Annotated in this window: 59 protein-coding genes, 2 tRNA genes and 1 pseudogene; 7 read left to right on the forward strand and 55 right to left on the reverse strand. The window is 61.3% G+C overall.

The features are described 5' to 3' along the window. From rpsK to B2994_RS04275, 6 genes are all read right to left on the reverse strand, one after another. The coding region (gene rpsK, locus B2994_RS04250) for a 30S ribosomal protein S11 (RefSeq protein WP_291527134.1) at positions 1-203 on the reverse strand (203 nt) is incomplete at its 3' end. A gap of 80 nt (positions 204-283) precedes the next feature. Continuing rightward, entirely contained in the window at positions 284-661 is a 378-nt protein-coding gene (gene rpsM, locus B2994_RS04255) for a 30S ribosomal protein S13 (protein ID WP_291527135.1), read from the reverse strand. Between the two features lie 136 nt (positions 662-797). Next, a complete protein-coding gene (gene rpmJ / locus B2994_RS04260) occupies positions 798-911 on the reverse strand; it encodes a 50S ribosomal protein L36 (protein WP_043164480.1) in 114 nt (37 codons plus the stop codon). Between the two features lie 22 nt (positions 912-933). Continuing rightward, entirely contained in the window at positions 934-1,152 is a 219-nt protein-coding gene (gene infA / locus B2994_RS04265; RefSeq protein WP_004268611.1) for a translation initiation factor IF-1, read from the reverse strand. Positions 1,153-1,401: 249 nt separating this feature from the next. Beyond that, positions 1,402-2,943 (reverse strand): MFS transporter, encoded by a 1,542-nt coding sequence (locus B2994_RS04270; RefSeq protein WP_291527136.1) that lies wholly within the window; start codon positions 2,941-2,943, stop codon positions 1,402-1,404. A gap of 205 nt (positions 2,944-3,148) precedes the next feature. Next, entirely contained in the window at positions 3,149-4,243 is a 1,095-nt protein-coding gene (locus tag B2994_RS04275) for a LacI family DNA-binding transcriptional regulator (protein WP_291527137.1), read from the reverse strand. A gap of 129 nt (positions 4,244-4,372) precedes the next feature. On the opposite strand from B2994_RS04275, the gene B2994_RS04280 reads away from it, so the two are divergent. Continuing rightward, the gene (locus B2994_RS04280) at positions 4,373-7,147 is read left to right on the forward strand and encodes an alpha-L-rhamnosidase C-terminal domain-containing protein (RefSeq protein WP_291527138.1); all 2,775 of its coding nucleotides are present in this window, start codon (positions 4,373-4,375) and stop codon (positions 7,145-7,147) included. Positions 7,148-7,289: 142 nt separating this feature from the next. On the opposite strand, the gene B2994_RS04285 is transcribed toward B2994_RS04280, so the two are convergent. The 23 genes from B2994_RS04285 to rpsJ all read right to left on the reverse strand — a co-directional run bounded on the left by B2994_RS04285 (position 7,290) and on the right by rpsJ (position 19,074). Beyond that, the gene (locus tag B2994_RS04285) at positions 7,290-7,850 is read right to left on the reverse strand and encodes an adenylate kinase (protein ID WP_291527139.1); all 561 of its coding nucleotides are present in this window, start codon (positions 7,848-7,850) and stop codon (positions 7,290-7,292) included. Between the two features lie 99 nt (positions 7,851-7,949). Then, entirely contained in the window at positions 7,950-9,281 is a 1,332-nt protein-coding gene (gene secY, locus B2994_RS04290) for a preprotein translocase subunit SecY (RefSeq protein WP_291527140.1), read from the reverse strand. Between the two features lie 174 nt (positions 9,282-9,455). Beyond that, positions 9,456-9,917 carry a 50S ribosomal protein L15 gene (gene rplO, locus B2994_RS04295; RefSeq protein WP_291527141.1) on the reverse strand — a complete coding sequence of 154 codons (462 nt, stop codon included), beginning with the start codon at positions 9,915-9,917 and terminating at the stop codon, positions 9,456-9,458. A gap of 2 nt (positions 9,918-9,919) precedes the next feature. After that, positions 9,920-10,102, reverse strand: coding sequence for a 50S ribosomal protein L30 (gene rpmD / locus B2994_RS04300; protein ID WP_291527142.1), 183 nt, complete (start codon positions 10,100-10,102; stop codon positions 9,920-9,922). Positions 10,103-10,105: 3 nt separating this feature from the next. Further along, positions 10,106-10,840 carry a 30S ribosomal protein S5 gene (gene rpsE, locus B2994_RS04305; RefSeq protein ID WP_291527143.1) on the reverse strand — a complete coding sequence of 245 codons (735 nt, stop codon included), beginning with the start codon at positions 10,838-10,840 and terminating at the stop codon, positions 10,106-10,108. Beyond that, positions 10,837-11,208, reverse strand: a complete 372-nt coding sequence (gene rplR / locus B2994_RS04310) for a 50S ribosomal protein L18 (RefSeq protein WP_291527144.1) — start codon at positions 11,206-11,208, stop codon at positions 10,837-10,839. The genes rpsE and rplR overlap by 4 nt, the downstream gene beginning before the upstream one ends. 1 nt (position 11,209) lies before the next feature. Beyond that, complete coding sequence (gene rplF, locus B2994_RS04315) at positions 11,210-11,749, reverse strand: 50S ribosomal protein L6 (RefSeq protein ID WP_291527145.1); 540 nt, start codon at positions 11,747-11,749, stop codon at positions 11,210-11,212. Between the two features lie 17 nt (positions 11,750-11,766). After that, entirely contained in the window at positions 11,767-12,165 is a 399-nt protein-coding gene (gene rpsH / locus B2994_RS04320) for a 30S ribosomal protein S8 (RefSeq protein ID WP_291527146.1), read from the reverse strand. Positions 12,166-12,246: 81 nt separating this feature from the next. Next, the gene (locus B2994_RS04325) at positions 12,247-12,432 is read right to left on the reverse strand and encodes a type Z 30S ribosomal protein S14 (protein ID WP_291527147.1); all 186 of its coding nucleotides are present in this window, start codon (positions 12,430-12,432) and stop codon (positions 12,247-12,249) included. A gap of 1 nt (position 12,433) precedes the next feature. Next, positions 12,434-13,009, reverse strand: coding sequence for a 50S ribosomal protein L5 (gene rplE / locus B2994_RS04330; protein WP_291527148.1), 576 nt, complete (start codon positions 13,007-13,009; stop codon positions 12,434-12,436). After that, positions 13,006-13,341 (reverse strand): 50S ribosomal protein L24, encoded by a 336-nt coding sequence (rplX, locus tag B2994_RS04335; RefSeq protein WP_291527149.1) that lies wholly within the window; start codon positions 13,339-13,341, stop codon positions 13,006-13,008. The genes rplE and rplX overlap by 4 nt, the downstream gene beginning before the upstream one ends. A gap of 2 nt (positions 13,342-13,343) precedes the next feature. Further along, entirely contained in the window at positions 13,344-13,712 is a 369-nt protein-coding gene (gene rplN / locus B2994_RS04340) for a 50S ribosomal protein L14 (protein ID WP_291527150.1), read from the reverse strand. A 103-nt stretch (positions 13,713-13,815) separates the two neighbouring features. Further along, positions 13,816-14,076 (reverse strand): 30S ribosomal protein S17, encoded by a 261-nt coding sequence (rpsQ, locus tag B2994_RS04345; protein WP_291527151.1) that lies wholly within the window; start codon positions 14,074-14,076, stop codon positions 13,816-13,818. Between the two features lie 2 nt (positions 14,077-14,078). Then, the gene (gene rpmC / locus B2994_RS04350; RefSeq protein ID WP_291527152.1) at positions 14,079-14,342 is read right to left on the reverse strand and encodes a 50S ribosomal protein L29; all 264 of its coding nucleotides are present in this window, start codon (positions 14,340-14,342) and stop codon (positions 14,079-14,081) included. Next, a complete protein-coding gene (gene rplP / locus B2994_RS04355) occupies positions 14,342-14,761 on the reverse strand; it encodes a 50S ribosomal protein L16 (protein ID WP_291527153.1) in 420 nt (139 codons plus the stop codon). The genes rpmC and rplP overlap by 1 nt, the downstream gene beginning before the upstream one ends. Before the next feature lie 4 nt (positions 14,762-14,765). Continuing rightward, complete coding sequence (rpsC, locus tag B2994_RS04360) at positions 14,766-15,578, reverse strand: 30S ribosomal protein S3 (RefSeq protein ID WP_291527154.1); 813 nt, start codon at positions 15,576-15,578, stop codon at positions 14,766-14,768. A gap of 2 nt (positions 15,579-15,580) precedes the next feature. Continuing rightward, entirely contained in the window at positions 15,581-15,940 is a 360-nt protein-coding gene (gene rplV, locus B2994_RS04365) for a 50S ribosomal protein L22 (protein WP_291527155.1), read from the reverse strand. 17 nt (positions 15,941-15,957) lie between these two features. Beyond that, on the reverse strand, positions 15,958-16,236 hold the full coding sequence (gene rpsS / locus B2994_RS04370; RefSeq protein ID WP_003814508.1) for a 30S ribosomal protein S19: 279 nt from the start codon (positions 16,234-16,236) through the stop codon (positions 15,958-15,960). 15 nt (positions 16,237-16,251) lie between these two features. Beyond that, positions 16,252-17,082: a 50S ribosomal protein L2 gene (gene rplB / locus B2994_RS04375; RefSeq protein ID WP_291527156.1), complete on the reverse strand. Its 831-nt coding sequence runs from the start codon at positions 17,080-17,082 to the stop codon at positions 16,252-16,254. Between the two features lie 36 nt (positions 17,083-17,118). Then, positions 17,119-17,415, reverse strand: coding sequence for a 50S ribosomal protein L23 (gene rplW, locus B2994_RS04380; protein WP_291527157.1), 297 nt, complete (start codon positions 17,413-17,415; stop codon positions 17,119-17,121). A 5-nt stretch (positions 17,416-17,420) separates the two neighbouring features. Beyond that, positions 17,421-18,089 carry a 50S ribosomal protein L4 gene (gene rplD, locus B2994_RS04385; RefSeq protein ID WP_291527158.1) on the reverse strand — a complete coding sequence of 223 codons (669 nt, stop codon included), beginning with the start codon at positions 18,087-18,089 and terminating at the stop codon, positions 17,421-17,423. Between the two features lie 6 nt (positions 18,090-18,095). After that, the gene (gene rplC / locus B2994_RS04390) at positions 18,096-18,749 is read right to left on the reverse strand and encodes a 50S ribosomal protein L3 (RefSeq protein WP_291527159.1); all 654 of its coding nucleotides are present in this window, start codon (positions 18,747-18,749) and stop codon (positions 18,096-18,098) included. A gap of 16 nt (positions 18,750-18,765) precedes the next feature. Next, a complete protein-coding gene (gene rpsJ, locus B2994_RS04395; RefSeq protein WP_003827292.1) occupies positions 18,766-19,074 on the reverse strand; it encodes a 30S ribosomal protein S10 in 309 nt (102 codons plus the stop codon). Between the two features lie 438 nt (positions 19,075-19,512). Between rpsJ and B2994_RS04400 the strand changes: the two genes are divergently transcribed. Further along, positions 19,513-20,508, forward strand: a complete 996-nt coding sequence (locus B2994_RS04400; RefSeq protein WP_291527160.1) for a type IV toxin-antitoxin system AbiEi family antitoxin domain-containing protein — start codon at positions 19,513-19,515, stop codon at positions 20,506-20,508. 90 nt (positions 20,509-20,598) lie between these two features. Here B2994_RS04400 and budA read toward each other — a convergent pair whose 3' ends face one another. The 3 genes from budA to adhE form a co-directional block, all read right to left on the reverse strand. After that, a complete protein-coding gene (gene budA, locus B2994_RS04405; RefSeq protein WP_291527161.1) occupies positions 20,599-21,360 on the reverse strand; it encodes an acetolactate decarboxylase in 762 nt (253 codons plus the stop codon). A gap of 170 nt (positions 21,361-21,530) precedes the next feature. After that, entirely contained in the window at positions 21,531-22,379 is an 849-nt protein-coding gene (locus B2994_RS04410; RefSeq protein ID WP_291527162.1) for a YwiC-like family protein, read from the reverse strand. Between the two features lie 104 nt (positions 22,380-22,483). Next, on the reverse strand, positions 22,484-25,213 hold the full coding sequence (adhE, locus tag B2994_RS04415; protein ID WP_291527163.1) for a bifunctional acetaldehyde-CoA/alcohol dehydrogenase: 2,730 nt from the start codon (positions 25,211-25,213) through the stop codon (positions 22,484-22,486). Positions 25,214-25,733: 520 nt separating this feature from the next. Here adhE and B2994_RS04420 point away from each other — a divergent pair. Both B2994_RS04420 and glgX read left to right on the forward strand, forming a co-directional pair. Next, positions 25,734-26,894, forward strand: coding sequence for an ROK family transcriptional regulator (locus tag B2994_RS04420; RefSeq protein WP_291527164.1), 1,161 nt, complete (start codon positions 25,734-25,736; stop codon positions 26,892-26,894). After that, a complete protein-coding gene (gene glgX / locus B2994_RS04425) occupies positions 26,891-29,296 on the forward strand; it encodes a glycogen debranching protein GlgX (protein WP_291527165.1) in 2,406 nt (801 codons plus the stop codon). Before B2994_RS04420 ends, glgX begins: the two co-directional genes overlap by 4 nt. Before the next feature lie 140 nt (positions 29,297-29,436). Here the strand turns inward: glgX and rpsI are convergent, their stop codons facing one another. The 7 genes from rpsI to B2994_RS04460 all read right to left on the reverse strand — a co-directional run bounded on the left by rpsI (position 29,437) and on the right by B2994_RS04460 (position 36,556). After that, positions 29,437-29,928, reverse strand: coding sequence for a 30S ribosomal protein S9 (gene rpsI / locus B2994_RS04430; protein ID WP_291527166.1), 492 nt, complete (start codon positions 29,926-29,928; stop codon positions 29,437-29,439). 23 nt (positions 29,929-29,951) lie between these two features. Continuing rightward, positions 29,952-30,401, reverse strand: a complete 450-nt coding sequence (gene rplM / locus B2994_RS04435) for a 50S ribosomal protein L13 (protein ID WP_291527167.1) — start codon at positions 30,399-30,401, stop codon at positions 29,952-29,954. A gap of 216 nt (positions 30,402-30,617) precedes the next feature. Beyond that, a complete protein-coding gene (malQ, locus tag B2994_RS04440) occupies positions 30,618-32,783 on the reverse strand; it encodes a 4-alpha-glucanotransferase (protein WP_291527168.1) in 2,166 nt (721 codons plus the stop codon). Positions 32,784-32,831: 48 nt separating this feature from the next. Further along, on the reverse strand, positions 32,832-33,500 hold the full coding sequence (locus tag B2994_RS04445; RefSeq protein WP_291527169.1) for an AbrB family transcriptional regulator: 669 nt from the start codon (positions 33,498-33,500) through the stop codon (positions 32,832-32,834). A gap of 55 nt (positions 33,501-33,555) precedes the next feature. After that, positions 33,556-34,197 carry an IMPACT family protein gene (locus B2994_RS04450; protein ID WP_291527170.1) on the reverse strand — a complete coding sequence of 214 codons (642 nt, stop codon included), beginning with the start codon at positions 34,195-34,197 and terminating at the stop codon, positions 33,556-33,558. Continuing rightward, positions 34,197-35,195, reverse strand: coding sequence for an NAD(P)-dependent oxidoreductase (locus B2994_RS04455; protein WP_291527171.1), 999 nt, complete (start codon positions 35,193-35,195; stop codon positions 34,197-34,199). The genes B2994_RS04450 and B2994_RS04455 overlap by 1 nt, the downstream gene beginning before the upstream one ends. 26 nt (positions 35,196-35,221) lie before the next feature. Further along, on the reverse strand, positions 35,222-36,556 hold the full coding sequence (locus B2994_RS04460) for a CapA family protein (RefSeq protein WP_291527172.1): 1,335 nt from the start codon (positions 36,554-36,556) through the stop codon (positions 35,222-35,224). A 457-nt stretch (positions 36,557-37,013) separates the two neighbouring features. On the opposite strand from B2994_RS04460, the pseudogene B2994_RS04465 reads away from it, so the two are divergent. Next, a pseudogene (locus B2994_RS04465) lies at positions 37,014-37,268 on the forward strand (transposase); the annotation flags it as partial. Between the two features lie 72 nt (positions 37,269-37,340). Here B2994_RS04465 and B2994_RS04470 read toward each other — a convergent pair. Together B2994_RS04470 and B2994_RS04475 are read right to left on the reverse strand one after the other, a co-directional pair. Then, positions 37,341-37,430 (reverse strand) — tRNA-Ser (locus B2994_RS04470). Positions 37,431-37,468: 38 nt separating this feature from the next. Continuing rightward, on the reverse strand, positions 37,469-38,413 hold the full coding sequence (locus B2994_RS04475) for an EamA family transporter (protein WP_291527173.1): 945 nt from the start codon (positions 38,411-38,413) through the stop codon (positions 37,469-37,471). Positions 38,414-38,535: 122 nt separating this feature from the next. Here B2994_RS04475 and dinB point away from each other — a divergent pair, with 122 nt between their 5' ends. Next, positions 38,536-39,843, forward strand: a complete 1,308-nt coding sequence (gene dinB, locus B2994_RS04480; protein WP_291527174.1) for a DNA polymerase IV — start codon at positions 38,536-38,538, stop codon at positions 39,841-39,843. Positions 39,844-39,858: 15 nt separating this feature from the next. On the opposite strand, the gene dapC is transcribed toward dinB, so the two are convergent. The 13 genes from dapC to B2994_RS04545 all read right to left on the reverse strand — a co-directional run bounded on the left by dapC (position 39,859) and on the right by B2994_RS04545 (position 53,392). After that, positions 39,859-41,043: a succinyldiaminopimelate transaminase gene (gene dapC, locus B2994_RS04485; protein ID WP_291527175.1), complete on the reverse strand. Its 1,185-nt coding sequence runs from the start codon at positions 41,041-41,043 to the stop codon at positions 39,859-39,861. Positions 41,044-41,116: 73 nt separating this feature from the next. Beyond that, positions 41,117-41,440 (reverse strand): ferredoxin, encoded by a 324-nt coding sequence (gene fdxA, locus B2994_RS04490; protein WP_291527176.1) that lies wholly within the window; start codon positions 41,438-41,440, stop codon positions 41,117-41,119. A 74-nt stretch (positions 41,441-41,514) separates the two neighbouring features. Next, positions 41,515-43,044: an amino acid permease gene (locus tag B2994_RS04495; RefSeq protein ID WP_291527177.1), complete on the reverse strand. Its 1,530-nt coding sequence runs from the start codon at positions 43,042-43,044 to the stop codon at positions 41,515-41,517. Positions 43,045-43,179: 135 nt separating this feature from the next. Continuing rightward, complete coding sequence (locus B2994_RS04500) at positions 43,180-44,826, reverse strand: UxaA family hydrolase (RefSeq protein WP_291527178.1); 1,647 nt, start codon at positions 44,824-44,826, stop codon at positions 43,180-43,182. Between the two features lie 199 nt (positions 44,827-45,025). Beyond that, complete coding sequence (locus tag B2994_RS04505) at positions 45,026-45,316, reverse strand: F0F1 ATP synthase subunit epsilon (RefSeq protein WP_414630640.1); 291 nt, start codon at positions 45,314-45,316, stop codon at positions 45,026-45,028. Beyond that, positions 45,313-46,800 carry a F0F1 ATP synthase subunit beta gene (gene atpD, locus B2994_RS04510; protein WP_291527180.1) on the reverse strand — a complete coding sequence of 496 codons (1,488 nt, stop codon included), beginning with the start codon at positions 46,798-46,800 and terminating at the stop codon, positions 45,313-45,315. Before atpD ends, B2994_RS04505 begins: the two co-directional genes overlap by 4 nt. Positions 46,801-46,808: 8 nt before the next feature. Continuing rightward, positions 46,809-47,717: a F0F1 ATP synthase subunit gamma gene (locus B2994_RS04515; RefSeq protein ID WP_291527181.1), complete on the reverse strand. Its 909-nt coding sequence runs from the start codon at positions 47,715-47,717 to the stop codon at positions 46,809-46,811. 3 nt (positions 47,718-47,720) lie between these two features. Continuing rightward, a complete protein-coding gene (atpA, locus tag B2994_RS04520) occupies positions 47,721-49,367 on the reverse strand; it encodes a F0F1 ATP synthase subunit alpha (protein WP_291527182.1) in 1,647 nt (548 codons plus the stop codon). Positions 49,368-49,403: 36 nt separating this feature from the next. Beyond that, positions 49,404-50,222, reverse strand: coding sequence for a F0F1 ATP synthase subunit delta (locus B2994_RS04525; protein ID WP_291527183.1), 819 nt, complete (start codon positions 50,220-50,222; stop codon positions 49,404-49,406). Between the two features lie 32 nt (positions 50,223-50,254). Next, complete coding sequence (locus B2994_RS04530; RefSeq protein ID WP_291527184.1) at positions 50,255-50,779, reverse strand: F0F1 ATP synthase subunit B; 525 nt, start codon at positions 50,777-50,779, stop codon at positions 50,255-50,257. A 60-nt stretch (positions 50,780-50,839) separates the two neighbouring features. Further along, positions 50,840-51,076, reverse strand: coding sequence for an ATP synthase F0 subunit C (gene atpE, locus B2994_RS04535; RefSeq protein WP_291527185.1), 237 nt, complete (start codon positions 51,074-51,076; stop codon positions 50,840-50,842). Between the two features lie 117 nt (positions 51,077-51,193). Further along, positions 51,194-52,009: a F0F1 ATP synthase subunit A gene (atpB, locus tag B2994_RS04540; RefSeq protein WP_291527186.1), complete on the reverse strand. Its 816-nt coding sequence runs from the start codon at positions 52,007-52,009 to the stop codon at positions 51,194-51,196. Between the two features lie 348 nt (positions 52,010-52,357). Beyond that, entirely contained in the window at positions 52,358-53,392 is a 1,035-nt protein-coding gene (locus B2994_RS04545) for a homoserine O-succinyltransferase (RefSeq protein ID WP_291527187.1), read from the reverse strand. A gap of 232 nt (positions 53,393-53,624) precedes the next feature. Between B2994_RS04545 and B2994_RS04550 the strand changes: the two genes are divergently transcribed. Continuing rightward, positions 53,625-53,698 (forward strand) — tRNA-Met (locus B2994_RS04550). A gap of 130 nt (positions 53,699-53,828) precedes the next feature. On the opposite strand, the gene B2994_RS04555 is transcribed toward B2994_RS04550, so the two are convergent. Continuing rightward, positions 53,829-57,506 (reverse strand): hypothetical protein, encoded by a 3,678-nt coding sequence (locus tag B2994_RS04555; RefSeq protein ID WP_291527188.1) that lies wholly within the window; start codon positions 57,504-57,506, stop codon positions 53,829-53,831. Between the last annotated feature and the right edge of the window lie 165 nt (positions 57,507-57,671).

Here is a 57,671-nt window from a genome sequence, read left to right on the forward strand (position 1 = left end):
CCTGCGGCGTACGGCGTGGACTTGCGGGAGCCCTTGAAGCCGACGTCGCCACCGGACGCCCATGCCACAACTGCGCCGGACGGATCCGTGATGGAGATGATGGTGTTGTTGAAAGTGGACTTGATATGCGCCTGCCCGACCGGGATCGACTTGCGATCACGGCGACGAGGCTTGCGCGCGGCTTGCTGCTTGGGAGCTGCCATTGACCCTCGTTTCCTAATAACGAATGTTGATTGGTGTTCGGGCGATGGGACTTGCATCCCGTGGTCCGAACGGGCCTACCTTACTTGGTGGCCTTCTTCTTTCCGGCGACGGTGCGCTTCGGTCCCTTGCGGGTGCGCGCGTTGGTCTTGGTGCGCTGACCGCGAACGGGCAGACCACGGCGATGACGCTGACCCTGGTAGCAGTTGATCTGGATCTTGCGACGAATGTCGGCGTCGATTTCACGACGCAAATCGCCTTCGATCTTGTAGTTGGCTTCCAGATAGTCACGCAGCGTGATCAGCTGCTCATCGGTGAGATCCTTGACGCGGATGTCCGGGTTGATGCCGGTGGCCTCAAGGGTCTTCTTGGCGCGGGTACGACCGACACCGAAAATATAGGTGAGGGCGATCTCGATGCGCTTCTCATTGGGGATGTCGACTCCGGCAAGACGTGCCATTGCGATTCCTTCTGTTGTTCCGCAGGTCGTGCACCGAGTCGTCCGGTTTCCCGGCCCGAGCCTGCGTACCCGGGGTTCAGCCGATAACGTTCGGCTGTGACTCAGCGCCTGATGGTATTGCCGCTGGAATCTACTCTCAGCCCTGGCGCTGCTTGTGGCGCGGGTTAGAGCAGATCACCATGACGCGGCCGTGACGGCGGATCACGCGGCAGTTTTCGCAGATCCTCTTCACGCTAGGGCTGACCTTCATGGTTTTCCTTTGCTTGTACCTTTTACTTGTAACGGTACGTAATGCGTCCGCGGTTCAGATCGTAGGGGCTCATCTCAAGCACCACGCGGTCCTGCGGCAGAATGCGGATGTAGTTCTTGCGCATCTTGCCGGAGATCGTGGCGAGCACGATGTGCTTGTTTTCGAGTTCGACGCGGAACATCGCGTTCGGCAGTGCCTCCACTACCCGACCTTCGACTTCAATCACACCGTCTTTTGCCATGAGCCTCTTATCCGTTCCTTGACGAATTACATGCTGGCATGCCTAAAGACACACCAACTTGCAAGTTTAGCAGATACTCCATTGTTCACACTACGGCGTGTCGCCCATCGGATCCAACGACACGCATCAGACAGCATATAGGCGTGAGGACGACCCGGATGCAATACCGGGCCGCCCTCACGCCAATGCCATCACGATCCCGCCGGGATCGACCTCAACCAACCCCGCGGCATCTCATCTCATCACCGTTCACGCATTGCGCGACTCGGCGGTGTCGGACACCGGCCACATCGTCTCATAGGGCACGCCGGCAAGCTCCTCCACCACGCGCTTGGTCTTCGGGTCGACGTCGGCCTTGGAGCCGCCGTCCTTGAGGCGGTTGATTTCCTTGATCAGCACATCATGCGTCGACTGGTTGACCTTGAAGGTCAGGGCGCAGATGATCGCGAGGATGAGCAGCACTCCGGTCAGGCCAACCAGGACGGAGACGATGGCGGTCTGGGCCTCCGGGGTCTGCACCTTGGCGTTGCCGTTGAAGCCGAACTCGTCGAGGATCCAACCGGTGGCGATGGTGGCCACGGCGACGGTGGACTTGCGGCAGAAGGTCATGACCGCGGCGAATTCGCCGGCGCGGTTGCGGCCGTTGACCAGTTCGTCAATGTCCGGGATGAAGGGGAACACATTCCACGGCGTGAACTCAAGGGTGGCGCGGCCGATCTGGTAGACCAGCGAGATCACAACCAACCAGACCATCGGCGAAGAGGGCTTGAACAGGTAGACGCACAGGTAGGCGCCCAGCATCGCCAGCATGACGAGATAGCCGGAAACGAACAGGAACTTCGGTCCCTTCTTGACCATCAGGACGCCGGCGATCGGCACCACAACCAGGCCGATGATGGAGAACGACAGCATATTGGCCGCGTCCGTGGCGGTCAGGCCGAGGCAGAAGGTCACGAAGTAGGCGAACACCGTGTTGAACGTATCCTTGCCGGTGAAGGAGAACAGGTAGATCGCCAAGTGCTTGCGGAACGACTTGTTCTTGAGCGTGGAGATGTACTCCTTGAGCAGCTCGATGATGGAGGTCTTCTCCTGCTGCACCTTGGCCTCCATGGCCACGACCTCGTCGTACGGCTTTTCCCAGGTGGTCATCGTGGTGACGAGCATGCACACGAAGAAGATCACGGCAAAGATGGCACCGTTCACGAAGAAGGGCAGCGGCGAATCCTGCCCGAGCAGCTTGAACAGCTGACCGGGGATGAAGGTGGACAGGAATGTCGCTCCGGCGGAGACGAACATGCGGCTGGAGGAGAGCTTGGTGCGCTCCTTATAATCCTCGGTCATCTCGTTCGGCAGCGTCTCGTAGGGGATCAGGATGGCGGAGGAGATGATCTCAAACGCCATGTAGCTAACAAGGTAGTACCAGAAGTTCAGGCCGCTGATCCACAGCACTGCGTACGAGAGCAGAAGCGGGCTTCCGAACAGCATGAAGAAGTGACGCCGGCCGAATCGCTTGCCCAGGCGGGTCTTGTAGAAGTGATCGGTAAGGCTTCCCATGCACAGCGTGGTGAAGGCGTCAACGATACGGGACACACCGATGATTAGGCCGCCCTGCACTGCCGTCAAGCCGCAGTACGTGGTGTAGAAGAACAGCATCCACGCGCCGATGATCGTCATGGAGCCGCCGCCGATGAAATCGGAGATGCCGTAGCAGATGCCACGTCCGAGCGTAATCTTGTGAGGTTTGTAGAAACGGTTGGTTTTCTGTTCTGACTTCAGTGGAAGACTGCTCATTGGACTTCAGCTCCTTTGCTTGGCGGCTTCGACATCGTAACGTAGATGTCGTAACGCCGACAGTATATGGTTGCAATGTTGAGCCCTGCCCATATTTCCACGAATTCTCTTTTTTTGCCATTTTTGCATTCCCAAAGCCCGAGATACCGCCCGAATGACATGAAGACACACGCCGGAGCGACAACGCAGGCACACACCGTCCCACTCAGTGCGCGTCACCCCGCCAGGCAGGAGCGACGCTGTCGCGGATAAACAGCGTCGTGGCGACACACAGCATATTCGACCCGATGATCTCACCCGCACCCACCGCCGTCGTGCCATCAGGCAGACATAGCGCGGCCACGTCCTCCGGAGTGAAGGCGGACATCGACGTGTAGCCGTTGGACGAGAGCGCCAGCAGCACCCGCACGCCAAGCGCCCCGATTCGCGCGCGCGGCAGCCGCACAGCGGTCAGGTTCGGAGACACCACGGAGGATATGGACGAATCGTCGAAGGCAACCACCGACAGACGCCCCGGTACATCAACGGACTCGGCGGTCATACGCGTCACCATTCCGGCGGCCATCTGCTCGTTGTAGGTCACCACGGCCGAAGGACACGACGGCCCGCGCAACGCCATGGCGGCCTGCCCGCCACCGTCGACCGATGGCGAAAACGGCCCGACAACCCGCATGGTCATCCCCATCGACCTGCCGATTGTGCGCAGCGCATCCCACCGCGTGCGATCGGCCCAGTCCCATCCCTGAGCCGACACGTATGTCACCGCATGATGACCATTGGATTTGAGCAACGCCAGCACCTGCCGGGCACCACCCACCGCATCGGGCATCACGCTGGCCACTCCGGGCACCGGGCGATTAAGGACCACCAGAGGCACCAGCGAGGCGAGTCTCTGGAGCTGCGCGTCATTGAGACGATCCGACGCGACCAGCACGCCGCATGACCCATTGGACACCTCTTCGATGAACGAATTCTCCCATTGCGAGGTGCGCGTCGACTCGATGACGCTCACGGCACGCCCGGTCAGGAACGCCTCATCCTGGGCGCCTCTCAGCAGTTCCTCGGCCTCGGAGACGTTCTTGACGACCAGCGAGATGATTCCGGATGACCGTCCGGCGCGACGCCGATACGATCGATGTTCATACCCCAATCGGACGGCGGCCTGACGGATCACCTCGATCGTGGCGGGATTCACCCGGTCCGGATCTCGGAAGGCACGCGAGACCGTTGACGGTGCGACGCCGGCCTCCTTGGCCACATCCACAATGCCCACGACCCGACGGCCGCGCTGATCGTTCATTGCCCACCCCCGGTATGCAAAAAATGCAAAAGATGACAACCAACCGCAAGTTTCATCGTATTGCCGACCCGCACCCTAGGATAGGACGCAAGATCGTATTTGACCAATGCTGTTCAAGGAAGCCATCGTATGACACCAGCAAACGACGAGACCACGTCATCGCATCACAATCGCCCAACCGTGACGCCCACCACCCGGACGTCCGACAGGCCCACGGCGCCACCGGCACCGGAGCACCTGCGCATCAATGACCGCATACAGCCGGTTGACATCGAACCCGGCACCACCCCCACGCTTCGCTGGCGTATGCCGCTGGACGCCTGCGGCCAGGCGACCGACGACGAACCATCCACCGAAACGCTGCATTACGAAGCCCAAGTGCTCGACATACGCACGCTCACGGTATTGTGGGCATGCAGCCAAGCCCCACTGCAACCCGGCGAGCGCCTTCAGCTGCATGGACTCGACATGCAACCCGGACGCCGATACCTGGCACGCGTTCGCGCGAAGCGAACCGTCGACGGCGACACGCTGCTCTCACCATGGAGCGTTCCCATGGCATTCGGCACCGGCGCCGGCACGCAATGGCACGGCACGCCGATCTGGATACCCGACACCGCCGTGACGCACGCGGTCAAGCGGGACGCCGGCATCGCCGCCACCGTCGATTCCCCCGACTTCGGACGGCTCAAGGAAAGCACATCGCAGGCGGGCGACGCGTTCTTCGCCGGGGAGGAACACGCTGCCGACCCGCACAACTCCCGGGGATGGGCGTTCCTTCGCCATGAATTCACGCTGCGGAACCAACACATCGTCTGGGCCACGCTGAATGTGACCGCCGCCAGCGTGAAACCGGCGCGACAATTCGTGCACCGCACCTGGGTGAACGGAACGTTCGTCGGGCTCGGCCCCACTTTCCCCATAGGCGACGAGGCGCGCTACGACGGCTGGGACGTAACGGGACTGTTGCACCCAGGACGGCGCAATGCCATAGGAGCGCTTGCCTACACGGTGGAGGACCAGCGCTATGCCGCCCAGCTTGACGTCTGCTACGCCGACGGCAGCACCGAGCACATCGTCACCGACGGCAATTGGACCACACTGCCGGGCTCGGCCATCTACCCGGACTCCGCATCCATCGGCACCCAATACTTCGAGGCCCCCGCCGAGAACATCCGTTCCGATGCCTTCCCGCGGGGCTTCTCCCGCCCCGGTTTCGACGACTCCGCATGGGTGGCCGCGGAAGCCAAGCCGGCATTCGCGCGTCTGCTCGCCACACCCACCGATAAGGTGGCGGTGCGATACCATGCGCCCGTATCAATGCACCTGACCGAAGACGGCCACCTGATCGCAGACTTCGGCCACGCCGTCATGGGCGGCATCCGCATCGGCTTCCGCGGAAACGCCGCATGCGATCTCAAAATCCGCTACGGCGAGGTATGCGAGGACGACGGCTCGGTGAAATACCGTCTGAGCGCCTTCAACGTGTACGAGGACACCTGGCGCCGAGAGGCCGACGTCCCGTCCCTCGAAACCTGGGGCCTGCGCGTATTCCGCTACGTGGAGATCATTCCGTCGAAGGAATACGCGGAGCAGGCACGGCGACTGCTGGATGGCGCCGACACGCTCGACGCCGCCGCAATCGAATACCCGTTTGACGATGACGCCGCCATGTTTGACTGCTCCGACGACACGCTTGCCACCGTATGGTCGTTCTGCCGCACCACGGTCACCTCGCTGAACGGCCCCATCTATGCCGACTCCTGGACCAGGGAACGTGCGGCGTACGAGGCCGACGCATGGCTGCAGCAGCGGGCCCACCTGGCGCTGGACGACGCCCCGACGCTGGGCGAATACACCATCGACTACCTCACCGCCAACCGCACCTGGCCGACCGAATGGCCGCTGTACCTGATACTCGCCGTCCACGACGCATGGATGGCAACGGGATCAACCCATCAGATCATGCAGGGATACGACCGCATCGCCGCGCTGCTGCCCGACCGATATCTCGACAAGGACTCCGGCCTGATCGTCAAGGATCCCGGCCAGTCAAGCGTCACCGACGGGGATCTGGTCGACTGGCCCCCGTCGGAACGCGACGGCTTTGTGTTCGGCCGTGTCAACACCGTGATCAACGCACTGGCATCCCAAGCCTATGCGGACATGGCCGACATCGCAGACGTAGCCGGTCACCCCGATGATGCCCGACGTTGCCGCTCAATTGCGGCGCGCATGCGTAACGCCATTCATGAACTGCTATTCGACGAACAGACAGGCGCGTATGCCGATGGCCTGGATACGGGCACGCAAGGCTCAAAACTCAGCCATTGCTCACTGCACGCATCAGCCTTCGCACTGGCCTTCGCAGATGTTCCGCCCGAGCGGGTCAACCGGGTCGCGGACTATCTGCGAGGACGCGGCATGGCCTGCAGCGTCTACACCGCCGCCGTATACCTGGACGGCCTGTATCGCGCCGGATACGGCGCCGACGCCAACCACCTCATCGCTTCGCACGAACCGCTGCGGTCTTGGATGAACATGATCGCCACCGGCGCCGGCGCCACAATGGAAGCCTGGGATCTCAGACTCAAAGGCAATACCACGTATTCGCATCCATGGGCTTCCTCCCCCGCCTTCCTGCTCGAGCAGGGGCTGCTTGGAGTGCGCCCCACCAAACCCGGCTACCGGGAATTCGACGTGCGACCGCAGCTCGGAGACCTGACCAAAGGCGAAGCTCTGGTTCCATCCCCGGCCGGATCCATCCACGTCCTCGTCGAGCGTGACGACGCCGCCCAATCCGGATGGCGCATCGAACTCACCGTACCAGTCGGCACACGTGCGCATGTCGACATCGCCGGCATGACGCGGACCTTCGGACCGGGACGGCACACCATGGACTGACCGTACCGGCGGCGGCGCACTGCCGTCGCATCGCACGGGTACGCGACGAAACAGGGCTCCGACCCACGAATCATCGTGGACCGGAGCCCTGTTTTCTATAATCGGACAACGGATGATCGGACAGCGCCGATCAGCACCTCAATCAGCCGAGTTCGGCGATAATGGCGTCGGAAATATCCTGAATGTCGCCAGTGCCGTCAATCTCGACGAGCTGGCCACGGTCACGGTAGGTGTCCAGCAGCGGCGCGGTTTCCTTGGCATAGGTTTCCAGACGCTTGGCGATGGCCTCGGGCGTATCGTCGGCACGGCCTTCGATCTCGGCGCGCTTCTGCATGCGCTTGAGCAGCACGTCACGATCAGCGCTCAGTGCAACGGCCTTGTCAAGCGGGGTACCGATCTCCTCGAGCATCACATCCAGCGCCTTGACCTGGGAGGCATTGCGCGGATAGCCGTCGAGAATCCACCCGTCCTTCACATCGTCCATCGACAGACGATCCTTGACGATCTTGTTGGTCAGCTCGTCGGGCACAAGCTCGCCCTTGTCCATATAGGACTGGGCTTCCTTGCCAAGCGGGGTCTGGTTCTTAAGATTATAGCGGAAGATGTCACCGGTGGAGATATGAGGAATGCCATAGTGCTTGGCCAGCAAAGCCGCCTGAGTGCCCTTGCCGACTCCCTGCGGTCCCATAATCAGCAGACGCATGTCTCGCTCTCTTTCTGTATTCGTGGTTGCTGTTACAAAAGATGAAAAACAACAGGGACGGAACGGCCATTGTCCGCCGCTCCGCCCCTGAGATGATGATTATTTATTGTCGACGTGGGCGTCGGATTCGAACAGGAACCCGGCGTATTGGAACTGCTCGGTCTGGGCCTTGGCCTGACGCAGGGTGTCAAGCCCCACGCCCGCGATGATCAGAATGGTGGTGCCGCCGAACGGCAGCTGCTGATTGATCTGCAGGGCCATGATCAGCACCGTCGGAATCAGGGCCACGAACAGCAGATACACGGCACCGACCGTATTGAGGCGGTTCATCACATAGGTCAGGTACTGGCTCGTGGCGCGACCCGCGCGAATGGACGGGATAAAGCCGCCGTACTGCTTCATGTTGTCGGCGGTCTCGTCCGGGTTGAACGTAATCGACGTGTAGAAGAAGCAGAAGAACACAATCATCAGCGCGTACAAGGCGATGTACCACACCGAAGTCGTCGACGCGAGATTGTTGTTGATCCACTGGACCCACGATTGCTCGCTATTGCCGAACTGGGCGATCAGCGTCGGGATGGCGAGAATCGACGACGCGAAAATGGGCGGAATCACGCCGGACATGTTGATCTTCAACGGCAGATAGGTTGAGGAACCGCCGTACATCTTGCGGCCGATCATGCGGCGCGTGTACTGCACGGGGATACGCCGCTGGGACAACTCGACGAAGTCGACGAAGACGAAAATCACCAGCAGCACGGCAACCACGACGGAGAATTTGACCCAATCGCCATCGGTGCCGTTGGTGCCCCAGCCGATCTCCCACAACTGAGGCAGGAAGCCGGAGCAGATCGACATGAAGATCAGGATGGACATGCCCTGGCCGATGCCCTTATCAGTGATGAGCTCGGCCATCCACATGATCAGACCCGTACCACCGGTCATGATGAGCACCATGATCAGCAGGTTCCACACCGAAGTATCGGGAATCACCTTGCTCGAGCAACCGGAGAACAAAGCGCCCGAGCTGGCGGTTACCAGAATGGTGGTGGACTGCAGGATGGCCAGGCCGATGGTCAGATAACGCGTGTACTGGGTCAGCTTTGCCTCGCCGGACTGCCCCTCCTTATGCAACGCCTCGAATCGCGGGATCACCACACGCAGCAGCTGCACCACAATGGACGCCGTGATATACGGCATCACACCGAGGGCGAAGATCGACAGCTGAAGCAAAGCGCCACCGGAAAACAGATTGACGAGTCCGATGAAATCCTCACCACTGGTGCTGGCCACACACTCTTGCACCGCCTTGTAATCCACACCCGGCGTTGGGATGAAGGAGCCAATGCGGTAGATGATGATAATGAAGAAGACGAACAGGATCTTCTTGCGAAGCTCCTTCGTCTTAAAGGCCTGGATGAGAGTCCTCACCTGATGTCCTCCTGTTGTAGACACAAACTGTCAGCCAGTGTACTCGCTTCCACGGCCAAATAAAATTCGAAGCTCATAAAGCGCCAATATATGCAGAAGGACCCTCCCTGCGCCTTAACAGCGTGGAGAGGGTCCTTGTCAGCTTGTCAGCTCTTCTACCGAAGATGTCGGGACTTACTCCTCGGAGACGGAGCCGCCGGCGGCCTCGATCTTGGCCTTGGCGGAGGCGGATGCCTTGACGCCCTTGAGGTTGAAGGCCTTGGTCACTTCACCGTCGCCCAGAACCTTGACCGGAGCGTTGTCACGCACCAGGCCCTTGGTGATCAGGTCGGCAACCGTCAACTCGCCGCCCTCCGGGAACACCTCGGACAGACGAGCCAGGTTCACAACCTGGAACTCAACCTTGAAGGGGTTGCGGAAACCGCGAAGCTTCGGCAGACGCATGTACAGCGGAAGCTGTCCGCCTTCGAAGCCCGGACGCACCTGATAGCGAGCCTTGGTGCCCTTGGTGCCACGACCGGAGGTCTTGCCCTTGGAACCCTCACCACGGCCCACGCGGATACGATCCTTCTTGGCGCCGGGAGCCGGCTTCAGATCATGCATCTGCAGGATGGTGGTTTTTTCCTCATTAGCCATACTCACTCAGCCTCCTCGACGGTGACCAGATGACGGATGACGCTGATCTGGCCGCGCACAGCCGAAGTGTCCTCACGAGTCACGGTCTTGCCGATCTTGTTCAGGCCCAGGGTCTGAGCAGCGGCGCGCTGCTTCGGGGTGGAATTCACCAGACCATGGTGCAGGGTGATGTTGATGTTAGCCATGGATCACTCACCGTCCTTAGCTTCTTCAGCGGCCTTGGCGGCAGCGGCTTCCTCACGGGCCTTGCGAGCCTCGGCGATGCCGGTGGCACGAGCGCGCAGCAGCGCATCGGGGGCGACCTCTTCAAGGGTCAGACCACGACGGGCGGCGATCTCCTCAGGCTCTTCGAGCTGCTTGAGGGCGGCCACGGTCGCGCGAACCATGTTCACGGCGGTGGCGGAACCCATGGACTTGGTCAGAATGTCGGTGATGCCAGCGCACTCCATAACGGCGCGCACCGGACCACCGGCGATTACACCAGTTCCAGGGGCGGCGGGACGCAGCAGCACAGTGCCGGCGGCGTCATGACCGATCACCGGATGGGTGACGGTGCCACGAACGCGCGGAACGCTGAACATGTGCTTCTTGGCGTCGAGCTGTCCCTTGGCGATAGCCGCCGGGACCTCACGGGACTTGCCGTAGCCAACACCCACGGTGCCGTTGCCGTCGCCCACGACCACAAGAGCCGCGAAGCTGAAGGTACGACCACCCTTATGGGTCTTGGAAACACGGTTGATGGTCACGACGCGATCGAGGAGCTCATCGCCCTTGTTCTCTTCGCGACGGTTGCGACGCTCGCCACGACGGCCTTCGCCGCGCTGACCACGACGACCGCGACGGTCCTCGTTCTTGGTCTCTTCGGTGGCAGCAGTGTTCTGAGTTTCTTCAGCCACTTGAGTTTCCTTTTCGTTGTCGCTCACAGTGCCAGACCTCCCTCACGGGCGCCGTCGGCAACAGCTGCAACGCGACCGGTGTACTTGTTGCCGCCACGGTCGAACACCACGGCAGTGATGCCGGCTTCCTGGGCCTTCTTGGCGATCAGCTCGCCGACCTTCTTGGCGGCTTCGGTCTTGGTACCCTCGAAGCCGGCGAAGTCGGCATGGAGAGTGGACTCAGACACGAGAGTGACGCCCTTGGTGTCATCGACGATCTGAGCGACCATATGACGGTTGGAACGGGTGACGACGAGACGCGGACGCTCGGCGGTGCCGACAACCTTCTTGCGGAGGCGAGCGTGACGACGCAGGCGAGCGACCTTCTTGCCCTTACCGAAAATCTGGACGGTCATATTACTTACCAGCCTTTCCAGCCTTGCGCAGAATGTGCTCATCGGCATACTTGATGCCCTTGCCCTTATAGGGTTCCGGGGCACGAAGCTTGCGGATGTTCGCAGCAATCTGACCCACAGCCTGCTTGTCGGTGCCCTTCACAACCACTTCCGTCGGGTTCGGCACCTCGAAGGTGATGCCTTCGGGAGCGTCGACGGTGATGGTGTGGGAGTAACCAAGCGAGAACTCGATGCTCTTGCCCTTCATCACAGCACGGTAACCAGTACCGACGATGAGCAGGTGCTTCTCATAGCCGTCGTGCACGCCCTTGACCATCGAAGCGATGACGGAGCGGGACAGGCCATGCTTGGCACGGGTGGGACGAAGGTCATCAGCCGGGGTGAGAACAACCTCGTTGCCCTCAACGGCGGCGGTGATGCCCTCGGGGATCTCGAAGGAATCGGAACCCTTGGCACCCTTGACGGAGAAGTGCTGACCCTCGATCTTCACTTCCACGCCAGCGGGGATGGCGACGGGGAGCTTACCAATATGCGATGCCATGTTTCAGCTCTCCTTTCTCACCACACGTAGGCGACGATTTCGCCGCCAATGCCCTTATCAAGGCATTCCTTCTGGGTCAACAGTCCCGACGAGGTCGAGATGATGGCGATGCCGAGACCACCCAACGGCATGGGGAGGGAATCGGACTTCGCATAGCGACGCAGGCCCGGCTTGGAGATGCGCTTGATACCCTGCAGGGAGCGCTCACCGTTGGGACCATACTTGAGGGTGACCTCAAGGGTCTGGCCAACCTTCGCCTCTTTGGCGGTGAAGTCGGCGATATAGCCTTCACGCTTCAGGATCTGGGCGATATTGGCCTTGAACTTGGAGTACGGCATGTCGACAGTGGTGTGCTTTGCCGCGCTCGCGTTACGCAGACGCGTGAGCATGTCTGCGATCGGATCTGTCATTGTCATTGTGGGCTTATGCCCTTTCTCGTCGTGGTTTCCGCCGCCTGCCCTTGTGGACTCACAGCCGCGGACCTTCGGCGTCGATGTTTACCAACTGGACTTCGTCACGCCGGGCAGTTCGCCGCGGTGAGCCTTCTCACGAAGGCAGATGCGGCACAGGCCGAACTTGCGGTACACGGAATGGGGACGACCGCACACCTGGCAGCGCGTATAGCCGCGCACCTTGAACTTCGGCTTGGCGGCCGCCTTGTTCTTAAGAGCGGTTTTTGCCATATCAGTTCTCCTTGAAGGGGAAGCCAAGGTGCTTGAGCAGCGCGTAAGCTTCCTTGTCGTCCTTGGTGGAGGTCACCACGGTAATGTCCATACCACGCTGATGATCGATCGAATCCGGATCGATCTCATGGAACATGGACTGCTCGGTGAGACCAAAGTTGTAGTTGCCCTGGCCGTCGAACTGATGGCCGTTGATGCCGCGGAAATCGCGGATACGGGGCAGAGCCAGCGTCAGAAGACGATCCAGGAACTCCCACATGCGGTCACCGCGCAGGGTGACGTATGCGCCGATGGCCTGGCCCTCACGCAGGTGGAACTGAGCGACGGACTTCTTGGCCTTGGTGATCTTCGGCTTCTGGCCGGTGATCAGGGTGAGATCCTTGACGGCACCTTCGATGAGCTTGGAGTCGCGAGCAGCGGCGCCAACGCCCATGGAGACGACAACCTTCTGGATGCGAGCGACCTGCATCGGGTTGGAGTAATTGAACTCCTTCTCGAGCTCCGGAATGATGGCATCCTTGTACTGCTGCTTGAGGCGCGGGACGGCCGGCGCTTCGACGATAGTGGTATCGGTCATGCCAGCTCCTTTCCGGACTTCTTGGCAACGCGAACGCGCACGGTCTTCACCTTGCCGTCACGAGCCTCTTCCTTCACAACCACACCAACGCGAGTGGGCTTGCCAGTCTCCGGGTCGATCAGCATCACATTGGAGCGATGGATCGGAGCCTCAACGGAGACGATGCCAGCCTGCTGGCCCTGCTGGGTTGCACGCACATGCTTCTTGACGATCTGAACGCCTTCAACAATCAGACGATCGTTGGGCAGGACACGGGTGACCTTGCCTTCCTTGCCGCGATCCTTGCCGCGAATGACCTTCACCTGGTCGCCGGTCTTGATCTTGGCTACCATAATCAGATCACCTCCGGAGCGAGGGACACGATGCGCATGAAGCGCTTGTCGCGCAGCTCACGAGCGATCGGTCCGAAGATACGAGTGCCCTTCGGCTCATGGCCGGAGCCGAGAATAACGGCGGCGTTCTCGTCGAACTTGATGTAGGAGCCGTCAGCGCGACGGTGCTCCTTGACAGTGCGGACGACGACGGCCTTCACCACGTCGCCCTTCTTGACCGACCCGCCAGGGATGGCATCCTTGACGGAGGCGACAATCACGTCGCCCAAGCCGGCATAGCGTCGCTTCGATCCACCGAGCACGCGGATGGCAAGGAGTTCCTTGGCACCCGTGTTGTCGGCGACATGAAGCCGCGATTCCTGCTGAATCATTGATTCTCCTTAGCCGAGCTGGTTCTCCCCGCACACCGCGGCGCCACCAGGCATGTAACTGTCTAGTGACGCCACGGTGTACGCGGAGCCTTGCCGAACTTGTTTACTTAGCGCGCTCGATGATCTCTTCGAGACGCCAGCGCTTGGTCTTGCTCAAGGGCCGAGTTTCCATAATACTCACTAAATCGCCAACATGCGCGGCGTTTTGCTCATCATGGACCTTGACCTTGCGGGTGGAACGAACGACCTTGCCGTACAGCGGGTGGGTCGAACGCTGCTCGAGCTCGACGGTGATCGTCTTGTCCATAGTCTCGGACACGACATAACCACGGCGAACCTTGCGGAAATTGCGCTCTTCAGCCATGCTCACTTCTCCTCAGCCTTAGACTCGGCGGCTCCCTCGGCCGGCGTCGGGACAATGCCCAGCTCACGTTCGCGCAGCACGGTGTACATGCGGGCGATATCGTGCTTGACAGCCTTCAGACGGGAGGTGTTGTCGAGCTGACCGGTAGCCGACTGGAAGCGGAGGTTGAACAGCTCTTCCTTGGACTTCTTGAGGGAGTCCTCAATCTCGGCGTTGGTCTTTTCGGTCAGATTCTTGATTGAATATTCCTGCGTTCCGACTGCCATCAGATGTCACCGCCTTCACGAGCAATCACACGGCACTTCATGGGGAGCTTGTCGATTGCGCGGCGCAGAGCCTCGCGAGCGACATCCTCGGAGACACCACCGATCTCGAACATAACGCGACCAGGGTGAATGTTCGCGACCCAGAACTCCGGGGCGCCCTTACCGGAACCCATTCGGGCGCCGAGAGCGTGCTTGGTCAGCGGACGGTCCGGGAACACGGTGATCCACACACGACCGCCACGCTTGATGTAGCGGGTCATGGCGATACGGGCGGCCTCAATCTGACGGTTGGTCACATAGGCCGGGGCAAGAGCCTGAATGCCGTAATCGCCGAACGCGATCTCGGCGCCGCCCTTGGTCATGCCATGGCGGTCAGGACGGTGCTGCTTGCGGTACTTAGTCCTCTTCGGGATAAGCATCTGCTCACTCCTTCACTTCCGTGGCGGCAGGTGCCTCGGCGGCGGCCGGAGCCTGCTGGGCTGCGGTCTGACGCTGGGCGGCCTCTGCGGAACGGTTGCCACGGCGCGGGCGACGATCACGATCGCCGCGACGGCCAGGACGGTTGTTCTGCTGAGCCTGCTGCTCTTCGAACTCACGCTCGGTCATATCGCCCTTGTAGATCCACACCTTCACGCCGATGCGGCCGTAGGTGGTCCTGGCCTCAAAGAAGCCGTAATCAATCAGGGCGCGCAGGGTCTGCAGCGGAACGCGACCCTCGCGATAGAACTCCGAACGGCTCATCTCCGCACCGCCAAGACGGCCGGAGAGCTTGATACGAATACCCTTGGCGCCGGCGCGCATGGCATCCTGCTGCGCCTTGCGCATGGCGCGACGGAAGGTGACGCGGTTGGTCAGCTGCTCAGCGATGCCCTGAGCGACGAGCTGGGCGTCCAGCGCGGCGTTCTTGACTTCGAAGATGTTGAGCTGAACCTGCTTGCCGGTCAGCTTCTCGAGCTTGGCGCGAACACGCTCGGCCTCCGCACCGCGACGGCCGATGACGATGCCCGGGCGCGCGGTGTGGATATCCACGCGAACGCGGTCACGAGTACGCTCGATGACGATCTTGGAAACGCCTGCGCGCTCCAGATCCTTGCTCATGGCCTTGCGGATCTGATCGTCCTCGAGGACGAAGTCACGGTAGCGTTCGCCTGCCTTGACGGAATCAGAGAACCACTTGGAACGATGGTTCTCGGTGATGCCCAGACGGTAGCCAAAGGGATTGATCTTCTGACCCATCTTTAGCGGGCTCCTTCCTTGTTGGCGACGATCACGGTGATATGGGAGGTGCGCTTGTTGATACGAGCGGCACGGCCCTGAGCACGAGCGCGGAAACGCTTCATGTTCACGCCCTCATCGACGTAGGTCTCCTTGATGACCAGATCGTTCTCGCGGAACGGCTCGTTGGCCTTGTCGGCCTTGACGCGGGCGTTCGCGATGGCGCTCTCAAGAACCTTGCGCACCGGGACGGCGGCGGCCTGAGGCGCGAACTTCAGGATGGTGATGGCCTCAGTGGCCTTCTTACCGCGGATAAGGTCGACCATACGGCGAGCCTTGCGCGGCGTCACGCGGACGTGACGAGCGATAGCTTTAGCTTCCATGTGTTCTTTCCTTGTCCTTAGCGGCGAGCCTTCTTGTCGTCCTTCACATGACCCTTGAAGGTCTTGGTCGGGGCGAACTCACCGAGCTTGTGGCCAACCATTGCCTCGGTGACGAACACCGGGACATGCTTGCGACCATCATGCACAGCGAAGGTGTGACCAATGAAGTCGGGGGTGATCATCGAACGACGGGACCACGTCTTAATGACGTTCTTAGTGCCCTTCTCGTTCTGCTCATCGACTTTCTTCTGCAAGTGGGCGTCGACGAAGGGGCCCTTCTTGATGCTACGAGTCATCTTCTCGATACTCCCTTACTTGCGGTTCTTACCATTCGGACGACGACGAACAATCATCTTGTTCGAAGCCTTCTTCGGACGACGAGTACGAACCTCACCCTTGCCCCAAGGCGACACCGGCGGCTTACCACCGCGGGTACGACCACCATGCGGATGATCGACCGGGTTCATGGATTCACCACGGGTGACCGGGCGCTTGCCGATCCAACGGGCGCGACCAGCCTTGCCGAGCTGAATGTTGGCGTGATCCTCATTGCCGACCTCACCGATGGTGGCGCGGCAACGGGCATCGACGTTGCGGATTTCGCCGGACGGCATACGCAGCTGGGCGTAGGCGCCATCCTTGGCGACGAGCTGAACGGCGGCACCGGCGGAACGAGCGATCTTCGCGCCGCCCAGCGGGCGGAGCTCGATGGCGTGCACCACGGTACCGGTCGGGATGTTCTTGAGCGGCAGGTTGTTGCCAGGCTTGATATCAGCCTTCTCGCCGGTTTCGATGCGATCGCCCTGCTTGATGCCCTTCGGCGCAACGATGTAGCGCTTCTCGCCGTCTGCATAGTGCAGCAGGGCGATGCGGGCGGAGCGGTTCGGATCGTACTCGATCTCGGCCACGGTTGCGGGCACGCCGTCCTTGTCCCAACGCTTGAAATCGATGAGACGGTACTGGCGCTTGTGACCGCCGCCGCGATGGCGGGAGGTCATACGACCGTAGGAGTTGCGACCGCCGGTCTTGGACAGCTTGCGAACCAGCGACTTCTCAGGCGTGGAACGCGTAAGCTCGGAGAAATCCGAGACGGACGCGTTGCGGCGGCCTGCAGTCGTCGGCTTATAAACGCGGATAGCCATAATGTAGTTCTTCCTTTAACTTTTCTCGGCTAGCCTTCAGTTGCCGAAGATGTCGATGGACTGACCCTCGGCAACGGTCACGATGGCACGCTTCTGATTGACGCGCTGACCGAAACCGGTGCGGGTGCGCTGCTTCTTGCCAGCGCGGTTGAGGGTGTTGACGTTCGTCACCTTCACCTTGAAGATCTGCTCGATGGCCTGCTTGATCTGGACCTTGTTGGCGTCACCAGCCACCACGAAGGTGTACTGGCCACGGTCCGAGTTGGCGTAGCTCTTCTCGGAAACGACGGGCTTGAGAATGACGTCGTGAGCGGGGTTGTGGATAGCTGCCATATTGATCAGGCCTCCTTGGTCTGGGCGGCAGGCTCGGTCTTGGCGGCCACGAACGCCTCAAGGGCGTCCTTGGTGAAGACGACGTCCTGCGCGGTGACCACGTCGTAGGTGTTGAGCTGATCGGCGAAAATCGGGTGAACGGTCGGAATGTTACGAACAGACAGCCATTCATTCACGTTTTCGCGGGAGAGGACGACCGTGGTGAAACGGTTCTCGGTCACAGCCAGGGCTGCAACGGCGGTCTTGGTGGAAGGAGTGTCGGCGATGCCGAAGTCAACCACGTGAAGACGACCGGCATTGGCGCGATCGGAAAGGACGTAGCGCAGAGCCGCGGCCTTCATCTTCTTGGGGGTGCGCTGGGAGTAGTCGCGCGGCACCGGGCCGTGGACAACGCCACCGTGGTACCACTGGGGAGCGCGGATCGAACCCTGGCGGGCGCGACCGGTGCCCTTCTGCTTCCACGGCTTCTTGCCGCCGCCGGAGACCGCGGAGCGGTTCTTCACGGCATGGGTGCCCTGACGAGCAGCGGCGAGCTGGGCAATGACAACCTGGTGGATCAGCGGGACATGAGCGGAAACTTCCTCGGCGGAGAAGCCGAAGAGCTCAGCGGGGGCGTCGACCGTGCCAGCGGCCTTGCCCTGGGCGTCCGTGATGTTAAGAGCGATGTTAGCCATGACTTATCAGGCTCCCTTCACTGCGGTGCGGACGAGAACGATGCTGCCCTTCGGGCCCGGAATGGCACCCTTGATGGCGAGCACGCCATTCTCCGCGTCGGAGGACACAACCTTGAGGTTCTGCACGGTTGCGGTGACGTGGCCCATGCGGCCAGCCATGCGCTTGCCCTTCAGAATGCGGCTCGGGGTGGCGCATGCGCCAACAGAACCGGGACGACGTTCGTTCTTGTGGGAACCATGGGTGCGGCGGTAGGACTTGAAGCCCCAACGCTTGATGGTGCCGGCGAAGCCCTTGCCCTTGGTGGTGCCGGTCACGTCGACCTCGGAACCCTCGGCGAACACCTCAGCGGTGATTTCCTGACCGGGCTCGTAGGTCTCGGCGTCATCGGTGCGCACCTCAACGAGGTGGCGACGCGGCGTGACACCGGCCTTGGCAAAGTGGCCAGCGAGAGGCTTGGTCACCTTGGTGGGATCAATCTGGCCGTAACCAATCTGAACGGCCTTGTAACCGTCGGTCTCCTCGGACTTGACGGCGGTCACGACGTTGGTGGATACCTCCACCAGAGTAACGGGGACGAAGAAGCCGTTCTCGTCCCACACCTGGGACATACCGAGCTTCTTGCCAAGCATAGCCTTGTGGCTACCACGCTGTGAAGTCATAGTGGCTCCTCCTTCCTTACAGCTTGATCTCGATGTTGACATCCGCAGGCAGATCGATGTGCATCAGGGAATCCACGGCCTTGGGGGTCGGGTCCACGATGTCGATGAGGCGCTTGTGAGTGCGCATCTCGAAGTGCTCGCGAGAATCCTTGTACTTATGAGGAGAACGGATAACGCAGAACACGTTCTTCTCGGTCGGCAGCGGAACGGGGCCAACAACAGTTGCGCCCGCGTTCGTCACCGTTTCGACGATCTTCTTCGCCGATTGGTCGATGACCTCGTGGTCATAGGACTTAAGCCTGATGCGGATTTTCTGTCCCGCCATTGCCGTCCGCCCTTTCTAGCGATTCGTTTACTATTACCAACCTGCTTTCTGGGCACCGGCGCGCATGGCCTCCTTTGGACATACGTCCTCTGGCGGTCCACACCACATCAGTGCACGGCTCTGGAGTGAAGCTCCAACCCGCGCTCGCTTTTTTAATTCCAATTTGCGAGCCCAAAACAGGCAACTTGACTATTAAAGCACCGGGGGTGCCCCTGGAATAATCCGGGCGTGTCGCCCTCATGGTTCCGCCAAATTTGGCAGAACTGCGCAATAAGAGCTCATATCTGCCCACTCATTAATCCATTCTGCCAAATTTGACATGGCGGACTTGGCATGGCGGACTTGCCCCGACGCGCGCACAATTATCCACACCACGCCATTCGGCCACAACAACCGCCCCATCCTCCCCGCATGACATCTTACGGATATCGTCATTGCATGAAACGCAACACATCGCTTGAGAATGCCCTGAACCAGGCGCAATACCGCTCCATGTGCCTATGGCCACGTCAACCACAGATGCGTCAGCTCGCTCGACGAAGAGCCGAGGCAAACGAACTGCTCGCCGTGCGGCACAACCTTTTCGCACGTCCACAATACTGGCAGTCACTTGATTATCGCGAACGCATCATGCATATTCTGCGCGCAACGTCAGCGAGGCACCCTTCGTGGATACTTTGCTGGATCAGCGCGGCAGCGGTATGGGGACTGAACGACACCTATCGCATGCATGACAGCGTGCACATAGCCGTAACAACCGCCAACAGCTCCAGAAACCGCAAGCACCTCCGATTTCACTACATCCCCAACCCCGATGCAGTGACACGCAAGGGCATAAGAGTCACAGGACTGCTCCAAACCATATTCGACTGCGCCAGAAGCCTACCCTTCCCCCAAGCGCTGGCGATTTGCGACGCCGCCATGCGACTGTATTCACTGAATGCAGACACACTTATGAACCACGTAATCCAACAGGGGCGGCGCGCAGGCATTGAGCGCGCACGTTTCACGCTATCGCGCGCCAATCCGCTCAGTGAGAGTGGCGGCGAATCAATCTGCCGCGCATGGCTCATACTGTGGGGATACGCACGTCCTCAATTGCAGCAGAGGTTCGTCGATCCAGTTACCGGGCAGGAAAGACGTGTCGATTTTGCTTGGAATCTGGACAATGGACTGATCATCGTTCTGGAATTCGACGGGCGGGAAAAGTATGTCAACGCCGATATGCTCGGCGAACAAAACAGCGTCGACGCCGTGCTCGAGGAAAAACGCCGCGAAAGCAATCTTCAGCTCAGCAACCGAATCATCTTTGTACGTACTTGGTACGACGAAGCGATCCGCCAGCCCCATCTGGTTCAGCGCAAGCTGGATCTTGCGGGAGTGCCGCGGTCGCGTCCTCCGAAGCTACCGCATTCTCCATATACCGACATATAGTTATGCCAAATTTGGCATAACAGCACAGTAGCGGCCCAAATCTTCCGGCTCAGTGACCTGATCCGCCAAATTTGGCAAATTAAGTAGACGCTAGCCCCGGTCGCCTTCAGCATTGGTGATGGCTTCGGAAATATTGTCGTGGGTGAAATCATGGTTGCGGTATTCGGGATTGTCGACCGGCAGATGCTGCACCAGGGTGTCGAACACCTGCGTCCAGATCTCGCCACGATCAAGAACCGCATCAAGCACATGGCCACCAATCGAATGGTCATCCGCCAGAAAGTGCTCATGGAATCCCGCAACCGCAGCCCCATGGAACATCATCGGCGAATAATAGCCGAGCATGACGCCCTTGACATCCTGCCCGAGGAAAATCGCCTGGCGGTCGGCAACCTCCTCAAGTGTGGGATACGGCGCCTGCTGCTTGATCACCGCCCGCGTCTTCATAAAACTGAAGGTGCCACGCACCATCACCGAGAAGAAGGTGTTCTCCCGGCCATTCGCCTCGACGATGCGATCATTCAACGACTCAAGACCGATATCCCTGCGCTCGCACTGATATTGGAACGCGGCGCGATGCATCGTGGCAAACGGCATCGTGAAATCGTCCGGCACCGCCTCCACCTTGCCGGCACGACCGACTCTCCACGCCTTGCCGTCAAGCACAATGATCTCACCGTCGAGACCCTCACCGGTACCAATGCCGGTGTCGCCATGCCGCAGCAGCTCCCCCATCGTCGTGGTGCCCTCCAGCAGACCGGGCACCAACAAGGCGAGCGTGCCGTGCTGATAGAGGACATTGGCCTGATGCTTACGAATGGGTTCAATGGCTTGCGCAACGGGTTTGGACATAATTCGTACTGTACTCCGCCGTCACCAGCAGGAGACCGATGCATACCAGAGACGAAGCGCAGTGGACGCGTGCCGTCAACGCACGCACAACCGTATAAAACCGCAATGCGGCAAAAGAATCATCCGCCGCAGACACTGCACATGCATATACGTATATACGCAACGATCAGTCAGAACACGACGAGGATAGCAACCGCCGACAGAACACTGGCCGCGAATTCGACCATTCCCGTCACCACCGGCTTCAGCCGGGAACCATGCCGCGCGTCAATCAACGGCAGCACGCAGGCGCGAACCAGCAGCAACAGACAGACAATCCACAAAAACCACAGTGCGCACAAAGCCTCATTCGACACCTGCCGCGCATGGAACAGCATCACCGTGCAAACAACCAGCATCATCGCATGCCACAGCACCGAAGCCACGCGATACCGGGGATTGCCGCGCTCACGAATCATGGTTTTGACCACCAGTACCGAGCCAAACTGAAACAACGCGAAAGCCGCGGCAAGATACACCGCCCGCAATTCCATATAAGGCCAGGCATCATCACCCGGGTTGGCGTCATAACCATAGACCAATCCCGACATGGTGCAGGAGGAGATGATCGCAACCACGTTATTCACCAGACTGCGCTCACAGTGACGATACGCGGCTATAAGGCTGGCGCCGAACAACACCAGATACCAAGGCGCCCACATGACAATGCGCCAATGCACTACCAGGAACGGGAGCCCGACCACCGCCAGCACCGCGCCATAGGCCAGCACCGGCGGCAGATAGCGGCGGTTCAGACGCGATGAGACCCAGCGCGCCGACACGTACTGCACGCAATAGCACAAAGCCCATGCCGTCAGCAGCCAGAGAGCGTCCCACGACAAGCCCGCCGCGACCATTCCCGCCAGCGGAGGGAGGAGGGCCATCACCCATGCGCCCGGCTGATCAGGCACCCACGCTTTGCTCCCGAGTTTGCGAGGCGACTTCGGACTGCTGAAACCTGTCGGACGCATTTCGTTCATGACCTCAACGATAGATGATGCACGGCAATACGTGAAGACCCGGATACGGACGAATCCGCATCCGGGCCCATGCCGAGACGGTTGGGAGTACTACCTCATGCGGCTCAACGCTGCGAGGCCTCTTCAGTGGCGGCCAGCCCCTCGCGCTCGACGCGGATCCTGTGGCCCTCCTCCTGGGGAACGCCATAGTAGGCAGCGACCGCGATGTCCTTCATGTCGTTGATCATCGGGACGCGCGGATTGGCGGGCGTGCACTGGTCCTCGTAGGCGCGCATGCCGATCTGGTCGAGCACGCCCCAGAAGTAGTCCTCGTCCACGCCGCAATCCCGGAAGGATTTGTTCATGCCGAGCTTGTTGTCGCGGTAGTCCTCGATGGCGCGTGCCAGGTTCTCGACGCCTTCGGCCGGAGTGGCGCCCGGATCGACACCGATGTTGCGGGCGATGTCCTGATAGCGCTGCGGGGCGACGTACTTGTTGTACTTCGGCCAGCTGGTGGGCTCCTCGGGAACGGAACCGTTGTAGCGAATCACATACGGCAGCAGGATCGAATTGGTGCGACCGTGGGCGATGTGACACAGGGCGCCGATGGTGTGGGCCATGCCGTGGCACATGCCGAGGAACGCGGACCCGAAGGCCATGCCCGCCATCGTGGCGGCGTTGTGCATCTTCTCCTGCGCGTCGGTTTTGGCCAGTCCCGGCTCGCCGTTGACGGACTCCGCGAGGTTGTCCCAGATCAGCTTGGCGGCGTGCAGAGCCATGCCGTCGGTGAAGTCGTTCGCATACACGGACACATACGCCTCGATCGAGTGGGTCAGGGCGTCGAAACCGGCGTCGGACGCGAGCTTGCGCGGCTGCGTACGGGCCAGCACCGGATCGACGATCGCCACGGACGGAGTCAGGGCGTAATCGGTGATCGGGTACTTGTAGCCGGTTTTGTGATCGGTGATCACGGCGAAGGGCGTGACCTCGGAACCGGTGCCGGAGGAGGTGGGCACGCACACCAGCTTCGCCTTCTTGCCCAGCGGCGGGATGCGGAACGCGCGCTTGCGGATGTCGAAGAACTTCTCGCGCACATCGGAGAAGGAGATCTCCGGGTGCTCATAGAGCAGCCACATGATCTTGGCCGCATCCATCGGGGAGCCGCCGCCTACTGCGATGATGGTATCGGGCTCGAATTCGTCGCGCATCATGGCGGCGCCCTTCTCGACGGTTTCGACCGAAGGCTCCGGCTCGACATAGTCGATGATGCGGAAGGTGACGCGGTTCGGACGGGCCCGTAGCTGATCGATCACCTTGTCGATGACGCCAAGCTGCTCCATCACCTTGTCGCACACGATGACGGCCCTCTCGACGTTGTACATGTCGCGCAGGTACTTGATGGCGTTCGGCTCGAAATACGTCTTGGCGGGGATCTTGAACCACTGCATGTTGTTGTTCCTCCGAGCGATGCGCTTGATGTTGATCAGATTGACGGCCTGCACGTTGCCGGACACCGAGTTGCCGCCGTAGGAGCCGCAGCCAAGGGTCAGCGACGGGGCGATGGCGTTGTAGATGTCGCCGATGCCGCCGAGCGAGGAGGGCTGGTTCCAGATGATGCGGCAGGCGTGCATGCGCAAGCCGTATTCGCGCACCAGATCCTGGTTGTTGGTGTGGATGGCGGCGGTGTGGCCGGCGCCGAGCTTGAGCATGGCCTCGCACATCTCGAAGGCCTGCTCCTTGGTGTCGGCCTTGAGGATCGCCTGCACCGGAGCGAGCTTCTCGTGGGTCAGAGGCTCGTCGTCGGAGACCTCCTTGCATTCGGCGATCAGGATCGTCGCGTCCTCCGGCACGGAGAAGCCCGCCGCCTTGGCCAGGAACTGCGGCGACTTGCCCGGCACCACGGAGTTCAGCGCCGGCTTCTGCCCGGAGCCGGCGGTGCAGCCGAACATGTACTGCTCGAGCTTGGCCTTCTCCTCGCCCTCGACGAAATATGCCTTGCGGCGCTTCAACTCGGCGACCAGCGGCGCATACACGTCCTTGTGGGCGATGATGGCCTGCTCGGTGGCGCAGATCATGCCGTAGTCGAAGTGCTTGGACAGCACCAGATCATTCGCGGCGCGCACCACGTCCACATCGCGGTCCACGTAGGCGGGCGCATTGCCGGCACCCACGCCCAGGGCGGGCTTGCCGGAGGAGTATGCAGCCTTGACCATGCCGGGGCCGCCGGTCGCGAGAATCGTGGCCACGCCCGGATGCTTCATCAGCGCGCCGGTGGCCTCGATCGAGGGATGTTCGATCCACTGGATGCAGTTTTCGGGGGCACCGGCCTCGACGGCCGCGTCGCGAACGATCTTCGCGGCCGCGACGGAGGACTTCTGCGCGCCCGGATGGAAGCCGAACACGATGGGGCAGCGGGTCTTCAGCGCCAGCAGCGACTTGAAGATCGCGGTGGATGTCGGATTCGTCACCGGGGTGACGCCGGCCACCACGCCGACGGGTTCGGCGACCTCGTCGATGCCCATGACATCATCCTCGCGAATGATGCCGACGGTGCGCTGGCCGGCCATGTAGTGGGTGACGTGCTCGCACGCGAAGATGTTCTTGGTGGCCTTGTCCTCCACCAGACCGCGACCGGTCTCCTCAACCGCCATCTTCGCCAACACCAGATGCTTGTTCAGGGCCGCGACGGATGCCTTGGCCACAATATGATCGATTTGCCGCTGATCAAAACCCTCGAATTCGTCAAGCGCGGCCTGCGCCTTGCGGACCAGCGCGTCTACCTCGGCCTCGGCCGCGGCACGCTTCTCCTCCGCGGTGGGCTTGACCTCGTCGACCTTCTTCTTTGCTTCTGCCACTTGGATTCCTCCTCGAGTGCTTGGGGTTGATGCAAAGTGCGTATTGCTTCCTTGCCACAATGGATTTGTGAGCTACCTCACAATGTATCGAAACTTCACAAGTTTTGTCGATATTTGTCGTGTCGAGCATTTTTTGTTAGATTCTGATCGTTTTTTGATTGAATTACGTTAGCTTTCTTCTAAATTCGACAACAATTACCCCTCTTTGGTTCATTTTGTTCACTTCCACAGTGAAGTTGACAAGCCCGCATTGGCATTATTTGAATTACTTTTGTAAAAGTAACATACTTATCAGTGCGGCGGCGCGAAAGTTTTATAATCCTTGTTTATAAAACCGCTCCCCCACCGAAAACCATTCCCCGCCACCAAATCCGCGCGCGCAAGCACAACCGGGACGCAACCGGCCACACACGCAGCGCACACTCAACGACGCGCAACGCCCTCACGCGAATCCCCGCACGGAAATTCCCGCCACCGCGAACCGCACAGCGAATCCGCAGCGCCCCAAGGAAGGAAGCCAATGAAGACCCCATCCGCCGCCCTGAAAGCAACGAACCGCCATGCCATCATGGCATACATCTACCGGCATCACAACGTAACCAAACAAACGCTCGAGCGCGAACTGGGACTGAGCCTGCCCACCATCACCGCCAATCTCCACGCACTGGAAGCCGAAGGTTTGATCGGCAGGGGCACACCCATGGAATCCACCGGCGGACGCAAGGCGCAAACCTACGAACTACAGCCCACGGCGCGCGTGGCCATCGGCGTGGCCGCACGACGAGGCGGCATCACCATGACGGCCGTCGACCTGCGTGGAACGACGGTGAAACGCCAGACCAAAGCGCTCCCCTACCGCGACAACGACACCTATTACAGCCGGCTCGAGGTGATGGTCACCGAATTCGCCGACACCGTGGCGAGGCAACACGGCAGCCACATACTGGGAGCGGCCTTTTCCGTTCGAGGCATCGTGTCGGCCGACGGCTCGCGCATCCTCTTCGGGCGGGACGCGGGCAGCACCGCCGGCCTGACACTGGATCGACTCAGTCAGGGGATTCATATGCCAATGGCCATGATCCACGACACCGACGCCTCGGCAATGGCGGAACTGTGGTTCAACCCGCCGATCACCGATGCGGTATGCGTGTATCTGGAACGCAGGCCAGGCGGCGCCGTCATCATCGACGGGCAGCTCCACCAGGGCCCGAATCGCCGCAGCGGCATGATCGAGCACATGACGATCGTTCCCGGAGGAGAACAGTGCTACTGCGGCCAGCGCGGATGCATGGCCACGGTCTGCTCGCCGGAAACGCTGATGGAAGACGGTGAAAGCCTGCCGGGCTTCTTCTCGGTGCTCGAACAGGGCGAACGCGAACATCGCAAACGCTTCAACCGGTGGATGGATTATGTGGCGCAGGCAGTGGCGAATATCCGCTCGGTGCTTGCCTGCGACATCATCATCGGCGGCGAGGCCGCGCAATATCTCGACGACCACGATATCGCGGATCTGAAGCAACGCGTGGAGGCGCTGAGCCCCTTCCCCTCCACGGACTTTTCACTGCGCAAAAGCCGCTGCCTCGACGATCAGCACATCATCGGCGCCGCACTCAGTCTCGTCCACCGTCACGTCGATGGAATATGCGGTTGGACAAACCGCATATCTACAATGGAGCCATGAAGAACCTATCGCTGCATCGGTATGCCACCCGACCCGGATTCTACTTCACCGAAGACGGCGGAGCAGATGCGATAGTGCGTTCCGAAACCGCCGAACAAGTCTGGCTGTCCATCATAGAACCGCTGGACCAGCCAAGCGCCTTCTTCTCACAGGCGATCCGGCTGTTCACCGACTCACCCGTGCCGTTCCCTGAGCAAATCCACATGTATCCGGTATGCACGCGCATTGTCGAATCGCTGCACTGCCGTGAAACCCTCTTCAAAATGGAAGGCCCCAACTACGGTTTGTGGTACGTCCACATTCCCAAGGCGTGGAGCGGCATGAAATACGGCTACCGCGTGGATGGGCAATGGGACCCGAAACACGGCGTGCGCTTCAACCCGTATAAAATCCTGCTCGACCCGTATGGCAAAGGGGTGGACGGGCGCATGGAGCTTACCGGCGCGGCCTTCTCATACGACTGCACCGTCATCGACGACGAAGTGCACGGCAATGCGTTCGGAACGATGAGCACCATCGATTCGCTGGGCCACACGCCGCTTTCAGTCGCCATTGACGACCGCGACGTCACCAAGCACGACGCCGACCCCACGCATCCGCATATCCCATGGAGCAAAACGGTGATCTACGAGCTGCATGTCAGGGGCTTCACCAAATGCGCCCCGTGGCTGCCCGAGGAGCTCCGCGGCACATACGCCGGGCTCGCGCACCCGACCACCCTCGCCTACCTGCAGAGCCTGGGCGTCACGTCCATCGAACTGATGCCCATCATGGCCAAACAGGACGAGATCTTCCTCAAATCCCGCGGGAAGACCAACTACTGGGGCTACAACACGCTCAGCTATTTCTCCCCCGAACCGTCCTATGCGACCAGAGTCGCGCAGGAGGCCGGCCCCGAAGCGGTGAGGCGCGAGGTCATCGACATGGTCAGATCCCTGCACGCCGCAGGCTTCGAAGTGATTATGGACGTGGTCTACAACCATACCTGCGAAGGCGGCATGGGCGGCCCGACGGTATGCTGGCGCGGGCTCGACAACATCTCGTACTACCGGCGCGACAAGAACAACATCGGCAAGATGATCGATACAACGGGCTGCGGCAATACCCTCGACTTCGCCAACACCCACGTAGTGACCTTCGCCGTCGATTCGCTGCGCTACTGGGCCAAGCGCATCGGCGTCGACGGCTTCAGATTCGATCTGGCCGTCAGCCTGGGACGGCTGGAGGGAGATTTCACCCGGCACCACCCATTTCTCTACGCCCTGCGCAGCGATCTGATCCTCGGGAACCTCAAACTCATCATGGAACCGTGGGATCTGGGCGACCAGGGCTGGCGCACCGGACAATTCGGACTGCCCTTCGCCGAATGGAACGACTTCTTCCGCGACACCACCCGTAAATTCTGGCTGGTCAACGCAGCCAACGCCGCACACGGCACCACATCCGACAAGGTGGGCATGCAGGAGATGGCGACCCGACTCTGCGGTTCGGCGGATCTATACGCCACCGAACCGGGACGCGGAGCCGCCGCATCAGTCAACTACATCGCCTCGCACGACGGCTTCACCCTGCAGGATCTGACCGAGTACAACACCAAGCACAACGAGGCCAACGGCGAGCACAACCAGGACGGCTCCGCGAGCAATAACTCGTACAACTTCGGCGTCGAGGGCCCCTCGGACGACATGACCATCCAGACCCTGCGCGAACGCGCCGGTATGAATCTGCTCGGCACCCTGCTGCTTGGACTGGGCACGCCGATGCTGCTGGCGGGCGACGAGTTCGGCCACACGCAGCACGGCAACAACAACGCCTATTGCCAGGACAACGAACTGACATGGCTGCCCTGGGAATGGATGCACCAGCCGCGCACGTCACAGGAGCAAAAGCGCTTCGAAATGGTCTCCAAACTGATATCGCTCCGCAAATCGCTCGATCTGTTCCACCAAGAGGGCTTTTTCACCCGACTCACGCAAATCGGTCTGCTCAAGCAGTCCAGCCGCGTCCAATGGTTCCTGCCGGATGGCACCACCCCGCTGGAACACGACTGGTTCAACGCGAATATCCGCTCCTTCACCATGCGGCTGCTGTCCAACAGTTCGTGCGATGTGCTGATCGTGATCAACGGCAACGACATGGATATGCAATACCGCATGCCAAGCGACTGCATCTGGATGCCGCAATGGTGCTCGACCGAGATCATTGGCGTCGCGCCAGGGCACGGCGAACACGTCGAGCGAATCGACGATACGGACGCCGCCCCGGTATGGATCAGCGCCATTCCAGACAGCAGCGGGACCGCCCATGCCGCCGACAAGACGCCAGCCGACGGGCAGCCCGCAGACAACATATGGACCATTCCGGCACAATCGATTTCACTGTTCAGGCAGAACAGTTACTGAACCATCGTGGTCGGGGACAGGCATCGTTGCCTCATATCCGACCGAAGCCGGGCACGGTGCAAAGCCGCAGAAAAACGCGGAAACCCCGCCGCTCTTGGAGAAGCGGCGGGGTTTCCCGGCGGCAGTAAAGCCAAACGACATTAACGCTTGGAGAACTGCGGCGCACGACGAGCCTTGTGCAGGCCGGCCTTCTTGCGCTCCACGACGCGGGCATCGCGGGTCAGCATGCCGGCCTTCTTCAGGGCGGCACGGTTGGCATCGCGATCGATGGCGTTCAGAGCACGGGCCACGCCAAGACGGATGGCGCCGGCCTGACCGGTCACGCCACCACCATCGACGAGGACGACCACATCGAACTTGCCCTCAAGCTTGAGCAGCACGATCGGGGAATTCACCTCACGCTGGTGCAGACGGGACGGGAAGTACTCCTCCAGGGAACGACCATTGATGGTCCACTTGCCAGTGCCCGGAATCAGGCGAACGCGAGCGACGGCTTCCTTGCGACGGCCGGTGCCATAGCCCGGCTCGATCGCGGAAGTGCCGGTGCCAGCGCCGGCGTTGGTTTCGGTGGTGTAGCTGGTGAGCTCCTCTTCGGTCTCGAGAACCGCGGAGTCGTTGGTGTTGTCAGCCATGATGTCTTATCTCCCTTCGGTTCTCACTTAGCCTGCTGCGAGACCTGAGCGATCTCGAAGACCTGCGGCTTCTGGGCGGTGTGCGGATGCTCCTCGCCTGCGAACACGCGCAGACGGTCGAGCTGCACCTTGGCCAGACGATTCTTGGGCAGCATGCCCTTGACGGCGTTGGTGATGATGCGCTCGGGATTGTTCTGCAGCAGCTCGGCATACGAGTCGCGACGCAGACCACCCGGACGGCCAGAGTGCTGGTAGAGCTCCTTGCCCATCTTGTCGCCGGTCAGAGCAATCTTGGACGCGTTGATAACGATCACATAATTGCCGGAATCAGCGTGGGGGGCGAAGGTCGGCTTGTTCTTGCCGCGCAGCAGCGTGGCAACCTGAGCGGCCAGGCGGCCAAGCACCACGTCGGTGGCGTCGACGATATACCAGTCATGAGTCAGATCAGCTGGCTTCGGAGTGAAAGTCTTCACTGTTGTACCTTTTCTTGTCCATTGTGTTCCGGGTTCGTCGCCGCCCGACGTGCGTTTGGTCAGAACGCGCAATCCGGAAAGGTCCGAACCTCTTTATCCGTGGGCTCCCTGAAAGTCCTCGATGGCGAGTGGGAAAGCGCTTTGGAAGGACCCCTTAGGGAAACACAACAATCCTCTACTATATCGCCAGACTTGACATTAGGCAACACAGCATGGTCAGGCGTTGAGGATGCGCGCGAGATCCTGCACATCCGCACGCTCGAACAGATCGTCGGCATATACGGGACGCCCCTCGCCGTCGGCCAGCGGCACACGCCAGTTGGGATACTCGTTATCGGTTCCCGGCTGATTCTGCGTACGGGTCTCCCCCACGCCGTCGACGATGGCCGCGGCCAGCAGCTTGCACGGCGACGCGGTGAGCGCACGATACATGCCACGGACGATATCGCCGACATGCCCGGGGACGTCGCCGGCCCAATCGCTGGGAATGAACCCGCCGTTGACCAGCATGCGCAGCATGGCCTTCTGCTCGCGTTCGGCATCCTCCTGGAACCGTTCAACCGGACCGTCCAGCAGATGCAACGCGGCGCGCACCTTGACGTGCTCATAGTTGAGATAGCCGGCGCATGGCGGCATATCATGCACATCCACCGAGGCCAGCGCCATCTCCCGCCATTGGCGGGGATCCCGGAACGTCCCGTTGAACTGCTCGAACCACTCCACCGCGCAGCCCAGCACGCCATGGTCGGACAGGGACGACGCCACATAATCGGGCACCACGCCCAAGTCCTCGCCCACGAGCACGCCGCCCGCCCGCGTGGCCTCAATCGCCAGGATCGCCAGCATCACAGCGGAATCGTACATCACATACGTACCGTCCTTGGCGCTCCTGCCCGCGGGAATCCACCACAGACGGAACAAGCCGAGTATATGGTCGATGCGCACGGCGCCGGCATGGGCGAACATGCCATGCACCATGTCGCGATACGCCTCATATCCGGTCCGCTGCAAGGTAATCGGATTAAGCGGGGGCTGACTCCAGTTCTGCCCCTGCTGGTTGAACATATCCGGAGGGGCGCCCACGGTCGCGCCCTTGGCGTACTGCTCGGGATTCCACCACACGTCAGCGCCCAACGGATGCGAACCGACCGCCATATCGGCCATGATGCCGATGGCCATGCCCTCCTCGCGGGCGGTGCGCTGAGCCGTCCCGAACTGTTCGGTGGCGACCCATTCCATCCAGCGGTAGAACTCAAGCGTGTCCGGATATCGGTTGCACAGATCCACGACCGGCTGCGAATCACGGGTGCAGGTCGAGATCCACGAGGACGGTTCCGACGTCGGCGCGCCCCATTTGTCATAGGCCAGGCACCAGGTGGCGTATGCCTCGAGATTTTCCCCGGCGGACTGCTTGTAGGCGTCGAAAGCCGCCTGCCGCTCCGGGGAACGCCCGACTTTGAAAATGATCCACAGCGCCTGCATCTTCGCGGCCCACATGGCGTCGCGGTCGATATGGTCGGTATCGTCGTTCAACGAACGCACCGAATCATGCAAACGGTCCACCTTCGCGCGGGATTCCTCTCCCAACAGCCCGTACTCTTCAATCGCTTCGGGCCGAACGTAGGTGAAGTTCAGCAGATTCCGCGAAACCGGCAGATACGGAGACGGCGTCAGCGGAGTGACCGGCTCGGCGGCATGCACCGGATTGATCAGCATAAAATCGGCGCCGGTCCCGCCCTTGGCGCTTGCCAGCATGGATTTCAGATCGACGAAGTCGCCCACGCCCCACGAATCATGCGAGCGAATCGAATACAGCTGGGCCATCCATCCCCACAGGCGGCGATCGTTCATGACGCCGGGCAATTCAATGCGCCGCGGCGCGCTGATCAAGGTGGCGTCTTCGGTGCGATCCCCCACACGGACATGAAGCGTGTGATATCCGATCGGCAGATCCGCGGGAATCACAATGGCCGACGTGGTGACGAAGGAACCGTCCAACCAGTACGCGATCGACCCGTCACCGCGATCCGGCGCCAGCTCGCCCTGATATTCATTGCCATCCTCCAGCGTGATGGAGGCGGATGGGATGTCGAACACACCGGCATGCACCAGCACCTTGGATTCGGAACCCTCGATATGCAGCACTGTAGGCGCGATCAGACGACGGTGCTCATCGTCAAGCAGCGTCTTCAGGGAAGCCCCGATCGACATCTCGTTGGATGCGTCAATGCCCAGCGATCTGAGCACAGCCACGAGCACATCGTCATCGATCTCATGGTAATCGCCGCTCATGCCCACATAGGACGTCGACACCCCGACTGCCTTGGCGAGGCGGATAAGCGGGCGTGCAAGGCGTTCCCGCGATTCTTGATACTCGGTCATACTGCCAGTCTAGCCCCGGCGACGTGAATCCACAGCGTGTCACACCGGTTATTTTCCGGCCTGCCTCGCCACCTCCGACTGCGGGTCGCCAGCCAGACGACCTTTGGTCTCCGGCGAGCAATTCGGATTGACGGCCACGGCGCGACGGACCATCGAGGCGAGCACCACCGGGGCGTCCGGCTCAAGTTCCACGCCGAGCTTGCCGAGAAAGTCAAGGGTCCGCGCATCCACATCGGGATTCTGGGCGCCTTCCAATCTCATTTTCCACGATGTGCGGGGATTCATCAGCGCGGCGTCGCGCACCTCGGGATCCGGATCCTTCGTCAGATTGCCGACCAGCCAGTTCTTGTCGGCGGTATTGCCCGCCACGGCCCTGCGCACCGTGGGTTCCGGGTCACCGGACAGCTTCACCAAAATGTTCGGGAACGGCATCGTCTCACCGAGAAAGATGCGATCGGCCACCGGCGTGTGAGGATTGCCCGCCACGGCTTCCAGCAAAGCGGTGGCACGCGAAAAAGCCGCCTGATCGGAGCGATCCGGCAATGGAGTGCGCGCAAAACGGCTCAATTCGTCGGGGTTCTCGCAATGACGCAAATGCTCGTAGGCTACGGTCAGCGGCTCAAAATCCTCCGCCGCCTGACCGGATTGGCCGGCCTGTTCAGCCTGACCGGTCTGATTCGTCGTCTGTTCGCTGCTCGCTGCGGTATCTTCCGCCATGCCTTCCAGCCTCCCTATTGATGTGATTGTTGCCATCGCCATTCGATCATGATCATCATGACAATGCAACCGGTCGATTCACCATGTCCAGTCGCTGCGGCGCAACCGAGGCGTTGAACGTCTCGCGCACTGTCGTCTCAAAGCGATCAGCGCCGGCCTGGGGCACCAGGGCCACCATCGAGACGCGATCGGTATATGACTCATCGCTCTGCATGCCGTCGACGGCGGCGAGAATCTGCTGCAAGCCTCCAAGCTGCGCATAATCGAGCGTAACCGCATATCGCACACAGGGCTCGATGCGCGCCAAGCGGCCCGCCCGCACGGCCATCGAGGCGGCTGAGGAATACGCGCGCACCAAACCGCCCGCGCCCAACAGAATCCCGCCGAAATACCGGGTCACGGCAATCGCCGTATCGGTAAGGCCGCCTTGGCGCAGTACGTCGAGGATCGGCTTGCCTGCGGTGCCGGACGGCTCGCCGTCGTCGCTCATGCGTTCGGAGAGGCGACCACCCGCGCCACCGCATACCGCGGCGTACGCCACATGCCGAGCCTTGGGGTGGTGTTCGCGGATCGAGGAAACAAATTCAAGCGCCTCCTCAAGCGAATCGACATGACAGGCGTCGCCGATGAATTCGGATTTCTTCTCCACCAGCGCGTCGTGCGCCGGCGAGGCGGCGGGATCCAGCAGTGTGAGCATCAGCGCACCACATGAATCGGGGAACCGGCGAAGAAGGCGCGGATGGTGTCGACGTTCTGTCTGGCCACATTGTCAAGCGCCTGCGTGGTGCGCCATGCGGTATGCGGCGTGGCCACCACATGTTCCAGCCGCAGTACCGGATCGTCCGGGTCAAGCGGCTCATGATCGAATACGTCCACGCCGGCCTCGATATCACCGCGACGCATACGCCGCTCGAACGCCCCGGGGGCGATCAGTTCCGCACGCGCGGTGTTAAGCAGAATCGAGCCGGGATGCAACAGATCGAGTTCATGTGAACCGATCATGCCACGTGTGGCCTCATTCAACGCCAGATGCAGGCTGACCACATCGCTGGACGCGAACAGATCGTCCAGTGCAGACACGGCTGTGGCCTGATAGCGATCAAGCACTTCAGACCGTGGATGCCGGCACCACACCTGCACCCGCATGCCCAGCCCCCGGGCGATGCGGGCCACCGCCTGTGCGACACCGCCAAACCCCACCAATCCCAGCGTCAGACCGTTGAGCTCCAATTGCCCGCTTGAGCAGAACCATTCGCCACGGTGCAGATCCCGATTCTGCGAACCGACGCGGCGGGCAATCTCAAACAGCAACGCAATGGTATGCTCAGCCACCGCGGCGTCACCATAGCGAACCGCATTGCACAGGGTGACGCCCAATTCATCGGCGAGCGCCACATTCACGAAGTTGGCGATGCCGGTACCGCAAAACACCAGACATTCCAAGCCATTGCCGACGGCCCGGCGCAATACGTCATCGCTGATATGGAAGCCCGCGACGATCACCAGACGAGCCCCTCCGATACGACGCAGGAACTCCTCGCCATCGGTGATCGAATCATCATACATACGCACCCGGCACACGTCATGCAACTGCGGCAGATGGTCCCGATAGGCGGGCAGCAGAGCCGGCACGCAGCTCGGCAGCGTCACCAGCGGCAGCTCGGTGCCATCAGCAGGCAGATCAACGAATGTCATATGGTTCCTCCTGATTCGATTACGTCCTACTCTTGGGTAATTTTCCACTCACGCACGACGTTGGGGTCGGGATTGTTGCGGTACAGTACGCTGCGAATGCGTTCATGGATGCGCGCATCTTCAGATTCGCTCCAGCACACGCCATCGGGATGGTCCTCGGCCATTGGGCACCACGTGTACGTTCCCTGACGTTCGGATGCGGTGGGAAGCCAATCGATGCGCGAAACGCGCCACGAGTCAGCCTGCCCCGACTTACCCGCGAACTGCACGCGCATGGTCACGCCCTCGTTGTTGGATTCGTGGCCCTTGATACTGGTGGTGACGGTGACCGCATTGCCCAACCCGTAGATGATCCATGTGCCGTTGTAATACTCGATCGGCTGGGCGGAGTGGCTGCCCGTGCCGAAGATTAGGTCGAAGGCACCGGTATCGGCGAGCGCATGCGCTTCGGATATCTGCCAGGGGTCGGCGTAATCGACGTATTCGACGATGGAATGCAGTGTAATGGCCACCACATCGGCGCCTTCGCTGCGCGCCGTCTGCGCTTTGGCGACCGCGCGATCGATATCGGACTGATGATGGGGGCTCTCCACGCCGCGCAATTGGTCAACCATCCAATCGGGGTCGGCGGTGTAGCCGTTCAATGACGATGTACCAGCGATCACGGAAATCTTGCCACCGCCCGTGGGTGAGTCGATCACCATCGGCTTCATCGACGAGGCCTCATCGGTGTAGGCACCGGTATGGAGGATGCCGGCCTCGTCCAGCATGCCGGTGAGTCGGGCGATGCCTTGGGCACCCTGATCCCATGAATGATTGGTGGCGGTGGTGCAGGCGGTATAGCCGACATTGGCCGCGGCATCAACCACCTCGGGGGGAATATTGAATACAGGATATGCACTGTACGGACCGCCGCGTTTGGCCACCGGCGTCTCGAAATTGCAAACCGACACGTCAGATGCGGCGATATAGCGCTTCATGGGCTCGAACAGCGGATCGAAGTCGAAGGCCGTACCGTCGGTGGCAGAGGTGTTCGGCCCGGCGAAGTTGTTCCACAGTCGCTCATGGAACAGCAGATCGCCGTTGATGAGCATGGCGATGCAATCGACGTCCGGGCAGGCGGGGGAGTTGCCATGATGCGTGGGCACCGGATCGGGCACGGCGTCACCGCGAACGAGCTCGGCGCTCTGTGCAACCTCACCGGAAGCCACCATGCGGGTTGAGCGCCGTGAAGACAGATATGCCCATGCACCGGCTGATACCACGGTAATGGCGAGCACCAGCGCAATGATGATCGAGGCGACGAACCAATGCGACACCGTATGATACCCGTGTCTGGCGTGTTTGCCGAACCCAACCATATCTTTGCCCTTTTCTCCAACAGACAGACCTATGCCGTAATGACTTGAGCATATCGAACAACTGCTACGACCGAATACAATACCGGCTACGACACTCGTCAGAGCGTCTTACGGCAGCATTGTTAGCGCTCTCTTTGTCAACCGGCGAGCCCACCCATAAAATTGCCTACGGACGGTCGGACAACGACGTACCCTCCGTCCTCTTTATTCATCGGCAAAGGGACGATTCACCAACGCATCGCGACATATCGAATGCGCGGCAGGGGCCGGCGACAAGGTGCCGGACTCGTTAGGGACCGAGAAATCGCCAACACTTCTCGATAACGCCCGTTGGTTTGCGCACTTTGGGCTTCGGGTTCTGACGAAAAGGGACATGGCCCGTTCTTGGTACGATTTTCAGTCGCCAAACAATAAAAACCGCGAACAAAAAGAGACCGGGAGCAGACCCGCGGAAATCATGCAGTTCGATCAGGCCATGTTCGAGTCCAGGCCCGACCGGATGGTGCGCGAGAAGGTCGAGCAGATCGTCAACCGGATGCTTGACGCGGAGGCCGACGAGATCGCCAGCGCCTCGCGCTACGAGCGAACCGGCGGACGCAAGGCGTACCGCGCCGGCCACTACGGCCGGCGGGTCACCGCGAAGGCCGGCGGCCAACCAAAGTGCGCATACTTTCGGGCACTACCGGGCCGCAATGCGCTGAAACAGCCGAAAAGCCCTGCCTTGTCTCAAGTGGTTTTGGGCATAGAAAAACCCACCGTAAGCTAGCAGAGTACGGCGGGTGTATGGCGGAGTGAGAGGGATTCGAACCCTCGAACCGCTAACGCAGTTAACACCTTAGCAGGGTGCCCCTTTCGGCCACTCAGGCATCACTCCAGCTGTGAACTTTCAATACAAGAAAGCACAACAGAGACTTATTGTACCAGTTCCCCGGACTTCGAATCGCCGGAAAAGGTGATAATCACGGCGACAATCACCAACAGAATACCCAGCACATCCCAAATCGTTGGAATTTCACCGAAAACCAGGGCGACAACGGCGGCCATGGCAGGATTGACGGACTGCATCACGGAGAACGCGCCGGATGTGGTCCGCCGCATCACGATCTGATCGGTGACATAGGGAATGAAGGAGCCGCACAACGAAACCACCAGTAGCACGCCCAGCAGCAGCCACATCCCGTGAGCACCCGCGGCCCATGTCGCCCCGGTCTTCGGATGCACGGTATGGCGCACCGCCGGCACAGCCAGCACCAGCGACTGCGCCGCCCAGCCGGCCAGCATGCTCACACTCAGGTTGTCGAGGGGGTTGCCGCCGGACGCGACTTTGCGCCCGAGCACGATATACACGCCCCACATGGAACCGCCCACCAGAATGGCGATCAATCCGACCAGAAACGTGCCGCCCGTCGGCTGGACCAGCGACATACCCGCCAACAGCACCATGCCGGAAGCCGCCACCGCTATGCCGACGCGCTCCCGCCACGACTTGCCGGTCAGCACCGCCACGGACAACGGCCCGATGAATTCGATGGCGGTGGCCACACCCACATTGATATTGCCGATGGCCACGTAATACATCGTGTTCATCATCGTGAGCGACAGGCCGCAGCCGACGACAACCAGCCACCCCCTGACGGTACCGGGCAGATGCGAGCGGACCGAGGCGCGCCAGGGACGACGCCACGCCAGCAGCATCAGTGTGCAGAACCCCACGCGATACCACACCGCATACAGGGGATCCAACTGGGTGAAGGCCTGCTTGGCCACCAACGTCGCCGTATACATGACCAGGGCTTCGAACAGCACGATCACGAACACCGGCAGACGATTCATCACAGCGAGCACAGCTTGTTTCACAAGCCTCTAGGCTACCACCGTCGATCCATGCAACCCCGGCGACGCAGGCGCCGGAACACATCAACCCGCCGCTTTCTTGTTCGCCGGCATTCCGGCATCCTCCATACGCCTACCATGGATGTATGAGCACCGCACCAAGGCTGAAGGCCGCCAAACGCGATTGGGGGCACGACGAAACCGGATGCACCGTGCTGCATATCGACATGGACGCCTTCTACGCCTCGCTCGAGGTCGCGCGGCATCCGCAGCTCGCGGGCAAACCGGTGATCATCGGCACTGGGCCGCGCTCGGTGGTGTCGGCGGCAAGCTACGAGGCGCGACGATACGGCATCAACTCCGCCATGCCCTCGGCGCGGGCGAGGCAATTATGCCCCGACGGCATATTTCTGCCGGTCGACATGCGCTACTACCGCGCACAGTCGCATCGCATCTTCACCGAAGTGTTCGAACAGATAACCGATCGCATCGAACAGGTGTCGGTGGACGAGGGGTATATGGACGTCTCCGCGGCTCTGACCCAGTGGGAACACCCCAGCCGCATCGGCGCATGGATCCGCCAGGAGGTGGCTCGACGCTTCCACGTAACCTGTTCGGTGGGCATCGCCGGCAACAAACTCGTGGCGAAAATGGCATCCACAAACGCCAAACCCGACGGCATGCTGCTGATTCCGCTGGCAAGGCACGCCGAATTCGTACAGATGATGCCTTTGCGGGGCATTCCCGGCATCGGCCCGTCACTGGAGCGAAAACTCAATGCATGGGGCGTGACATCGGCGGCCGATCTGGCGCGCATGGACGAGCCCTCGCTCGCCCGGGCCACCGGATCCGCGCTGGCCGCACATGGATTATGGCAGGCCGCGCGAGGAATCGACGAGCGAACCGTCACCCCGTACACGCCGGCAAAATCCATAGGGGCGGAGCGCACCTTGCGTCACGACACCAGCTCGTGGCGCACCATCAGCAACCTGCTGCGATGGGCCGCCGACGACGTGGCGAGCACGCTGCGGCAGCGGGGACTCCTGGCGCGAACCGTCACCGTGAAGCTGCGGTTTGCGGATTTGAGCTACCAAACAAGATCCCGCACGCTTGGCCAACCGGTGGACACGGCGAGCGCCATACTGCCCGAGGCGCTGACGCTGCTCTCGGACATGCTGGGAATGAATCACAGGCCCGCATTCAACGACGACCGCACCGAATTGCCAAAACTCATTCGTCTGGCCGGCATCAGCATGAGCGGTTTGAGCAACGTGGGCGACACGGTGGTCCAGCCCTCGCTCATCGATTTGCTTGACGAAGCCGACGCAGCCGTCGAGCGGCCGCACGGCACCACGGCCGGTACCACCAAACCGCAGCGTCTCAGCAAGGCCGAGCAGGCAATTGACGCGGTGCGGCGTCGATTCGGCGGCAACGCCGCGTCCCTGGGACTCTAGACCAAGGGCCCGCGGTCACCGACCCGCAGCGGCAGTGAGACGTTCGGCGGCGAGATCGATCATCGCGTCCGGCGCGGTGACGGCAAAGCGCAGATATTCGGGAGCCGAATAGAACTCCCCGGGGCTCGGCACGATGCCCAGTTCAGCCAATACGGCCATATCACGCCAGCAGTCGCCCGATTTGGCCCGCACCCACACATACAGCGCGCCCTCGGGCATGGCAGCGTCATAACCGTTGTCACGCAGCGCCTTCACCAGCTCCGTAAGACGGCGACGATACCGTTCACGCTGCTCGTGCACCGCCGCCACGTCCCTGAGCGCCGCAGTCATGGCGGCCTGGACCGGGCCGGGAATGATCTGGCCGATCTGCTTGCGGTATTCGGCCATCTCGCGCAGCAGCGAAGCGTCACCGGCGATCAGAGCCGTGCGATATCCGGCCATATTGGACTGCTTCGACAGCGAATAGAGCACCAGCACGCCTTCGGCTGAACCACCGCACACCAATGGGGACAGGGCGCAGGGCGTGGCGCTCAGCGAATAGGCATGTTCGGAGGCGGGTTCGTTGGAGGTCTCGGCAGATGAATCCTCACGCCAATCCATCAGCGCATAGCACTCGTCGGACAGCACCGTCGCCCCGACCGCCCGCGCCGCGGACACAATGCCGGACAGCCCGTCGGCATCCAGCACCTCGCCCGAAGGATTCGACGGGGAATTCACCCATACGGCCTTCACGCCCGGCACATGACGCCATGATTCGACGTCAGCCACATCATCGACTTTCAGCACCGTGGCGCCGGCCAGTTGAGTGCCGATCTCGTACGTGGGGTACGACACGCGCGGCTGCACCACCACGTCACCTTCCCCCAGGTGCAGCAGCGAGGCCATAAGCGCCACGCCTTCCTTGGAGCCGACGGTCGGCACCACGCCAGCGCCAATCGCTTCGAGATCCACGCCGCGCAGGTTGCGGAACCATGTGGCGATGGCGTCGCGCAGCCCCTTGGTGCCGGCGGTGGTGGGGTACCCATGCGCATTGGCGGCGTCAACCGACTCGATCATCGCCGAACGAACGGATTGCGGAACGGGGTCAACCGGGGAACCGACCGACAGATCGGCCATGCCCCCGGGCACGGACGCGGCGGTCTTCTTGAAGCCGGCAATACGGGACCAATCATACGGCGACGAGAAAGCACGAAAACCCATGTGCCCTACCATACGACAAACCCCCGGCTTCATAACCGGGGGGCTCGTCGCGTTGTCGGCTCAGCTGAAGGCGTCAGCCTTGGTTCTGCGGAGGCAGGGCCGCGACCTGAGCCGGATCCTTACCGATCGGACCGGCGGCGGAAGCGCCACCGAGATCACCCACCTCGGCGAAGAATTCGACGGCCGCGTCCTTGTACCACGCCCACTCGTCAGGCAGATCATCCTCATAGAAAATGGCCTCCGTGGGGCATACCGGCTCGCACGCGCCACAGTCGACGCATTCATTCGGATTGATGTACAGCGAGCGCTTGCCCTCGTAGATGCAGTCCACCGGACATTCGTCCACACAGGCCTTGTCACGGACATCCACGCACGGTTGCGCAACAACGTACGGCATATTTCCTCCTTACAACACCGTCAAGTTTGAACTCTGCACTATATCGCCGGTATCCAGCGTACTCCGGGCACGCGTCAGACGCCGATGCCGGCGGCGACCTCATCGCCGATATCGCCGGTCAACTCGCCGTTACCCAGCCGGGAATGACGGTAGCCGTAGGCGAAGTAGATCACAAAGCCGATCACCAGCCACACGACGAAACGAACCCACGTCAGCACCGACAGATTGAGCATCAGCCACAGGTTGGCCAATGCGATCAAAATCGGCACCCACGGATTGCCGGGCATCTTGAATGCGCGCGGCAGTTCCGGACGCTTCCTGCGCATAATCGGCACCGAAATGGCCACCAACGTGAACGCCGACAACGTGCCGATATTCACCATGTCGGAGAGTACGCCCACATCGAAGCATGCGGCGACCAGGGCCACCACCACGCCAACGCAGATCTGCAATCCGGCCGGCGTGCCATGCCGGCCGGTTTTGGACAGCCGTCGAGGCAGCAGGCCATCGCGGCTCATGGCGAACACAATGCGGGTCAGTCCCAGCAGCAGCACCATCACCACAGTGGCAAGCCCCAGGACGATGCCGAAACTGATCACCTTGGCGGCCCATGTGGCCCCGACCAATTCGAAGGCCGTGGCCAAGGACGGGTCGTCCACCGCGGCGAGATCCTTGTAACTCACCATACCGGTGGTGACGACGGCGACGAGCATGTACATCACGATAATGAGCAGCATGCCGAGGCCGATGCCCAGCGGCACATTCCTATGCGGATCCTTGGTCTCCTCGGAGGCGGTGGCGACCACATCGAAGCCAATGAACGCGAAGAACACCAACGCGGCGCCGGACAGGATGCCGGGCACGCCGTAGACGGACGGCGTCATGCCGGTGGCGGCCTGCCACAACGGCTGCTCCCACACGCCGCTCACGGCGGAATCGCCCTGAATGGCCGAAGCGGGTTCGCTCGGCGGAATGAACGGCGTGTAGTTGGACGCCTTCACGTAGAAGAAGCCGACGATCACCACGAAGAACACGATGGCGATTTTGAGCACGGTCATGGCACCGTCCACGCGCGCGCCGATCTTGGTGCCGAACACCAGCAGCACGGTGAAGAAGGCGACGATGATCAGCGGCGCGAAATCGAAGGAAAAACCGCCGAACAACACCACCTTGGTATTGAGATTCCAGCCCATCAGCGAGAAGAAATCATTGAGATACACGCCCCAGTATTTGGAGATCACCGCACCGGCCATCAGCATTTCAAGGATCAGATCCCAACCGATCACCCAAGCCACGATCTCGCCCACCGTGGTGTAGGTGAAGGTGTAGGCGGACCCGGCCACCGGAATCATTGAGGCGAATTCGGCATAGCACATGACGGCCGCGCCGCACACCACACCGGCGATCAGAAAGCTGATGATAACGGCCGGCCCCGCGTGATAGGCGGCCGCCTGGGCGCCCACCGAGAAAATGCCCGCGCCGACCGCCACGGCCACGCCCATAATGGCAAGATCCCAAGCGCCGAGCGAGCGCTTGAGCTTGCGATCCTTGTCGTCAGTCTCGGCAATGGTCTGCTCAACTGACTTGGTTCTGAACAGTTGCATCGATGCCCCTTCTGTGGTTACGCCCCGCACAGGCCGCGCCTGCCGCCGCAGACACCGCGCACGGGCCCGCACCACATAGTACAGCGCACTTGCTGACAGCGGCGGAAATGCCGAGCGTCCGAACGGACAACCGGTCTACTCGGTGGGACCGTCCTTGAAAATCACCGTCTCCTGCATGGCGTTCCTCTCATTGTTGGCTTCGCTGCCGTTGACGATGCTCAGCACCAGCTTGCGGAAGTCCTCGTCCACCACGGCGGCGGGCTCGTCGAGCAGGCGCCCGGCGTTGAAATCGATCCAGCGCCTCTTCTTCTGCGCCAGCGGGGTGTTCGTGGCGATCTTCATCGTGGGCACGAAGCAGCCGAACGGCGTGCCACGTCCGGTGGTGAAGAGGATGAGCTGGCATCCGGCCGCGGCCATGGCGGTGGTGGACACCATGTCGTTGCCGGGCGTCTGCATCAGCGACAGGCCATTGCGTCGGAGGCGCTTGCCGTATTGGATGACGTCCTCGACCTCGCATTTGCCGCCCTTGCGGATGCAGCCGAGCGACTTATCCTCGAGGGTGGTGATGCCGCCGGCCTTGTTGCCCGGCGACGGGTTGTCGGAGATGACCTCGCCGTACTTGCGGAAATGGCCTTTGAAATTGTTGATCAGATCGACGATGTCGCGGAACACGCCTTCGTCGCGGGCCTGGGACATCAGCACGGTCTCCGCCCCGAACATTTCGGGGACCTCGGAGAGAATCACCGAACCGCCCTGCGAGACCAGCCATTCGGCGAAACGGCCGACAAGCGGATTGGCGGTGATGCCGGACATGCCGTCGGAGCCTCCGCATTCGACGCCGACACTCAGCTCATTCATCGGAATGTCGGTTTTCACGTCGTTTCCGGCGGCCTCGTTAAGATCTTCCAGCAAGGCGGCGGCGGTGTCGAACTCGTCGTCCTCCTCCTGACAGACCATGAAGCGCACGCGTTCGGGATCGTAATTCTTCAGACCGGCCTTCATCAACGCCATCTGGTTGTTCTCGCAGCCAAGACCTACCAGCAGCACGCCACCAGCGTTCGGATGCTCGACAATGCCCTGCAGCGTCTCCTGCGTCCACACCAGATCGCCGCCGAGCTGCGAACAGCCATAGGGGTGACGGGCCACGATCACGGAATCGAAATTGCCGTTGCCGTTATGACGGGCGGTGAACATACGGGCCATCGTGGCGGTGATGCCGGAGATGCACCCAACGGTGGGCACGATGTAGAGGTCGTTGCGAATGCCGACCTTGCCGGTGGCGCGACGGTACCCCTTGAAGGTCATGGTGGGGTTTCCGGGCTTCACGGTGTCGTCGACGGGCCTGTAGTCGTATTCGAGGTTGGCGCCAAGATTGGTGGCGATATTGTGGGTGTGCACCCATTCGCCCTTCGTGATGGGCTGGATGGCATGGCCGATTTCGAAGCCGTATTTGACCACGTTCTCACCTTCGGCGATGTCACACAGCGCGATTTTATGGCCACGCGGCACATCATCGAGCACGGTCAGCTCGCCATGCCCCTCGACGGACACGGTCTCCCCGGCCGCGATCGGACGAGCCGCCACGCACACCATGTCGCCCTCGGCGAGATAGATGGTGTCAAGACCGGTTTTCTCGGGGATCTCAGCGATATAGTCATGCCGTCCGGCCGCACCGCCATCGCCGCAGGTGCGAACGAATCCGGCGGAGGTTTCCACAGCCACGGAAGCCTGAAGGTCATGGTTGCTGCAGTTGTCGATTTGCGTCGTTGCGTTCGTGCTCATGCCTCCATGGTATGAAGCCACCGATATCGCCGATCGATTTGTTGCCACCCCTTGCACCATCCGACTCCGACACCGGGGATGGGGACGGGCCCGTGGATCGCCATGGCCGTCCCGCATATGGCAACAGGGCCCGCAATCGCAAGGATCGCGAACCCTGTTATCTGGTTGGCTCTGAAGACTGCCGGATGAAATCGCCCGCCTACTCTTCGGCGGACGCGACCTCGGCGGAGCATCGTTCCACAGCCACAGTGAGCTTATTCGAATCGAAGGAGACGAAACCGTCTTCGACATCGAAACCGTGATGCGTGCCGTCGGGTTCGGTCACGGTGACGCGACCGGAGTTGACGACCGTCAACACGGGCTCATGGTTTGGCAGAATGCCCATACCGCCTTCGGAGGCGGGAACGGTCACGCCTGTCGCCGTGCCCGACCACACCGGACGGTCGGCCGCGACGACGGTCACCTGCATGGTGGATTTGTCCGCCATCAGGCACCCAGCTCCTTCTGCATATCATGCCACTTCTTCTCGAGGTCATCGATGCCGCCGATGCCGGAGAAAGCCTGCTCGGGAACATCGTCGTACACACCGTCGCAAATGCGGGTGAACGCCTCGATGGTCTCGTCAGCGGGCACATACGAACCGGGGCGGCCGGTGAACTTTTCCGCCACATAGAAGTTCTGGCCGAGGAACTGCTCGATACGACGCGCGCGGGCGACGGTGGTCTTGTCCTCCTCGCCGAGCTCGTCGATGCCGATCAGGGCGATGATGTCCTGAAGTTCCTTGTTGCGCTGAAGAATGGCCTTGACACGGTTCGCGCAGTCGTAGTGAGCCTGACCCACATAGCGGGGGTCAAGAATACGAGAGGTGGAGCTCAGCGGATCCACAGCCGGGTAGATGCCCTTCGACGCAATGTCACGAGACAACTCGGTGGTTGCGTCCAAGTGGGCGAAGGTGGTGGCCGGGGCGGGATCGGTGTAGTCGTCGGCGGGCACGTAGATGGCCTGCAACGACGTGATCGAGTGACCACGGGTCGAGGTGATGCGCTCCTGCAGGGCACCCATCTCATCGGCCAGGTTCGGCTGGTAGCCCACGGCGGAAGGCATACGGCCCAGCAGGGTGGACACCTCGGAACCGGCCTGGGTGAAGCGGAAGATGTTGTCGATGAAGAGCAACACGTCCTGGTTCTGCACGTCGCGGAAGTACTCGGACATGGTCAGGGCGGTCAGCGGCACACGAAGACGGGTGCCGGGCTGCTCATCCATCTGGCCGAACACCATGGCGGTCTTCTGCAGCACGCCGGCCTCGTCCATTTCGCCGATCAGATCGTTGCCCTCACGGGTACGCTCGCCAACGCCAGCGAACACGGACACACCGCCGTGGTTCTGGGCGACTCGCTGAATCATTTCCTGAATCAGCACGGTCTTGCCCACACCTGCGCCGCCGAACAGACCGATCTTGCCGCCCTGCACATACGGAGTCAGCAAATCGATCACCTTGATGCCGGTTTCGAACATCTGGGTCTTGGACTCCAGCTGATCGAATGCAGGCGGGTTGCGGTGGATGGGCCAACGCTCGGTGACCTTGATCTGCTCATCCGGCTTCTTGTTGAGAATATTGCCGGCGACGTCAAAGACGTGACCCAGGGTCACATCGCCGACCGGCACCTCAATGGGACCACCGGTGTCGACGACCTCGGCGCCACGGACCAGACCATCAGTGGGCTTAAGCGCCACGGCACGGACGATCGAATCGCCCAGATGCTGTTCGACCTCAAGCGTGATCTGATGAAGCGTCTCACCCTCCTCGCTGGCGCCGGTGCTGCCCAGCGTCACGGTGAGGGCGTTGTAGATATCGGGCAGGTGTCCCACCGGGAATTCGATGTCGATCACCGAGCCCTGGACACGCGTGACGCGACCCTTCGACGGTCCTTCGACCGAGTCGTCGGGCGCATTGGTCTGAACTTGATCAACCATCTGCGTTCCTACTCTTCCTCTTTGTTCAGCGCGTCAGCGCTGCCGATAATTTCGGTAAGTTCCTGCGTAATCGAAGCCTGGCGGGAAGCGTTGAGCTTGCGCGTCAGATCCTCGATCAGCGAGCGGGCGTTATCCGTGGCCGTATGCATGGCGTTCTGCCGGCTGGCGGTTTCCGAGGCCGCGGACGTCAGCAGACATTCGTGAATACGAGACTGGATGTACTTGGGCAGCACCGCATTGAGCACCTCATCGGCGCTGGGCTCAAAGCTGTATAGCGGGGCGGTTTTGGAAGCGGCGCTCTCCTGCGTTCCATCGGAGGACTGCACGAGTTCGACCGGCAGCATACGTAGTACGCGCACCTTCTGAACCACCATATTGACGAATTCAGTGAACACGATGTACAGCTCACTGACCCCGCCCTCGGCGGCCGGCTTCATATAGGCTTCCAAAAGCGCCTTGGAGATGTTCTCGGCGATTTCGACGCCGGGCTTGTCGGTGTCACCTTCCCATGTCTGGGCGATGGCGCGGTTACGGTACTTGTAGTACGTCACGCCACGGCGACCATACACGTAAAGCTCAGGCTGCTTGCCCTCCTGATCAAGTCGGGCAAGCAGACTTTCAGTCTCACGGATAATGGAGGAGGTGTACGCGCCGGCCATGCCACGATCCGACGTCAGCGCAAGGACGGCAACGCGGTCGTTGCCCGCTTCCTTGGTGACGATCGGATGCGTGACATGGGTGTGGGCCACCAACGCCTGGACGGCATCGGAAATCGCATCAGAGTACGGCTTCGCGGCCAGAGCCACGTCACGGGCCTTGGCGATGTGCGAGGACGCGATCATTTCCTGAGCGTTGAAAATCTTCGCCAACGATTCGGTGGAAGCGATCCTGCTCTTGAATGCGAGTTGCGAGGCCATGGCTTACTTCGCTCCCTTGGACTTCTTGTCGGGGGCAACGAGCTTCTCCTGCTCGACGACGGTCTCGGGATTGACCTGAGGCTTCTTGTCGACCAGCGGCTTGCCCGCCACAGACACATACGTGCTGCGGTAGTCCTCAATCGCCTTGTCAAGCGCCTTCTCGGTCTCGGCGGTGAAGTCGCCGGACTCGCGAATCGTGGTAAGGATGTCGGTGTTGTGGTCGACATAGTCGAGCATGCCCTTTTCGAACGGCAGCACGTCGGCGACCTCAAGATCGTCGAGCTTGCCATGGGTGCCCGCCCACACGGAAACCACTTCCTGCTCCATCGAATACGGAGAGAACTGCGGCTGCTTAAGCAGCTCGGTCAACTTCGCGCCACGGTTCAGCTGAGCCTTGGACGCCGCATCCAGATCGGAGGCGAACATGGCGAAGGACTCCAGCGAACGATACTGAGCCAGCGAGATCTTCAGAGTGCCCGACACCTTCTTCAACGCCTTGGTCTGAGCCGCGCCGCCCACGCGGGACACGGAAATGCCCACGTCCACGGCAGGACGCTGACCGGCGTTGAACAGATCGGACTGGAGGAAGATCTGACCGTCGGTGATGGAAATCACGTTGGTGGGAATATACGCGGAGACGTCGTTCGCCTTGGTCTCGATGATCGGCAGGCCGGTCATGGAGCCGCCGCCCAGATCGTCGGAAACCTTCGCGCAGCGTTCCAGCAGACGCGAATGCAGGTAGAAGACGTCGCCCGGGTAGGCCTCACGCCCCGGCGGACGACGAAGCAGCAGCGAAATCGAACGATACGCTTCGGCCTGCTTCGACAGATCATCGAAGACAATCAGCACATGCTTGCCGTTGTACATCCAATGCTGGCCGATGGCCGAACCGGTGTAAGGGGCAATGTACTTGAAACCAGCGGAATCGGAAGCCGGAGAGGCCACGATGGTGGTGTACTCCATAGCTCCTGCGTCCTCAAGGCTCTGACGAACCGACGCGATGGTCGAACCCTTCTGGCCGATGGCCACGTAGATGCAGCGCACCTGCTTCTTCGGGTCGCCGGACTCCCAATTGGCCTTCTGGTTGATGATGGTGTCGATCGCGATGGCGGTTTTACCGGTCTGGCGGTCGCCGATGATGAGCTGTCGCTGGCCGCGGCCGATCGGGGTCATTGCATCGATGGCCTTCAGACCCGTGGACAGCGGCTCGTCAACCGGATGGCGGTGCATCACATCGGGAGCCTGGGCCTCCAGAATGCGGCGGCCTTCGGTCTTGATCTCGCCAAGACCATCGATGGGCTCGCCCAGCGGGTTCACAGTACGCCCGAGGTAGCCATCGCCGACGGGCACCGACAGCACCTCGCCGGTACGACGCACTTCCTGGCCTTCCTCAATGCCTGCGAAATCGCCGAGGATAACCACGCCGATCTCACGAGCATCAAGGTTGAAGGCCAGGCCCAGCGTGCCGTCCTCAAAGGTGAGCAGCTCGTTGGCCATGCAACCAGGCAGTCCCGTCACGTGCGCAATGCCGTCACCGGCCGTGGCCACATAGCCCACTTCCTGGGTGGGGGTGTCCGACGGCTTGTACGACTCGACGAAATCATCGAGCGCCTTGCGTATCGTGGCGGGATCAATGGTTAGTTCTGCCATGATCACTCCTTATTGTTGATAAAAATTAAATGGTCCTCAGCCAACCGAGCGCTTCAGGCGCTGCAGCTGGGCGACGACGGTGTGGTCGGAAACCTCCGAGCCGTATTGGACGCGCATGCCACCGATCACCGAGGGGTCAACCACCGAGTTGATATGCACCGGGCGGTTGAGCTTGGCGCGGTAGGTGGCGATCAGACGCTTGACCTGATCGTCGGTAAGCGGCACTGCCGTGGTGACGGTGATCATCAGATCGCCCATATGGCGGGACAGCTTACTGATCAGCCACTGGATGATGGTCAGATACCGACGGTTGCGCAGCGCGCGCGTCGCGTGCTCGGCCAGCACCATGGTCACGGGATCGAAGTTCTGTCCCGCAAGCAGTTCCCTGAGGAACGCCACGCGGCGAGATTCCGGAGCGTACTGGTCAGACAGCTCGGAACGCACCTGCGGAAGATTCAGGAACGCGGAATGGATCTGCGCGAGTTCGATGGAAACACGCAGCGTCACGCCCCTGGCATCCGCAAGGTACATGACGGAATCCACGCCAAAATCCTCCACTGCCGAAGCAAGATGGCTCATACGGCTCCAACGGCGACCCACCACATCATGCAGGATCTCGACGGTCAACGGATGGGCCTGCCCATTGAGCAGCTCATCCACCAGTTTGACCTTGTCCTCGACGGGACGAGAAGGATCGGTCAGCGCACGCTGCAGGCGCTTATTGGCATCGAGCACGCCGGCGAAGCTGAACAGCTCGTCGTAAATGCGCTCGTTGTCGGATCCAGCCGCCTTGAGTTTCGGCGCGAAACTGTCTCGGGACTGACGGTCCGAGAGCAGCGAAGCCTCTCCTTGCATGTCACCTCCTTGACGTGTTATTCGGGTTGTTGTCAGGCCTTGTTCGCGTTCACGTCGTCGATGAGCGAGTCGATCATCGACGACTGAACGTCGTTGTCCTCAAGCTTGGAGCCAAGAATCTTGCCGGCCAGAGCGGTGGCGATGACGCCGACCTCGCCCTTGAGCGAGACCAGGGCCTGCTGCTGCTGAGACGCGATGGAGCGCTGGGCGTTCGCGGTGATCTGCGCGGCTTCCGTTTCGGCGCGGGAGCGGGCGTCGGCGATGATATGCGAGGCCTCGGCACGGGCATCGTCACGGATCTTGGACGCTTCGATGCGGGCTCCGCTGAGCTGCTTCTCGTACTTGTCTTTGGCTTCCTCGGCTTCTTGCTGGGCCTTCTCGGCCTTGGCGATGCCGCCTTCGATCTTGGCGGCACGCTCATCAAAAACGCTCTGGAACTTGGGCAGGAAGAACTTGTAGAAGAAAATGGCGACGATGACGAGGATGACCGCGCTCCAGAAGATGTCAAAGCTCTTCGGGAGGAACAGGTCAATACCCTCTGCTGCCACAGTCTGCATGTCCGTCTCCTTTCTACTGAATCGCTAGGCTTGCCTGGATATTACCGGTTGGGCCAACGATCAGCGGAAGATGAAGCCGGAGATGAAGCCCAGGAGGGCCAGGAACTCGACCAAGCCGAAGCCCAGCCACATCAGCGTCTGGATGCGACCGCCAAGTTCAGGCTGACGAGCGGTGGCCTCAATGGCCTTGCCGAAGATGATGCCCACGCCGATGCCAGGGCCGATGGCGGCCAGGCCGTAGCCAATGGCACCGAGGTTGAGGTTGCCGGTGACCTCTGCCAGAGTAATGAGATCCATGGTTGTTTCCTTTCTTATTGGCTTCCCGGGGGAAGAACCAAACTGAAAAACTTGATATGTGCTTTTGAATTGCGCGGATTCGCGAGGGAGCCGAATGCCATTCCGGCCGGACCGGGATCAGTCCTCTTCCGGATAGCTCAGGTTGATGTACACGCAGCTCAACGTGGCGAAGATGAACGCCTGAAGCGCCGCGACAAAAGCCTCGAACAGCGTCATGAGGAATCCGCCCGCGAAGGTGACCACGCCGAAGCCGATCATCAGCTTGTTCTCTGCCTCAATGAGGAAGAACTGGGTTGCGGCGAAGCACAGCGCCACGATGAGATGGCCGGCCATCATATTCGCGAAGAGTCGAATGGCCAGGGACAGGGGACGGATGAGCACGATATCGATCAACTGCATCGGAGCCAGAATGATGTAGACCGGAATCGGCACACCGGCGGGCAACAGCTCATCCTTCAGATATTTGCCCAGGCCCTTGCCCTGACAGGCGGCGATCCAATACTGCACAAACGTCCACAGCGCGAAGAACACCGGCATCATGATCGTCGCGGTGGCCGCGATGTTCATGCCGGGGATGATGCCGCAGATATTGAAGACGAGAATCGTCATGAAGATTGTGGTGATCATCGGCACATACCGACGGCCGCGCTCGGATCCCATCACCTCGTAGACGATGTTGTTCTTGACGAACTCGAGCACCCATTCCACGGCACCCTGCCAGCGGCTCGGAATGATTTTGGCGCGCTTGGCGGTGATGCCGAGCACCAGCAGCAACACCACGGTGGCGATGAGACGGATCATGACGATGCGGTTGATCGCGAAGGGCGTGCCCTGGAACACGAAGGTCTCGGGGAGGAAGTCGTCAATCGTGGGGATTTCCATCTCGGCTGCCGCCAAATTCGCCGCGGCTGCCAGGCTCACCACACCTGCCATACTCGTACCTCCTAATCAAACAGACAGCATTCAATATAGACCCGACACGCGCCCGATTTGTGACAGGTGCGTTACCAGGGACCATATGAACGATCCGTTCCGTTAACGTTCACATTACTCGATCCGGGCATGTCACATACGCACGAGTCGAACATGCTTCGTGTTGGTTTACTGCCTGTGGGGGACAATGTCAACTTCCCCGCCGTGGCTGTGGACACTATGCGCCTCCGGACCGAATCCACCCGGATATGTGACCTTCGCCACACAACGACATACGTCGGCAAAGTGTCGCGCGCCACCGGCCGCCTCCGGCGTGTCCGGGCACCGCAGGCCCGGCGCCGACGAAGGTCAGTGCGCAACGAGACCGTAGCCGTCCGATTCGAGCGGCCTGTAGCCGTCCCGGCGAGGGCCGCCCGGCTCGTGACGGATCGACCGGTCGGTGCCGAGACGCTTTTCGCGACGCAGTCCGGGCACCTCGCGAAGGTCGTATGGCGTGGTCTGATACACCCAGTTCAGCCAGTTGCGCCACAGCAGGTTCGCATGCGCGCGCCAGGAGAAGAGCGGTTCCAGCGACGGATCGTCATGCGGGAAGTAGTTCTTGGGGAAGGGCACGTTCGTCATGCCCTTGGCCATGTCGCGCTCGTATTCCTCGGCAAGCGTGTACTTGCCGTATTCCCAGTGCCCCAGCGCGAACACTTCGGAAAAATCGCGCGTGGCGATCAGCCCCGGCCCGGATTCCGGCCCCCAGGTGAGGATCTGCAGATCGGGATTGGCCCTGACCTGCCCCTCATCCACGCCCGCCAGCCTGGAATGCGGCTGAAGAGCGATCTCATCGAAACCATTCGTCAGGAAGCAGTATTCATCCTGCAGATACTGCGGGAAGACGCCGAAGATCTTTTCAGGCAGATCATGCTTGCTGACACCAAAGCGGTAATACAGCGCACCCATCGCGCCCCAGCACAGGTACATGGTGGAGAACACATGCGTGGACGCCCAGTCGAGGATCTGTTTGAACTCGTCCCAGTAGTCCACGTCCTCGAAGGCCATATGCTCCACCGGCGCACCGGTCACGACCAGGCCGTCGTAGTAGTTGTCCCTGAAGGCGTCCAGATTCTCATAGAACTTGAGCAAATGGTCCGCGCTGACATGCGTGGACTCATGCGTGGAGGTCTTCATGAAGTCGATTTCCACCTGCAGGGGCGACTTGGAGATCAGCCTGAGCAGCTGGGTTTCGGTCTCGATTTTCTTGGGCATGAGATTCAAAATCACCAATTTGAGCGGGCGAACGCGCTGACGCTCCGCCTCGGGCTTCTCAAGCGCGAAAATGCGCTCCGAGTCGAGAATGGCTCTGGCCGGCAGGCCGCTGGGGATTTTGATAGGCATACCCCCATTATGACCGCCCGCAGGATATGTGGGCCGCCATGAACCACCGAATGACCGCAGCCGTTATAGGCATTCCCGATAACCGGCTATCGGTGACGAAGACGACGGCAATCCGGAATCCCCATTCAGCGGAATACGGCGGTTTATCGGCGTCGCAGATCGCGACACGCCATGATTTGACTTATCGATCTTCACCCGTATCGTAGATAGAGCTGTCTGAAAGACATGCCGACGCGGGGTGGAGCAGCTCGGTAGCTCGCTGGGCTCATAACCCAGAGGTCCATGGTTCAAATCCATGCCCCGCTACGAATAGGGTCGGGAATCGCAACGGTTCCCGACCCTTCCTCTTTTTCAGGTTCTGTCGCATGAGGCGGCCGGCTGATCGGGCCGCTAAGCCCGCCGCGCCGCGCCGGCGGCCCCAGCTCCTTCACATCAGCTAGACCCGTCGCCGGCTGGCGACACCGAGACCGACGACGCCGATAACCGCGGCGACGACGCCGACGGCCAGGGCGACGACTGTCGAGTTGCCAATGCCGGTCAACGGCAACGAGTCCGAGATCGTCACGCTTTCCTCGGCGACCCGCGCCGCGCCCACATGCAACGCATCGCCCTGCTCGGACCATAGAGTCTCCCGCCAGTAATACTCACCGGGCTCCTCAACTCGAATATCAGCTGATTGCACCAGTTTGGCGCCTTCGGCGACCGGTACGCGCTCGGTGACGGCCACGGATTCGTCCTTCCTCACATCGTCATCCGACGACGCGCGGAACAGCTCGAACGATATCAGCGTCCCGGCGGGGGCGCCGCCGTCAATGAACGCCACATCATGCACCTCAGTGGGCGCCGCACCGCCTTCGCTGGCCTCGGTGGTCACCCTGATCACCTCGAAGGACTCCTCCGGTATGCGCGATCCATCCACGATAAGCGGCTCGCCGGGACGATCACCGCTGGCGATCACCGTCTTCCAGTAATACCGTCCGGGATCCGGCGCCGGCAACGACGCCGTCGTCAGTTCACGCATGCCGGCGTCCACGGGGATCGGCTGCCGGCCAGTGGTGCCGATCTGCTCATCACGCGCAAGCAAACCGCCGCACCGCCATAGCTGCGCCTCGTAGGTGCTGCCTGCCGGCAACACGCCATCGAGAATGAGCGTGTCCGTAACGCGCTCGCCGTCAAACCACCGCTGCTTGGACACTTTGGTGGCCAGCGAAACCACGGCGAAGCTTTCTCGCGCCTCGCGCGCAGGCAGGTACGCCACCGTATCGCCCGCCGCATCCACAACATGCAACCGGTAATAGTAGGTTCCAGTCGGCCAGTCGGCTTCGATCGCCCACTGCGGGGACTCGACGTCGAGCGCGGAGGAAACGCGGCCGGCCGCATCGTCAAACGGCAATTGCGGCATTGGCGTGATGTCGCCTTGCTTGACCATGCGATCGGTGGAGACGTCGCCGTCACCCTGCCGCCAAAGTTGCCAACGGTAGGTCACGCCCTCGGGAGTCTGGCCGATCGCCATGGACACATCGGCTTCGCCCCGCTCCCATGCCTCGACGTGCAGCACATCCGTGGCGACGTGCCGGGAGGACTCATAGCGGCCGTCGTGCCGCGCCAACGTAGCCGCGTCCACATCAGTGCTGTACCGATGCACCGAGGTGCGCTCGTTCGGATCACCGTACTGGCCGCACGCAAGCTCATTGCCGTATTGGTCACGAACGGCGGCGACCCAGTAGTATTCGCCGGCGACGCCCACCTGGAAGCCCTCGGCGCGGAACGTCAGCCCGTCAGCCGAATTGGCGTCCCTGACCTGGGTGTCGGTAAGCGCATACCGCCGGACGCCCACCAGCGTTCCATTGACGGCATCACCGGTGTTTCGGTACAACGACACGGAGACGGCGGCCCCCTGCGGCACATTCACCACGTGCCCGTCTCTCGAGCCGGGACGGATGGTGATCTCGTCCCAGATCGCGGTATCCACCGCGCCCAGCGGACGTGCGCGCGTGGAGAGATCCGCCGATGCGACGACCTCGGTCACCTCCCCCTCGACACCGAGCGGATGGCTGTCGAGAACGTCTCCGTCGGCACTTCGCAACGTGGCCTTCCAGTAGACATAGCCGTTGGCCAGGGACCGAGCCTGCGGGCTGGTGACGGTCTGCCGCGTCTTCGTATGGTCCAGTTCCACGCGAACCTCGTCAAGCAGCTTCCCTTCGCCGGCCTGTTCGCCGAAACCCACCGGCTCATACGCGCTGAACGTCACATAGTCCCCGGGCCGCACCGGTCCGGTGATGTTCGCAGTGTCCCGGAACGGCTCCCCCACGCCGACCACGGCCGGCTGCACCGCAGTGGTCAGCGCGGGGGCCTGCGGCACCACCTTGGTGACCCGCGTACGCTCCCAAGCGTCGTCATACGAACTGGTCGCAGGCTCCACCCGATCGTCCCCCGAGAAGACGTAGACGAACACATACCAGCCAGGCCTGTCGGCGATGATGGACACCGGTTCGCCGGAAGCGTCCGGCGCGCCACCGCCGACCTTGATCAAACCGTTCTTCGCGGGGTAGTTCCACGTACCGACGAGTCGGTGGTGGTCATCCTGCGCGGGAGGCGACGAGCCGGAGGGCTTGTAGGCGTCCATATCTCCGGCATCCATCTCGTCGCCGGCCCAATAGACGCTTACCTGCGCCGTGGCCTGATCCGGACCGAACCCATATGCTTCCGATCCATGGAAATCACCGTGATCGTCCGGGAATCCCGACACGGTGATCCGGTCGGATATCTCGCCGCCCACCGCCGCGGAATGATCGGTGACGGTGGACTCCACATGGAGACGATGCCGGATGCTCTGCGTTTCCGCCGCCTCAAGGAACGGCGTGACGACATCATTCGCCAGATACGACCGATCGGATTCATCCTGTCTGGATCGTTCGAACGCCCACACCCACGTGCCAAACCCGCTTCGGGCGTGATACGGCTCGTCGCCATCCTGTTCGGTCACCGCCCGCACCTCATGCCGCTGGCCGGGACCGTCGAAGCTCGCGCGCCCATACGCTTGCGGCACATGACCCTCCAACGCGAGACGCGCCAGGAAATCACGAATCCCCTCATGGCTTTCAGGACGCATCTCCTCGCGAAGATCGTCCGACGCAAGACCATCGAAATAATAGCCATCCGCCGTCAGACTCACGCCATCGGCCCAGCTGTCGCCATCACCCAGCCCCGAAGACACCACGTCCCGCACCTCGGATCCCGGCTGAAGTAGTTTATCCGGCACCTCGGTGGCAATCGCGGGAATGAACTGCCGCCTGACGCTGAATTTCACACCATCGCCCTGCGACATGACGCTGCCTCCGAACTGGACGAAATCCTGCGAGCTGATAAGCTTCCGCAACGCCGCATGCTCATACTCGCTGTGCACCTGAACCTCGCCGGTACCAGTGGCGGTCCAGGCGAATTCCTGCCGCTCGGTCGAAGACACGCCGGAGATTTCGGCGGTTCCGGTCTTGTCGAACACCGCGGGGCCCTCCAGACGGAGCGTGAATGGCACATCCGCCACGGCCGCGCCGGCGCCATTGGTCACCACGGCGTACACGACACCGTTGCGCAGACCGGGATACACGGTATAGCTTGCCGACATGCCGCGGGGTACGGACCGCTCGGCTTCGGCTCGCAGCCGCTCGACGCGTTCGGCTATGTCCGGGCGCTTGCGCAGCACGTCGGCGCGCCTGGCAGCCCACAGTTCCTTGTCGGCCGCCTCGAAGAGATCATGCACAAGGATGGAAATGGCCACATGCGTCTCCGACTCGCGCCGGCCGCGATATCGCTGCGCCAGCCATGCGACCAGCCGCGCGTCGGAGGAATCCGGAACGGGCTCGGCCTTCTCGTACGACTCCTCGTCATGCACGCCCGACTCGATGCAATAGACGTTATTCCCATCGGCATCGTGCATGGTCGTGCCGAGCGCGTACACCACGCCGTCATACAGAAATCGCTGCCACATGCCTGAGCCATTGACATAGAGCGGCTCGGCCGCCTGTGCCGCCGACGCGCCGCCGGCCACGCCCGTCAACGCCATGCACAGCGCGGCAACCAACGCCATCATGGCCCGTATCGTTCGTTTCGTCATGATGTTCCTTTCGCAGAACTCCTCGCCCGTCGCGAAGAAGGTGCTCAAGAGCATGGCAGATCGAGTGCCGCCACCGGGCGGTTTTCGGACAATGTGCGCGGATGTGGAATTCGGGACGGTCGGATCCGAATGCCGTCCCGCGTCGTCGCCGCGGATAACTCTCGG

Origin of the sequence: Bifidobacterium sp. UBA744 (assembly GCA_002298605.1) — a bacterium.
In the GTDB taxonomy this organism is placed as follows: Bacteria; Actinomycetota; Actinomycetes; order Actinomycetales; family Bifidobacteriaceae; genus Bifidobacterium.

Coding starts and splice junctions, on each gene's coding strand:
- rpsM (WP_291527135.1), bottom strand. CDS start 661: ATGGCACGTCTTGCCGGAGTCGACATCCCCAATGAGAAGCGCATCGAG.
- rpmJ (WP_043164480.1), bottom strand. CDS start 911: ATGAAGGTCAGCCCTAGCGTGAAGAGGATCTGCGAAAACTGCCGCGTG.
- infA (WP_004268611.1), bottom strand. CDS start 1,152: ATGGCAAAAGACGGTGTGATTGAAGTCGAAGGTCGGGTAGTGGAGGCA.
- B2994_RS04270 (WP_291527136.1), bottom strand. CDS start 2,943: ATGAGCAGTCTTCCACTGAAGTCAGAACAGAAAACCAACCGTTTCTAC.
- B2994_RS04275 (WP_291527137.1), bottom strand. CDS start 4,243: ATGAACGATCAGCGCGGCCGTCGGGTCGTGGGCATTGTGGATGTGGCC.
- B2994_RS04280 (WP_291527138.1), top strand. CDS start 4,373: ATGACACCAGCAAACGACGAGACCACGTCATCGCATCACAATCGCCCA.
- B2994_RS04285 (WP_291527139.1), bottom strand. CDS start 7,850: ATGCGTCTGCTGATTATGGGACCGCAGGGAGTCGGCAAGGGCACTCAG.
- rplO (WP_291527141.1), bottom strand. CDS start 9,917: ATGGCTAATGAGGAAAAAACCACCATCCTGCAGATGCATGATCTGAAG.
- rpmD (WP_291527142.1), bottom strand. CDS start 10,102: ATGGCTAACATCAACATCACCCTGCACCATGGTCTGGTGAATTCCACC.
- rplR (WP_291527144.1), bottom strand. CDS start 11,208: ATGACCGTCCAGATTTTCGGTAAGGGCAAGAAGGTCGCTCGCCTGCGT.
- rplF (WP_291527145.1), bottom strand. CDS start 11,749: ATGGCATCGCATATTGGTAAGCTCCCCGTCGCCATCCCCGCTGGCGTG.
- rpsH (WP_291527146.1), bottom strand. CDS start 12,165: ATGACAATGACAGATCCGATCGCAGACATGCTCACGCGTCTGCGTAAC.
- B2994_RS04325 (WP_291527147.1), bottom strand. CDS start 12,432: ATGGCAAAAACCGCTCTTAAGAACAAGGCGGCCGCCAAGCCGAAGTTC.
- rplE (WP_291527148.1), bottom strand. CDS start 13,009: ATGACCGATACCACTATCGTCGAAGCGCCGGCCGTCCCGCGCCTCAAG.
- rplX (WP_291527149.1), bottom strand. CDS start 13,341: ATGGTAGCCAAGATCAAGACCGGCGACCAGGTGAAGGTCATTCGCGGC.
- rplN (WP_291527150.1), bottom strand. CDS start 13,712: ATGATTCAGCAGGAATCGCGGCTTCATGTCGCCGACAACACGGGTGCC.
- rpsQ (WP_291527151.1), bottom strand. CDS start 14,076: ATGGCTGAAGAGCGCAATTTCCGCAAGGTTCGCCGTGGTTATGTCGTG.
- rpmC (WP_291527152.1), bottom strand. CDS start 14,342: ATGGCAGTCGGAACGCAGGAATATTCAATCAAGAATCTGACCGAAAAG.
- rplP (WP_291527153.1), bottom strand. CDS start 14,761: ATGCTTATCCCGAAGAGGACTAAGTACCGCAAGCAGCACCGTCCTGAC.
- rpsC (WP_291527154.1), bottom strand. CDS start 15,578: ATGGGTCAGAAGATCAATCCCTTTGGCTACCGTCTGGGCATCACCGAG.
- rplV (WP_291527155.1), bottom strand. CDS start 15,940: ATGGAAGCTAAAGCTATCGCTCGTCACGTCCGCGTGACGCCGCGCAAG.
- rpsS (WP_003814508.1), bottom strand. CDS start 16,236: ATGACTCGTAGCATCAAGAAGGGCCCCTTCGTCGACGCCCACTTGCAG.
- rplB (WP_291527156.1), bottom strand. CDS start 17,082: ATGGCTATCCGCGTTTATAAGCCGACGACTGCAGGCCGCCGCAACGCG.
- rplW (WP_291527157.1), bottom strand. CDS start 17,415: ATGGCAGCTATCCACAACCCCGCTCACGACGTCATTCTCAAGCCCGTC.
- rplD (WP_291527158.1), bottom strand. CDS start 18,089: ATGGCTAACATCGCTCTTAACATCACGGACGCCCAGGGCAAGGCCGCT.
- rplC (WP_291527159.1), bottom strand. CDS start 18,749: ATGACTTCACAGCGTGGTAGCCACAAGGCTATGCTTGGCAAGAAGCTC.
- rpsJ (WP_003827292.1), bottom strand. CDS start 19,074: ATGGCGGGACAGAAAATCCGCATCAGGCTTAAGTCCTATGACCACGAG.
- B2994_RS04400 (WP_291527160.1), top strand. CDS start 19,513: ATGAAACGCAACACATCGCTTGAGAATGCCCTGAACCAGGCGCAATAC.
- budA (WP_291527161.1), bottom strand. CDS start 21,360: ATGTCCAAACCCGTTGCGCAAGCCATTGAACCCATTCGTAAGCATCAG.
- B2994_RS04410 (WP_291527162.1), bottom strand. CDS start 22,379: ATGAACGAAATGCGTCCGACAGGTTTCAGCAGTCCGAAGTCGCCTCGC.
- B2994_RS04420 (WP_291527164.1), top strand. CDS start 25,734: ATGAAGACCCCATCCGCCGCCCTGAAAGCAACGAACCGCCATGCCATC.
- glgX (WP_291527165.1), top strand. CDS start 26,891: ATGAAGAACCTATCGCTGCATCGGTATGCCACCCGACCCGGATTCTAC.
- rpsI (WP_291527166.1), bottom strand. CDS start 29,928: ATGGCTGACAACACCAACGACTCCGCGGTTCTCGAGACCGAAGAGGAG.
- malQ (WP_291527168.1), bottom strand. CDS start 32,783: ATGACCGAGTATCAAGAATCGCGGGAACGCCTTGCACGCCCGCTTATC.
- B2994_RS04445 (WP_291527169.1), bottom strand. CDS start 33,500: ATGGCGGAAGATACCGCAGCGAGCAGCGAACAGACGACGAATCAGACC.
- B2994_RS04450 (WP_291527170.1), bottom strand. CDS start 34,197: ATGCTCACACTGCTGGATCCCGCCGCCTCGCCGGCGCACGACGCGCTG.
- B2994_RS04455 (WP_291527171.1), bottom strand. CDS start 35,195: ATGACATTCGTTGATCTGCCTGCTGATGGCACCGAGCTGCCGCTGGTG.
- B2994_RS04460 (WP_291527172.1), bottom strand. CDS start 36,556: ATGGTTGGGTTCGGCAAACACGCCAGACACGGGTATCATACGGTGTCG.
- dinB (WP_291527174.1), top strand. CDS start 38,536: ATGAGCACCGCACCAAGGCTGAAGGCCGCCAAACGCGATTGGGGGCAC.
- dapC (WP_291527175.1), bottom strand. CDS start 41,043: ATGGGTTTTCGTGCTTTCTCGTCGCCGTATGATTGGTCCCGTATTGCC.
- fdxA (WP_291527176.1), bottom strand. CDS start 41,440: ATGCCGTACGTTGTTGCGCAACCGTGCGTGGATGTCCGTGACAAGGCC.
- B2994_RS04495 (WP_291527177.1), bottom strand. CDS start 43,044: ATGCAACTGTTCAGAACCAAGTCAGTTGAGCAGACCATTGCCGAGACT.
- B2994_RS04500 (WP_291527178.1), bottom strand. CDS start 44,826: ATGAGCACGAACGCAACGACGCAAATCGACAACTGCAGCAACCATGAC.
- atpD (WP_291527180.1), bottom strand. CDS start 46,800: ATGGTTGATCAAGTTCAGACCAATGCGCCCGACGACTCGGTCGAAGGA.
- B2994_RS04515 (WP_291527181.1), bottom strand. CDS start 47,717: ATGGCCTCGCAACTCGCATTCAAGAGCAGGATCGCTTCCACCGAATCG.
- atpA (WP_291527182.1), bottom strand. CDS start 49,367: ATGGCAGAACTAACCATTGATCCCGCCACGATACGCAAGGCGCTCGAT.
- B2994_RS04525 (WP_291527183.1), bottom strand. CDS start 50,222: ATGCAAGGAGAGGCTTCGCTGCTCTCGGACCGTCAGTCCCGAGACAGT.
- B2994_RS04530 (WP_291527184.1), bottom strand. CDS start 50,779: ATGCAGACTGTGGCAGCAGAGGGTATTGACCTGTTCCTCCCGAAGAGC.
- atpE (WP_291527185.1), bottom strand. CDS start 51,076: ATGGATCTCATTACTCTGGCAGAGGTCACCGGCAACCTCAACCTCGGT.
- atpB (WP_291527186.1), bottom strand. CDS start 52,009: ATGGCAGGTGTGGTGAGCCTGGCAGCCGCGGCGAATTTGGCGGCAGCC.
- B2994_RS04545 (WP_291527187.1), bottom strand. CDS start 53,392: ATGCCTATCAAAATCCCCAGCGGCCTGCCGGCCAGAGCCATTCTCGAC.
- B2994_RS04555 (WP_291527188.1), bottom strand. CDS start 57,506: ATGACGAAACGAACGATACGGGCCATGATGGCGTTGGTTGCCGCGCTG.